Origin of the sequence: Calothrix sp. NIES-2098, assembly GCF_963875125.1 — a bacterium.
Lineage (GTDB): Bacteria > Cyanobacteriota > Cyanobacteriia > Cyanobacteriales > Nostocaceae > Aulosira.
This window is the reverse complement of sequence record NZ_CAWNKJ010000001.1, coordinates 7,461,587-7,519,257: the sequence shown is the minus strand read 5'-3', so window position 1 is coordinate 7,519,257 and position 57,671 is coordinate 7,461,587. Positions and strand designations below refer to the sequence as shown.

Annotated in this window: 56 protein-coding genes and 1 pseudogene (2 of these 57 running past the window's edge); 21 read left to right on the top strand and 36 right to left on the bottom strand. The window is 40.7% G+C overall.

Features of this window, described 5'->3' with window-relative positions:
• From AACU33_RS31655 to AACU33_RS31640, 4 genes are all read right to left on the bottom strand, one after another.
• Positions 1-586, bottom strand: the 5' portion of a protein-coding gene (locus AACU33_RS31655; RefSeq protein ID WP_096594248.1) for a hypothetical protein. Its footprint begins 5 nt before the window's first position; 586 of the gene's 591 nt are visible here — the first part of the coding sequence; its start codon is at positions 584-586; its stop codon lies beyond the left edge, outside the window.
• Positions 543-1,157 (bottom strand): phycobiliprotein lyase, encoded by a 615-nt coding sequence (locus AACU33_RS31650; RefSeq protein ID WP_096594247.1) that lies wholly within the window; start codon positions 1,155-1,157, stop codon positions 543-545. The genes AACU33_RS31655 and AACU33_RS31650 overlap by 44 nt, the downstream gene beginning before the upstream one ends.
• A gap of 126 nt (positions 1,158-1,283) precedes the next feature.
• Entirely contained in the window at positions 1,284-1,601 is a 318-nt protein-coding gene (locus tag AACU33_RS31645; protein WP_339376401.1) for a hypothetical protein, read from the bottom strand.
• Positions 1,579-1,932 (bottom strand): winged helix-turn-helix transcriptional regulator, encoded by a 354-nt coding sequence (locus tag AACU33_RS31640; protein ID WP_096594246.1) that lies wholly within the window; start codon positions 1,930-1,932, stop codon positions 1,579-1,581. The genes AACU33_RS31645 and AACU33_RS31640 overlap by 23 nt, the downstream gene beginning before the upstream one ends.
• Positions 1,933-2,025: 93 nt before the next feature.
• Here AACU33_RS31640 and AACU33_RS31635 point away from each other — a divergent pair, with 93 nt between their 5' ends.
• Positions 2,026-2,502, top strand: coding sequence for a cupin domain-containing protein (locus tag AACU33_RS31635; RefSeq protein ID WP_096594245.1), 477 nt, complete (start codon positions 2,026-2,028; stop codon positions 2,500-2,502).
• 84 nt (positions 2,503-2,586) lie between these two features.
• On the opposite strand, the gene AACU33_RS31630 is transcribed toward AACU33_RS31635, so the two are convergent.
• Positions 2,587-3,003: a nuclear transport factor 2 family protein gene (locus AACU33_RS31630; RefSeq protein ID WP_339376400.1), complete on the bottom strand. Its 417-nt coding sequence runs from the start codon at positions 3,001-3,003 to the stop codon at positions 2,587-2,589.
• 794 nt (positions 3,004-3,797) lie between these two features.
• On the opposite strand from AACU33_RS31630, the gene AACU33_RS31625 reads away from it, so the two are divergent.
• From AACU33_RS31625 to AACU33_RS31605, 5 genes are all read left to right on the top strand, one after another.
• On the top strand, positions 3,798-4,319 hold the full coding sequence (locus AACU33_RS31625) for a phycocyanin subunit beta (RefSeq protein ID WP_339376399.1): 522 nt from the start codon (positions 3,798-3,800) through the stop codon (positions 4,317-4,319).
• Positions 4,320-4,440: 121 nt separating this feature from the next.
• A complete protein-coding gene (gene cpcA, locus AACU33_RS31620; protein WP_096594243.1) occupies positions 4,441-4,932 on the top strand; it encodes a phycocyanin subunit alpha in 492 nt (163 codons plus the stop codon).
• Between the two features lie 521 nt (positions 4,933-5,453).
• A complete protein-coding gene (locus tag AACU33_RS31615; RefSeq protein WP_096594242.1) occupies positions 5,454-6,269 on the top strand; it encodes a phycobilisome linker polypeptide in 816 nt (271 codons plus the stop codon).
• A gap of 93 nt (positions 6,270-6,362) precedes the next feature.
• Entirely contained in the window at positions 6,363-7,229 is an 867-nt protein-coding gene (locus tag AACU33_RS31610) for a phycobilisome linker polypeptide (RefSeq protein WP_096594241.1), read from the top strand.
• An 87-nt stretch (positions 7,230-7,316) separates the two neighbouring features.
• A complete protein-coding gene (locus tag AACU33_RS31605; RefSeq protein ID WP_096594240.1) occupies positions 7,317-7,529 on the top strand; it encodes a phycobilisome linker polypeptide in 213 nt (70 codons plus the stop codon).
• A 111-nt stretch (positions 7,530-7,640) separates the two neighbouring features.
• Here AACU33_RS31605 and AACU33_RS31600 read toward each other — a convergent pair whose 3' ends face one another.
• From AACU33_RS31600 to AACU33_RS31580, 5 genes are all read right to left on the bottom strand, one after another.
• Positions 7,641-8,468 (bottom strand): HEAT repeat domain-containing protein, encoded by an 828-nt coding sequence (locus AACU33_RS31600; protein WP_096594239.1) that lies wholly within the window; start codon positions 8,466-8,468, stop codon positions 7,641-7,643.
• Between the two features lie 51 nt (positions 8,469-8,519).
• Positions 8,520-9,350 (bottom strand): HEAT repeat domain-containing protein, encoded by an 831-nt coding sequence (locus tag AACU33_RS31595; RefSeq protein ID WP_096594238.1) that lies wholly within the window; start codon positions 9,348-9,350, stop codon positions 8,520-8,522.
• Positions 9,351-9,493: 143 nt separating this feature from the next.
• A complete protein-coding gene (gene cpcA, locus AACU33_RS31590) occupies positions 9,494-9,982 on the bottom strand; it encodes a phycocyanin subunit alpha (protein ID WP_096594237.1) in 489 nt (162 codons plus the stop codon).
• Between the two features lie 96 nt (positions 9,983-10,078).
• Positions 10,079-10,597: a phycocyanin subunit beta gene (locus AACU33_RS31585; protein ID WP_096594236.1), complete on the bottom strand. Its 519-nt coding sequence runs from the start codon at positions 10,595-10,597 to the stop codon at positions 10,079-10,081.
• A gap of 950 nt (positions 10,598-11,547) precedes the next feature.
• Entirely contained in the window at positions 11,548-11,754 is a 207-nt protein-coding gene (locus AACU33_RS31580) for a hypothetical protein (RefSeq protein WP_096594235.1), read from the bottom strand.
• 273 nt (positions 11,755-12,027) lie between these two features.
• Between AACU33_RS31580 and AACU33_RS31575 the strand changes: the two genes are divergently transcribed.
• Complete coding sequence (locus AACU33_RS31575; RefSeq protein WP_096594234.1) at positions 12,028-12,600, top strand: Uma2 family endonuclease; 573 nt, start codon at positions 12,028-12,030, stop codon at positions 12,598-12,600.
• Between the two features lie 106 nt (positions 12,601-12,706).
• Here the strand turns inward: AACU33_RS31575 and AACU33_RS31570 are convergent, their stop codons facing one another.
• From AACU33_RS31570 to AACU33_RS31550, 5 genes are all read right to left on the bottom strand, one after another.
• On the bottom strand, positions 12,707-12,961 hold the full coding sequence (locus tag AACU33_RS31570; protein ID WP_096594233.1) for a phycobilisome linker polypeptide: 255 nt from the start codon (positions 12,959-12,961) through the stop codon (positions 12,707-12,709).
• A 14-nt stretch (positions 12,962-12,975) separates the two neighbouring features.
• Positions 12,976-13,848: a phycobilisome linker polypeptide gene (locus tag AACU33_RS31565; RefSeq protein WP_096594232.1), complete on the bottom strand. Its 873-nt coding sequence runs from the start codon at positions 13,846-13,848 to the stop codon at positions 12,976-12,978.
• Between the two features lie 45 nt (positions 13,849-13,893).
• A complete protein-coding gene (locus AACU33_RS31560; RefSeq protein ID WP_096594231.1) occupies positions 13,894-14,703 on the bottom strand; it encodes a phycobilisome linker polypeptide in 810 nt (269 codons plus the stop codon).
• Between the two features lie 112 nt (positions 14,704-14,815).
• Positions 14,816-15,304, bottom strand: coding sequence for a phycocyanin subunit alpha (gene cpcA / locus AACU33_RS31555; RefSeq protein WP_096594230.1), 489 nt, complete (start codon positions 15,302-15,304; stop codon positions 14,816-14,818).
• Between the two features lie 74 nt (positions 15,305-15,378).
• A complete protein-coding gene (locus AACU33_RS31550; RefSeq protein ID WP_096594229.1) occupies positions 15,379-15,897 on the bottom strand; it encodes a phycocyanin subunit beta in 519 nt (172 codons plus the stop codon).
• 894 nt (positions 15,898-16,791) lie between these two features.
• Between AACU33_RS31550 and AACU33_RS37675 the strand changes: the two are divergent.
• Positions 16,792-16,983 (top strand): annotated as a pseudogene (locus tag AACU33_RS37675) (DUF2887 domain-containing protein); the annotation flags it as partial.
• Positions 16,984-17,428: 445 nt separating this feature from the next.
• On the opposite strand, the gene AACU33_RS31540 reads toward AACU33_RS37675, so the two are convergent.
• Entirely contained in the window at positions 17,429-18,157 is a 729-nt protein-coding gene (locus tag AACU33_RS31540) for a phycocyanobilin:ferredoxin oxidoreductase (RefSeq protein ID WP_096594228.1), read from the bottom strand.
• A gap of 255 nt (positions 18,158-18,412) precedes the next feature.
• Here AACU33_RS31540 and AACU33_RS31535 point away from each other — a divergent pair, with 255 nt between their 5' ends.
• From AACU33_RS31535 to AACU33_RS31525, 3 genes are all read left to right on the top strand, one after another.
• Positions 18,413-18,685, top strand: a complete 273-nt coding sequence (locus tag AACU33_RS31535) for a hypothetical protein (RefSeq protein WP_096594227.1) — start codon at positions 18,413-18,415, stop codon at positions 18,683-18,685.
• A 111-nt stretch (positions 18,686-18,796) separates the two neighbouring features.
• Positions 18,797-19,690, top strand: a complete 894-nt coding sequence (locus tag AACU33_RS31530; protein ID WP_096594226.1) for a phosphodiester glycosidase family protein — start codon at positions 18,797-18,799, stop codon at positions 19,688-19,690.
• 117 nt (positions 19,691-19,807) lie between these two features.
• On the top strand, positions 19,808-20,107 hold the full coding sequence (locus tag AACU33_RS31525; RefSeq protein ID WP_096594225.1) for a hypothetical protein: 300 nt from the start codon (positions 19,808-19,810) through the stop codon (positions 20,105-20,107).
• Positions 20,108-20,375: 268 nt separating this feature from the next.
• On the opposite strand, the gene AACU33_RS31520 is transcribed toward AACU33_RS31525, so the two are convergent.
• Together AACU33_RS31520 and AACU33_RS31515 are read right to left on the bottom strand one after the other, a co-directional pair.
• Complete coding sequence (locus AACU33_RS31520; RefSeq protein WP_096594224.1) at positions 20,376-21,434, bottom strand: serine/threonine protein kinase; 1,059 nt, start codon at positions 21,432-21,434, stop codon at positions 20,376-20,378.
• 245 nt (positions 21,435-21,679) lie between these two features.
• Positions 21,680-22,570, bottom strand: a complete 891-nt coding sequence (locus AACU33_RS31515) for an alpha/beta fold hydrolase (protein WP_096594223.1) — start codon at positions 22,568-22,570, stop codon at positions 21,680-21,682.
• Between the two features lie 179 nt (positions 22,571-22,749).
• Here AACU33_RS31515 and AACU33_RS31510 point away from each other — a divergent pair, with 179 nt between their 5' ends.
• Both AACU33_RS31510 and AACU33_RS31505 read left to right on the top strand, forming a co-directional pair.
• On the top strand, positions 22,750-23,481 hold the full coding sequence (locus AACU33_RS31510; RefSeq protein WP_096594222.1) for a Uma2 family endonuclease: 732 nt from the start codon (positions 22,750-22,752) through the stop codon (positions 23,479-23,481).
• Between the two features lie 146 nt (positions 23,482-23,627).
• Positions 23,628-25,334: an S-layer homology domain-containing protein gene (locus AACU33_RS31505; protein ID WP_096594221.1), complete on the top strand. Its 1,707-nt coding sequence runs from the start codon at positions 23,628-23,630 to the stop codon at positions 25,332-25,334.
• A 71-nt stretch (positions 25,335-25,405) separates the two neighbouring features.
• On the opposite strand, the gene AACU33_RS31500 is transcribed toward AACU33_RS31505, so the two are convergent.
• Complete coding sequence (locus tag AACU33_RS31500; RefSeq protein WP_096594220.1) at positions 25,406-26,431, bottom strand: mechanosensitive ion channel family protein; 1,026 nt, start codon at positions 26,429-26,431, stop codon at positions 25,406-25,408.
• A gap of 66 nt (positions 26,432-26,497) precedes the next feature.
• Positions 26,498-27,016 (bottom strand): hypothetical protein, encoded by a 519-nt coding sequence (locus AACU33_RS31495; RefSeq protein WP_096594219.1) that lies wholly within the window; start codon positions 27,014-27,016, stop codon positions 26,498-26,500.
• Between the two features lie 196 nt (positions 27,017-27,212).
• On the opposite strand from AACU33_RS31495, the gene AACU33_RS31490 reads away from it, so the two are divergent.
• The 6 genes from AACU33_RS31490 to AACU33_RS31465 all read left to right on the top strand — a co-directional run bounded on the left by AACU33_RS31490 (position 27,213) and on the right by AACU33_RS31465 (position 38,641).
• On the top strand, positions 27,213-28,130 hold the full coding sequence (locus AACU33_RS31490; RefSeq protein WP_096594218.1) for a histone deacetylase family protein: 918 nt from the start codon (positions 27,213-27,215) through the stop codon (positions 28,128-28,130).
• 78 nt (positions 28,131-28,208) lie between these two features.
• Entirely contained in the window at positions 28,209-32,696 is a 4,488-nt protein-coding gene (locus AACU33_RS31485) for a translation initiation factor IF-2 N-terminal domain-containing protein (protein ID WP_096594217.1), read from the top strand.
• Positions 32,674-34,536, top strand: coding sequence for a hypothetical protein (locus AACU33_RS31480; RefSeq protein WP_096594216.1), 1,863 nt, complete (start codon positions 32,674-32,676; stop codon positions 34,534-34,536). Before AACU33_RS31485 ends, AACU33_RS31480 begins: the two co-directional genes overlap by 23 nt.
• A gap of 1,015 nt (positions 34,537-35,551) precedes the next feature.
• The gene (locus AACU33_RS31475) at positions 35,552-36,787 is read left to right on the top strand and encodes a phosphotransferase (protein WP_096594215.1); all 1,236 of its coding nucleotides are present in this window, start codon (positions 35,552-35,554) and stop codon (positions 36,785-36,787) included.
• Between the two features lie 185 nt (positions 36,788-36,972).
• Positions 36,973-38,061 (top strand): T3SS effector HopA1 family protein, encoded by a 1,089-nt coding sequence (locus tag AACU33_RS31470; protein WP_096594214.1) that lies wholly within the window; start codon positions 36,973-36,975, stop codon positions 38,059-38,061.
• Between the two features lie 133 nt (positions 38,062-38,194).
• Positions 38,195-38,641: an acyl-CoA thioesterase gene (locus AACU33_RS31465; RefSeq protein WP_096594213.1), complete on the top strand. Its 447-nt coding sequence runs from the start codon at positions 38,195-38,197 to the stop codon at positions 38,639-38,641.
• A 93-nt stretch (positions 38,642-38,734) separates the two neighbouring features.
• On the opposite strand, the gene AACU33_RS31460 is transcribed toward AACU33_RS31465, so the two are convergent.
• The 3 genes from AACU33_RS31460 to menA are packed head-to-tail and all read right to left on the bottom strand — an operon-like array spanning position 38,735 to position 41,993.
• Positions 38,735-40,120, bottom strand: coding sequence for an AMP-binding protein (locus AACU33_RS31460; protein WP_096594212.1), 1,386 nt, complete (start codon positions 40,118-40,120; stop codon positions 38,735-38,737).
• Positions 40,105-41,058, bottom strand: a complete 954-nt coding sequence (locus AACU33_RS31455) for an o-succinylbenzoate synthase (protein WP_096594211.1) — start codon at positions 41,056-41,058, stop codon at positions 40,105-40,107. The genes AACU33_RS31460 and AACU33_RS31455 overlap by 16 nt, the downstream gene beginning before the upstream one ends.
• A 38-nt stretch (positions 41,059-41,096) precedes the next feature.
• Positions 41,097-41,993, bottom strand: a complete 897-nt coding sequence (gene menA, locus AACU33_RS31450; RefSeq protein ID WP_096594210.1) for a 2-carboxy-1,4-naphthoquinone phytyltransferase — start codon at positions 41,991-41,993, stop codon at positions 41,097-41,099.
• Between the two features lie 285 nt (positions 41,994-42,278).
• Between menA and AACU33_RS31445 the strand changes: the two genes are divergently transcribed.
• Entirely contained in the window at positions 42,279-43,694 is a 1,416-nt protein-coding gene (locus AACU33_RS31445; RefSeq protein ID WP_096594209.1) for an isochorismate synthase, read from the top strand.
• Between the two features lie 34 nt (positions 43,695-43,728).
• On the opposite strand, the gene AACU33_RS31440 is transcribed toward AACU33_RS31445, so the two are convergent.
• The 13 genes from AACU33_RS31440 to AACU33_RS31380 all read right to left on the bottom strand — a co-directional run bounded on the left by AACU33_RS31440 (position 43,729) and on the right by AACU33_RS31380 (position 56,053).
• Positions 43,729-44,358 (bottom strand): SMI1/KNR4 family protein, encoded by a 630-nt coding sequence (locus AACU33_RS31440; RefSeq protein ID WP_096594208.1) that lies wholly within the window; start codon positions 44,356-44,358, stop codon positions 43,729-43,731.
• Between the two features lie 139 nt (positions 44,359-44,497).
• On the bottom strand, positions 44,498-44,794 hold the full coding sequence (locus tag AACU33_RS31435) for a DUF2288 domain-containing protein (protein WP_096594207.1): 297 nt from the start codon (positions 44,792-44,794) through the stop codon (positions 44,498-44,500).
• Positions 44,795-44,855: 61 nt separating this feature from the next.
• Positions 44,856-45,893 (bottom strand): AI-2E family transporter, encoded by a 1,038-nt coding sequence (locus AACU33_RS31430; RefSeq protein ID WP_096594206.1) that lies wholly within the window; start codon positions 45,891-45,893, stop codon positions 44,856-44,858.
• An 80-nt stretch (positions 45,894-45,973) separates the two neighbouring features.
• Complete coding sequence (locus tag AACU33_RS31425) at positions 45,974-46,612, bottom strand: lysophospholipid acyltransferase family protein (protein WP_096594205.1); 639 nt, start codon at positions 46,610-46,612, stop codon at positions 45,974-45,976.
• A 178-nt stretch (positions 46,613-46,790) separates the two neighbouring features.
• Positions 46,791-47,672 (bottom strand): ACP S-malonyltransferase, encoded by an 882-nt coding sequence (gene fabD / locus AACU33_RS31420; RefSeq protein WP_096594204.1) that lies wholly within the window; start codon positions 47,670-47,672, stop codon positions 46,791-46,793.
• Positions 47,673-47,810: 138 nt separating this feature from the next.
• Positions 47,811-48,803: a beta-ketoacyl-ACP synthase 3 gene (locus AACU33_RS31415; protein ID WP_096594203.1), complete on the bottom strand. Its 993-nt coding sequence runs from the start codon at positions 48,801-48,803 to the stop codon at positions 47,811-47,813.
• A gap of 120 nt (positions 48,804-48,923) precedes the next feature.
• A complete protein-coding gene (plsX, locus tag AACU33_RS31410) occupies positions 48,924-49,949 on the bottom strand; it encodes a phosphate acyltransferase PlsX (protein WP_096594202.1) in 1,026 nt (341 codons plus the stop codon).
• A 253-nt stretch (positions 49,950-50,202) separates the two neighbouring features.
• A complete protein-coding gene (locus AACU33_RS31405) occupies positions 50,203-51,687 on the bottom strand; it encodes a leucyl aminopeptidase (protein WP_096594201.1) in 1,485 nt (494 codons plus the stop codon).
• Between the two features lie 566 nt (positions 51,688-52,253).
• Complete coding sequence (locus AACU33_RS31400; RefSeq protein ID WP_096594200.1) at positions 52,254-52,538, bottom strand: type II toxin-antitoxin system RelE/ParE family toxin; 285 nt, start codon at positions 52,536-52,538, stop codon at positions 52,254-52,256.
• On the bottom strand, positions 52,535-52,756 hold the full coding sequence (locus tag AACU33_RS31395) for a hypothetical protein (RefSeq protein WP_096594199.1): 222 nt from the start codon (positions 52,754-52,756) through the stop codon (positions 52,535-52,537). Before AACU33_RS31395 ends, AACU33_RS31400 begins: the two co-directional genes overlap by 4 nt.
• A 66-nt stretch (positions 52,757-52,822) precedes the next feature.
• The gene (locus tag AACU33_RS31390) at positions 52,823-53,941 is read right to left on the bottom strand and encodes an EcsC family protein (protein ID WP_096594198.1); all 1,119 of its coding nucleotides are present in this window, start codon (positions 53,939-53,941) and stop codon (positions 52,823-52,825) included.
• A 203-nt stretch (positions 53,942-54,144) separates the two neighbouring features.
• Positions 54,145-54,975 (bottom strand): alpha/beta fold hydrolase, encoded by an 831-nt coding sequence (locus tag AACU33_RS31385; protein ID WP_096594197.1) that lies wholly within the window; start codon positions 54,973-54,975, stop codon positions 54,145-54,147.
• Positions 54,976-55,327: 352 nt separating this feature from the next.
• Positions 55,328-56,053, bottom strand: coding sequence for a lysophospholipid acyltransferase family protein (locus AACU33_RS31380; RefSeq protein ID WP_096594196.1), 726 nt, complete (start codon positions 56,051-56,053; stop codon positions 55,328-55,330).
• 373 nt (positions 56,054-56,426) lie between these two features.
• On the opposite strand from AACU33_RS31380, the gene metG reads away from it, so the two are divergent.
• On the top strand, positions 56,427-57,671 hold the 5' portion of the coding sequence (metG, locus tag AACU33_RS31375; RefSeq protein WP_096594195.1) for a methionine--tRNA ligase. Its footprint extends 357 nt past the window's final position; the window shows 1,245 of its 1,602 coding nt (coding positions 1-1,245); its start codon is at positions 56,427-56,429; its stop codon lies beyond the right edge, outside the window.

Here is a 57,671-nt window from a genome sequence, read left to right as displayed (position 1 = left end):
AATGCTCTCCTCGCCAAAACGCCAATGGATTCTGAGTGGGACGGCAATCTGGATAAAATCGCAGTTGAGATTCCATACCGAATTCCGGGGGTGCAATCCCCAATCCCAGGCAGAGGTGAGAGAGCGATCGCGCATATTTTTCGTGATGTCCTGGCGAACCCGCATGAGCATGGGCATATTCGTGGACAACTAATAGCAGCCAATCTGTCGGCACTACTCGTCCGACATCAATCAAAATGGTAATTGGATTTGTTTGAAGATTGCACAGAGCATCAATCCCAAAGGACTGAGCTAAGGGAGCCGCATAAATTTGAATTGCAGGTTGCTCCCAAGGATGAAAACAATCGTGACAAGCCTGGAGATAGTTTTCCAGTTGTCTGTTCACCCCATCAATATGCTCGCTGATCCAGACACAGAGGGATTTACGGTTTTCTAAGTCATAAACTATATCAATCATCTCTGGATCGAGAGCTAGACTGCGAACTCCATAGAGGTAGTCTAGCCCTCGTGTCAATGGATCGGTACTAGTAGTGACGATTAATTTACCAGCCAAAGAAGGAGAAGTATTTTGTGGATTTAGCCGCATTTTGAATCTGGTTAGGAGTCAGATTTGACAGGTTAGCTTCATCTGAAGCGTCTGCAATCCGGAATTCAGTACAGAAGGTAGCAGTGCTAAAACCACCGAACCGTTTGACTGTACTTGTTCGCATCCGAATACCAGGACTGACAAACCAGAATCTCTCAATCGAACTCATGGTTTCATACTCGGTCGTCAGGACTAAGGCGTTTTCATCATCCATGTGATAGCGTCCAGCCACCGGTACAACTTCGGCATAACCTCTTTCTCGCAGCAGCGATCCTTGGCGGGGGTTATCGGCATCGGGAACCAGGGAGAAGACTGTCGAACCTTCATGGTTTTCCTCTTCTCTATCCCATCCCATTGCGCCTTGCCAAGAGACAAAAGCACCACCGATAGCCAACTTGGGGTCTACCTGATGGAGTTGGCAGATTTCAATTACTTGAGGATTATCTGCAGCAAGGGCTTGAACCTGAATATCCGATTCTCCGGCTTCAGAGCGCTTGAAGGCCAGGTGGTGTGTTGTGCGTTGCGATCGCCATCTACCACTACTTAGTTCAAAAAACTCCATTGCATCCATAAACTAAAAGCTAACTCCAAACAAAAAGTTGAGAAACCCATACCCGATCAATTATAGAACTGCAAGAGCAATCCTCATTTTCAATCCGATCTCAATATTTCATTCCGTGTCGCTATGAGGCAGTGTTCAAAACGGACAGGTGAGAGGAAATCTCTGTGATTTGTAAAATGTAGAAATAAACCACAAAAAACTTCCGTTACCCCGATCGCCGTGAACTGCCAAACCGACAAAGACCAAACACAAGCAAGCACCAGCACAAATACTGCTCCAGAAGCAGAAAAAATTCTCTGTTCTCATTGTCTGCGCACAGCTACCAACGGCATCAAATGTAAGGGAATGTGTGTGGCTGACAGTGACTATTAATGAACAGCAGCCAAAAGCCAAAATAAATGCGATCGCATCTTCAGGACATAGGCGTAATTCAAATCCGGGACTGCTCATCATCGGGAATCATTGTTTCCGGAATATTCTTAAGTCCCCAAGCAATCATGGCTTTGAGTACGGGGCGAAGACTTCTTCCTCGCTCTGTTAATTGGTAGTTCATTCTCCGAGGATGGTTGCTATATGGTTGTTTCTCCAACAAGCCAGCCTCTTCCAGAAACTTCAGGCGATTGGTCAAAATATTGGTTGAAATTCCTTCTGGAGACTCTAAAAACTCTTCAAAGCGTTGTTTTCCAAAAAACATCATGTCTCGAATAACCAGAAGTGTCCAGCGATCGCCGATTAAATCAAGCGAACAAGCAATTGGGCAGGGTGAACGGCGAGATTGAGACATTGGAAAAACTACATTTACAGCTTACTTGCATTTTACAAGTAACACCTGCTATATTAGCTTGCAAAATGCAAGTTAAAAATAAATGAGGTTACAATGGCTCAAGCCCTACCCGGTGCTAGAACTGGACAAAACTTTGCTGTGACTGATTTGGGTTTATTTTCTGAATTACGGCAGTTTACTTTTGAGACTCCAGAAGCCGCTATCAAGTTAGAGGGTAAAGTATTTCTCAAGCAGATTCTCAATCTCTCAAGTGCCGAGATTTCGTTAAACAACCTACCCCCCAAGATATCGATGCCTTTTTATCACAAGCATCGCTTAAATGAAGAAATTTACCTCTTTATTCGGGGGAAAGGTGAGTTTCAAGTCGATGATTGTGTATTTCCTATAGGTGAAGGAACCGTTGTGCGAGTAGATCCTGAGGGAGAAAGATGTCTGCGAAATACCTCAGATACAGAGGATTTGTGCTTTATTGTAATTCAGTCGCGAGTTGGTTCTTATCAAGACCACACCATTCAAGATGGCTTTGGTGTTCGCAAGCAAGTTAGTTGGGTTGGCAAGCAGCAGATTTAGGGACTTTCAACATTTGCCTTAGATCGAGCGGCCAACAGGCAAAGCTTTTCTATCATCTTGGGCAGACAAGTATACCGATGTTACTCAATCTATGTCGCCCAGATACTCTCGGATACCAGAAATTTTGTCACCTTTAATATCAAAGGAAATAGCATTCCGACCTTGAAAAGGCTGGTTGCGAATGTTTCCCTGACTTTCAAACTCAAATGTAACTGTGATGTCGTTACTACTGACTCGATCGGGTGGGCTGAACTTGAGGCGATCGCCTCTCTCCGCACGCGTTCCTAGTCTGGCAATAATCTGCTGTTTATCCTCATATTCAGAGGATTTGTCTCGCTGTTTGCCCACCGGCAGCCAGAATATTACCTCATCCGCAAGCATATCAATGAAAGGTTGAAAATTTCCTGTTGCCCATCCTTGCGCAAGGTAGTCAAATGCTTGCTGGGCAGTCTGAAGTTTTGTACCCTCCATTTGCCTTCCTACAGAATCTACTGCGCTCAATTATAACGGTTCGTTACTTGTATTTTGCTTCCCTTTATCTGGCTTGCCTCCCTCCAATCTCCATCACAATGTCCGGCTAAACCCCTCTTCACAAGGGGAAATTGGCTACGGACTAATACACCACCAACATAATTTTAAGAAACCAGAGATTTTTGATTACGTTTTGTAAATATTTTAGTAAAAAATGTGATGGTGATTTCCTTATTTTTATTGTTTATGTGTTTATCAACACATTTTTTTCAATCAAATCTTGTTCTCTCATAAAAGATTGAACCTTTGACGATATTTTGGAATTGTAAAAGCAAACTAATTTTATTTAATATTTTTTCACAAAAAACATATAAATTTTCACCAAAAGCATTGCTGTATAAGGATTTAAGGTATTTACTGCTGAGAATATATTTTCATTTTTTAAATAAAATATTTGTTTAATAAGACTTAATTTGTTATAGGAAATAATGATTATACCTATTAGAATAATCCCTAAACATTTCTTAATAAAAAATAGATATCAAGCATTATAAAAATAATTTGTAAGGGTTTAAAGTAAAACAAAGCAAATGAATACTCTATTTGATTGAGCGTTCATTGCTTCTGTTGATAATTGAAAAACTTTCACAAAACAAGAAAGCCAGATCGATCTTTTTACTAAGATTGCTGTCATAAAAAAATCGAAGTTCGACTTTTTAAGACATCAGGATCTGTAAGATAAAAAGTGAAAGTTAATTATGCAATTGATCGCTAAAACCCTCATCAATAATTCTGAATTAATCAAAATTTAGGAGAGTCACACTATGGTGCAGGATGCTTTTTCTAAGGTTGTTTCCCAAGCTGACGCCAGAGGAGAATACCTCAGTGATGGTCAGTTAGATGCTCTGATCAATTTAGTCAAAGAAGGTAACAAGCGCGTTGATGTTGTTAACCGGATTTCTAGCAATGCGTCTTCCATTGTTGCTAATGCGGCTCGTTCGCTGTTTGCTGAACAACCTCAACTAATTGCACCTGGTGGAAATGCTTACACAAACCGTCGTGCTGCGGCTTGTGTGCGAGATTTGGAAATCATCCTTCGCTATGTCACCTACGCGATTTTTGCTGGAGATGCTAGCGTTCTAGACGATCGCGCTCTGAATGGATTACGGGAAACCTATTTAGCCTTAGGTACTCCTGGCGCTTCCGTTGCAGTTGGTATTCAAAAGCTGAAAGAAGCCTCAGTTGCTATTGCTAATGACCCCAACGGTATTACTCGTGGTGATTGCAGCAGTCTAATTGCAGAAGTCTCATCTTATTTCGATCGCGCAGCCGCAGCCGTTGCCTAAACTATCACAATACATTCTCTTAGACCTCTTGCAGAGAAGCAAAATTGAGTTAAAAAATCAATTTTTGCAAGAAGTCTATTCAACCAATTTTTTGTAAAAGCAATTAGGAGAAAATTCTTCAATGACTAAAACACCCTTAACCGAAGCAGTTGTAGCTGCCGATTCCCAAGGTCGTTTCTTAAGCAGCACTGAACTCCAAGTTGCATTTGGTCGTTTCCGCCAAGCATCTGTCAGCTTAGAAGCAGCAAAAACACTCTCTAAAAAAGCTTCTAGTCTTGCGGAAGGTGCTGCTAATGCTGTGTACCAGAAGTTCCCCTACACCACCAACACTCAAGGCCCCAACTACGCTTCTACTCAAACTGGTAAAGACAAGTGCGTTCGTGATATCGGCTATTACCTACGGATTGTTACTTACGCTTTAGTTGTGGGTGGTACAGGCCCAATCGATGATTATTTGATTGGTGGTTTGGCAGAGATTAACCGTACCTTTGAATTATCTCCTAGCTGGTACATTGAAGCTCTCAAATATATCAAAGCTAATCATGGTTTAACAGGAGATCCTGCTGTTGAAGCTAACTCCTACATTGATTACATCATCAATGCTCTGAGCTAGTAAAGCTCGGTTGAGTTCCAAAAAGCTTTTCAGTTTTGTGGAACAAGGGTAAAAATAATTTGGTAATTGTGCAATGTCGCTGAATGATATTACCGGATGATTTTTGGCAGTATGTAATCCTGTTCTGCAAAAACTGAATGTTAAGTTTGCAGCCGTAAAACGTTGCAAAATTGCAAAAGCGTCAAGCATTTGTGTAGTAAGCTTGGGAAGTTTTAAACACTGACTTCATAATGTGTTAGCAGTCAATTTTATCTGACTCAAATACTTGTGCTGTCTGCGTATATAACTTCTCATCTTATTACGCAAGGCTTTTTCTTAATGATGAAAAAGATTTATTAACAGGTTAGCATTCAGGAATTTATACCAATTCTACAAAATTCAGCAATAGTTCTAAACTCAGAAACTCTTTGAGAATCTAGTAATACTGATTGTGAATTTTGAATTGGTATGGGTTTTTAGCTGTAACTTAAGAAATTTTTCCCAAGATTTAACGGGTTAGAAAATAAGGAACAGATAAGATTATGGCAGCGTTAACAGAAGCAAGCCGATTGGGAATTCGTCCGTTTGCAGAAAGTGCAAAAGTAGAATTACGCTTTGTGAACACGCCAGAAGATGTACAGTCAGTAATTTGGGCTGCATATCGCCAAGTTTTAGGTAATGAGCATCTGTTTGAAAGCGAGCGACTCTCTAGTGCAGAATCACTCTTGCTGCAAGCGCAGATTTCCGTGCGGGACTTTGTGCGAGCGATCGCTCAATCGGAACTGTATCGGCAAAAGTTCTTTTATTCCAACTCACAAGTTCGCTTTATTGAACTGAATTATAAGCATCTATTGGGTCGTGCGCCCTACGATGAGTCAGAAATTGCTTACCACGTTGATATCTATAATTCTCAAGGTTACGAAGCCGAGATTAATTCTTACATCGATTCGCTTGAGTATCAACAAAATTTTGGGGAAGCTGTAGTTCCTTACTATCGGGGTTATCAAACTACAGTCGGACAAAAAACTGCTGGCTTTCCTCGTTTCTTTCAGTTGTACAGAGGTTATGCCAATAGCGATCGCGCCCAAAATAAACCCAAAGGACAATTAACCTGGGATTTGGGGAAAAATTTGGTATCTCCTATCTATCCTGCTGATGCTGGTTCCTTAACAGGTGTTTCAACAGGAAATCGTGGTGGCAATACTTATCGGATTCGTGTTACACAAGCGGCTTCGCCCAACTCCCCACGCATTCGTCAAAGCATTAGCGAAGTAGTTGTGCCATTCGATCAGTTATCGAATCGCTTACAACAACTCAATCGCCAAGGGCGCAAGGTAATCAGCATTGCCCTTTCTTGAATAAGACAGGAGGCAGGAGGGTGAAGACAGAAGCTTCTTTCCTTCTGCCCTCTGCCTTTTTAGACAAAAATTGTTCGTTAAGGAGACTTTTAGATGGCTATTACAACAGCCGCATCCAGACTCGGAACTTCTGCATTTAGTAACGCTGCTCCCATTGAATTACGTTCCAATGCCACTCAAGCAGAAATTGCACAGGTAATTGCTGCTATTTATCGTCAGGTTTTAGGCAATGATTATTTGCTGCAATCTGAACGATTGAAGGCTTTGGAATCGCTCTTAACTAATAGGAATATTACAGTACAAGAATTTGTTAGGCAGTTAGCAAAATCAGATCTGTACAAATCAAAGTTTTTTTCTAATAACTTTCATAGCCGTGTTACAGAATTAAATTATAAACATCTGCTCGGTCGCGCTCCCTATGATGAATCTGAGATAGTCTATCATCTGGATTTATATCAAACCAAAGGCTACGACGCAGATATTGATTCCTACATAGACTCAACCGAATACCAGACAAATTTTGGGGACAATATTGTGCCCTATTATCGGGGATTCAGCAATCAACTAGGGCAGAAAACAGTAGGCTTTACCCGAATTTTTCAACTATATCGCGGTTATGCAACGAGCGATCGCTCTCAAATTTCCGGCAATTCTTCGCGTTTGGCTAGCGAATTAGCAAAAAATAGTGCTTCAACGGTTATTGCTCCTGCGGGTAGTAACAATGGCTTTGCTTATCGTCCCTCCGTCAAAGGACAAACCCCCAGCAGCACGTTTCAAGGCTCGCAAGCTTTTGGAAAAGGACGACTTTATCGCGTTGAAGTTGCTAGCATTTCTCAACCTGGTTATCCCAAGGTTCGTCGCATTAACAAAGCAGTAATTATCCCCTACGAACAGCTATCTAATTATTTTCAACAAGTTCAACGTCGCAATGGCAAAATTGCCAGCGTTACTCCACTTTAGGAGATGAGGGAGTGTGGGGAGTTTTCTTCCCCGTGCCCAATGCCCCATACCCGATGCCCATAATAAATTGATTGGTAGGATATCAAAATGGTTTATCCCAGTCGGAGTTTTCAGGTTGAAGTTTCGGGTTTGCAGCAAAATGAGGTCACGAATCAAAACAATTACCCGATTCGTTCCAGCGCTAGTGTATTTATCACTGTTCCTTTTAGCCGTTTTAATGAAGAGCTTCAGCGAATTAATCGCTTGGGTGGCAAGATTGTCAATATCCAACCGCTAACGCTGAACATCGATGAAAATTAGTGCTTTGTCTCATTAATTTAACTTGAAACTAAAATAAAACCGACACTGTACTTTCAAGAAGTATGTGTCGGTTTTTAGCTAAAATGCAGGACTTTAGTCCTGACTACGAAATTATTCATTCGCATTTTGAGCGATCGCAACCGCCAATTCTTGATAACGGCGCGGATCGCCTTCTGCAAATACAAGTTGCTCTTGTCGCTCTTGTCCCTTGCGTCCGTACAAACCTTCCATAATCTTCTGCCAGTCCATAGAAGACAAAGGTGAGGATCGATCGTCTGCCACAGGTGGAACGGTAGCTGTCTGTGCTTGGAGTTGCTGCTGTGCCATCAAAGCACGGGCACGCACTGCCCAACTGTTATCTTTGACAGCCATTTGCTCAAACTGAGACTCGATTTGCGATCGCCATTCTGGATAAGTGACAGCAATGGCATCGGCAAGATACTGTAAACCAACTACGGCTGAATAGCGTACTACCCACTCATCATCTTCCTGAGCCACAAATAGCAATGCTTCCAATGCTTCTGCTTGGGCAATTTCTAGGAGATCGTCAGGGAACCAATGCCACTTCATCATTCCTAAACCTTTAGCGGCCGCCCGGCGGACGCTGAGGGCAAAGTCTGCGGTGGCTGCTCCCAACAAAGTTACTAATCCTCTCGGATCGCCAATTCCTGCCAAAGCGCGGATTGCCCACGATCTGGCGGTGTAGTTATGCAAGTCGAGTAGCTCCAAAAGACCTGGGACTGCGGGTTCGCCAATTTGGATTAGCCCATCGACAGCTGCCACGGCTGCACCTGGATTGTTATAGCTCAAAGAGGCAATCAAGGTGGGAATGGCTCCTTCTAAACGAGCCGCTGCCAGGTTTTTTACAGCTTCTTGTAAAAGGAGAGAGGAATCTGCGACTTCTACTGCGCGAATTAGAGTCTCAAGGTTATCAGGCATGAGGAAGAAGGGAAGCAATAAGTTCTACCTTTTACATTGTCGCTCTTGCTGCTACAATAATGCATCCATTAATTGCATCACTTTTATGGCACCTGGCGATAAATCTGGTGGTGTAGTCTGTAGCATTTGTTTTTCTAGTAAACCCTTGAGAGAAATCAGCTTGAGGCTGTTTTCTGCCAAAGTCTCGGCGATCGCATCCGCAGCTGGCAAATAACCAATCGCCCCTAAATCTGACAAAACGGCTCGACGTAGTTGCAAATCATCGTTAGCCAATGCTTGCACCAGGCGATCGCCATACTGATTGGCTACTTCAGTTTCTTGAGCAGTGAGCTGATACATTGCCCGTGCTGCGGCAAACTGAATCCGAGGAACGAAGTGATCTAAGAATGGCTCGATCGCGGCAATAGCATCGATTGCTCCCAAAGTTCCCAATGCCTCTAGAATGGCATCGAAGGGTTGGGCGAGTTGGGGAGGTTCTGGTGCGGGTAGGGTTCCAGGTATTTGATTATTAAGTAAGTCGAGCAGCCTAGGAATACAAGACGAATCTCCTAGCATCTCTAAAGATTGAGCTGCGGCTTCGCGAACATAGAAATCAGAGCATTCCAGCGCTCTAACTAATGATGGGACTGCTCGTTGTTCGCCTAGTTTTCCCAATGCTCTAGCTGCATTTCTACGTAGAGGATAACCACCAGCCTTTGTGCGATCGTCTTCATCTTCTAAGGCTGCAATCAACACATCAATAGCTTCTGGAGCATCCACCCGAAAGCGCCCTAACCACCAAGCAGCGTACACTCGCAATCCCAAATCTTCACCTTGGAGATTAGCGATCGCCTGTTCTACAGTTAATTGGTTATCATCCCGGATGTTAGCTTCGTTATCCATACTTAGGCGATGAGGGAGAAAAGGGAGTGTGGGGAGATGAGAGAACAATGACAAATGCCCACAAAAAACAATACCCGGAGGGGTAAACAATTTCTAACTTCTGTCAGTCATTGTATACTCCTCCGGGTCAAACCATCGTTAAATTAGCTTAATGCGTTGATGGCGTAGTCGATGTAGGAGTTAGCTTCAACAGCAGGATCGCCACTCAAACCGTGGTTAGCTTTAACGTACTTCAGAGCTTCAACGTACCAGCTGGGAGATAGATCGAAGGTGCGGTTAATTTCAGCGATACCACCGATGAGGTAGTCATCCAGAGGGCCTGTACCACCTACAACTAGGCAGTAAGTAACCATGCGCAGGTAGTAGCCGATGTCGCGAACGCACTTATCTTTGCCAGTTTGAGTGGAAGCAAAGTTGGGGCCTTGAGTGCTGGTGGTGTAGGGATATTTGCTGTAAACAGCATTAGCAGCACCAGAAGCCAGGCTAGAAGCTTTTTCGCTTAATGCTTTTGCAGCTTCCAAGCTTGCTTTAGCTTGACGGAAACGACCAAATGCGGTTTGGATTTCGGTAGAGCTGAGGAAGCGTCCTTGGGAATCAGCAGCTGCTACTGCTTCGGTTAAAGGGGTTTTCATTTCGGATTTTCTCCCAATTATCTTGTTTGATGAAATAGCTTTTAGCAATCGGTTCAGTTATCTGAAGCCGATCAAAAAATTCTGATTAATCGCTAATTAAGCAACCGCAGAAGCAGCTCTATCAAAATAGCTAGATACTTCAGACATGAGGCTGGCACAATCGCCTCTGGTAACGCCATTGGGGTCGCCTGCGATCGCTAAAGCAGCATCTTTCATCTTTTGAACGCCAACTGCTACAGAAGAACCAGGAGTTCCTAGAGCCAAGTAGGTTTCTCTTAGACCGTTGAGGCAGCGATCGTCGAGGATGCTAGCATCGCCAGCGAAGATAGCATAGGTGACGTAGCGCAAAATGATTTCCATGTCACGCAAACAAGCAGCCATACGACGGCTGGTGTAAGCATTACCACCAGGAGCAATCAACTGGGGCTGCTCTGCAAACAAAGCACGAGCTGCATTTGCCACAATTGTGGAGGAGTTACCGGTAATCCGGTTAACAACGTCCATGCGCTTGTTGCCATCAGCAACCATAGCGCTCAGAGCATCTATTTGAGAAGCGCTGAGATATTCACCACGTGCGTCAGCTTGGGAGACTACTTTTGCAAATGCGTCAAACATACACTCAATTTCCTAATTCGTTTAGTCGAGTATGGCTTGGATGAGGTTAAAACCCAGTTCAATCGAGCTTGGCAATTAAGCTGCCACAATCGCTCGATCGACTCAAAGCAATAGCTTGAATCACCGATCAAACCTGTCCTATTCTTCCTTAAAGGAAACTTGGAAGATTTTTTTATTTCTTAAACAATTGAAGACCTTTGCTCATTTCAGATGAATGGTTAATTTTTCATCTGCTCTATTAAGTTCTTCTTTGTTGTTTATACTATATCGTTCAATCCTTTGTTTATTACAAATTGTCAAGTTGATAGCGTTATGGCTTGAGATTGTTGATTATCAAGCTTTTTGCGCTAATTACTGCGAATTTATATTCTTAACACTTGTTAACCATTGATCGGCACAGTTTAGCTCGCTCTAACGACAGTATAGTCAGATATGCTTGTAAATACAGCCTAGAAAAAAATGATAAACAAGTTTAAGAAATGTTAAGAACCTGAGTTTGAAGAAATGCAGCCCAATGAAAAATTTCACCAAGTAGCATAAAAATGCGCATTGTGTATGCAGGTATCTAGATCCACACGAGCTGAAGTCCTCGCTATGAAAGCCTGATGAATAAACAATTTTGTGTAACAAGTTACATACCAATTCAGCCTCAGTGGTTTTGAGTTGCAAAGGGTTAAGTTGATGCGAGCGAATTTAGCCAGCCGATCTTGAGTGAAGCGGATCTCAACGTCATAGATTGACGGGGAGCAGATCTGACTGTTGCTCATCTCAAACAGTCAAGGCTAAGTCCAGGCAAACTTTGGGTATAGCCTGGTTAGTGGGGGTATCTTTACTTATTAACCGGGATTGAGTTTGAAGATCTGGAAAGTATTGCCAGAGCAGATTTGAGCTAGATTCAAGCGCTGAGTGAAGAAATGCGATCGCACTTCCTTAAGCAGCCAACACAAGAGCTAGGATTTCGTGGCTGTCCAATCTTTCTTGAGCAACGCCAAAAAGGTGGCAATCCCTTTAGAAAAGCCTTGAGGATCGGGCAGACAATACTCTGGAAACTCTTCATAGGGACGCCAAGGCTCAGACGAATTATGCCGCAAATACAAAACGCGATCGTCCCCTTCTAATTTCCACAGCATTTGACCGCCAGTTGGGATTTCAGCCATGTGTTTCTCCTAGTCGTGCAAACAAAAAATACTGAGTAACAGTTTGCTCTTTTCAAATTCTGCCAGCCTAAATATTAAATTCTGTAAACATGGCTACAATACTTCTAGACTTTGATGCCGAATTACTGTAAGAGCATGGATACATTATAGGTGTCGCTAACTAAGTTAGGTATTACTTGGAGAAGTACTTTTGTCTCCACCAGATGATGGAGGCAAGATGGGCATTAACTCTGCAATTAAAACTAGAGTTATCCTTCAACTGCACAATTAAGCATGATTAAACCGAAAACCCAACTCACTCTTGAAGAATTCCTTGCGTTTCCCGAAGGAGATATCATTTACGAACTCATTGATGGAGAAGCCGTTCCTAAATTCAAAAATGATGAAATGTCACCAAAATTTTTTCATAGTTCCATCACAGGTGCGTTATTTATACTCTTGTCTGCATGGGCAACAGGAAAGGGAAGGGTAGTAATTGAATGGGCAATTAGGCTAACACGAAATCAAAAAGACTGGGTTCCTGTTGCAGATTTAACGTACGTTTCTTATAATCTTCTTCCTAGCGATTGGTTGGAAGATGACGCTTGTCCCGTTGCACCCGAATTAGTCATTGAAATTATCTCCCCCAGTCAAACTTTCGGGGAAATGACAGAAAAAGCAACTGATTATTTAAAAGCTAAAGTTGAAAGAGTTTGGGTTGTTGATACCAGAGCAAAAACTATTACTATTTTTTACCCGGATGCTCTACCTCAAACAAAACGTGGTACTGATAGCTTGGATGATTATATATTAGAAGGCTTGCAAATTACGCCTCAACAAATCTTTCAACAAGCAGGAATTGCCTAAATTACATCAATATTGATTAATCTGAAAAATCCTATGGTATGTATATAAAAATGGGCGTAGAAAACTGATAATTTTCCACGCCCGTAAAGCTTATATAAGATTGCGATCAATTTTCTGATGCAGTTTCAGTTGCACTTTCACTCGCAGAACGGATGCCGACAATCTTACCGCCTAAGCGAGTAATGCGACGCATCTCTTCATTCATGCGGCTATAGGGGACTTGAATCTGAATCGTGCTGCTATTGCGAATCTGATACTTATTGTTCTCAGTTTGCTCGTTCTGCCGCAATCCTTCTACTTCGTAGATAAAAACGCGATTGTCTGAGTTTGATGTTCCTGCCAATGCAGACTGTCCTAACATATGGTTCTTATCTCCTATTGTGCAAGGGTAATGCTGGCAACCTTACCACCCAGCTTATTAATTTGCTGAAGGGTATTGGATAGCTGTTCGTAGGGGACGATGAACTCTTTATTGCTACGACGAACTTTTGGATATCTTGGCAGGCTGATACTGGTAACTTCAATGCGGTAGAGTCCTGAGGTAGAACCTTTAGAAGATCTGCCAAAAGTGCGACTGGGTGCAGTCCCTAGTAGCGAGGGTTTGTAAGCCCAACCATCGGTGCTACCGGAAGGAGCAATAATCGCAGAAGCACTATTTTTAGCTAAGTCACTTGCCAGACGAGAACTGGTACCTGCTAGCTGAGAGCGATCGCTATTGGCATAGCCGCGATATAAGCGGAACATGCGAGTAAAACCAACCGTTCTCTGACCAACTCCTGTGGTTACGAGGTCACGGTAGTAGGGTACAATCGCATCTCCAAAGTAGGAATCGTATTCAGCAGAGTCGATATAAGAATCAATGTCTGCATCAAACCCTTGATTTTGGTAGCGATCGAGATGCTCAATCACTTCCGATTCATCGTAAGGAGCGCGTCCCAACAGATGTTTAAAGTTCAATTCAATTACCCGGGTTTGAAAATGTGGGTAAAGAAATTTGGTTTTGTATAAGTCAGATTTAGCCACCGCCCGGACAAAATCCCGAACGCTCAGTTTACCATTGGTCAGCAATGACTCTAGGCTAGTGAGACGTTCTGATTGCATCAGGTAGTCGTTACCTAATACTTGACGATAAACTGCCTGAATAACAATTTTGGCATCTTCTGCTGTCCAGTTTGGACGCAGTTCAACTGGGCGTGTTTGGTCAAAAGCCGAAGTTCCCAAACGAGATGCTGCACTAGTAATGGGCACGAATTGCTACTCCTTGTAGACTTGATATTGCGAAATAGATCGGGTTCAGGCAGGAGAAATATTTACCACTCGGCTACCCCGTTGATTCAGTCGTTGCAGGGTGGGGGAGAGTTGGTCGTAAGTTACCAAATACTCGCTCATACTGCGACGGATTTGGGGAGTCCGTCCGCTATTTGCTTGCATGACGCGCACGCGGTAAAGCTGTCCGCGATCGCCTGCGACAGTACCAGTCAGTCCCTTTCCGAAGTGAGGGGTCTTCACTGGACTAGCCAAATTCAGGGCGAGATCCTGGGTTAACCAAGCAGATTTGTTTTTACCTTGGGCGCGATCGCTATTTGCATACCCCCGATAGAGCTGAAACATCCGGTTAAAGCCTACTGTTTTTTGTCCCGGTTGAGTTGCAAATCCGCGATAATAAGGTACTATTGATTCTCCAAAGTTTTCTTGATATTCTGGTGAATCAATATAAGAATTGATTTCTGCCTCGTATCCTTTTTGCGTATAGAGATCGACATGATAGGCAATCTCTGCTTCATCGTAGGGCGCACGACCGAGCAGGTGCTTATAATTCAATTCTATAAAGCGGACTTGAGGTGTAGAGTAAAAGAACTTTTGTCTATATAGCTCAGATTGCGCTAGCGTCCGCACAAAATCTCGCACGCTAATGTTACCTTGCTGCAATAGCGATTCTGCACTGGTGAGACGTTCGCTTTGCATCAAATGGTCATTGCCAAACACTTGACGATAAGCAGCATGAATCACTGCTTTTACATCATCATTTGCCCGCAATTCTGTAGGGCTTGTGCTGGCAAATGGCTCAAATCCTAACTGGCTGGCTGCTTGAGAACTAGTCATGACTGCTCACCTAAATTTCAACCAGAAAAAACATGCCCAGAACCCCTTAAAACTGCCCATGCTAGAAAATTAGCATCCACAGCCTTTAGTTGTTCTGGGCAAAAGGAAATCCCTAGCTTAGGGCGTTGATAGCGTAGTCAATGTAGGAGTTAGCTTCAACAGCAGGATCGCCACTCAAACCGTGGTTAGCTTTGATGTGCTTGAGAGCTTCAACATACCAGCTGGGAGATAGATCGAAGGTACGGTTGATTTCTGCCAAACCACCGATGAGGTAGTCATCCAGAGGGCCTGTACCACCAGCGATTAGACAGTAGGTGATGATGCGCAAGTAGTAACCAATGTCGCGTACACACTTGTCTTTACCACGTTGGTCAGATGCAAAGTTCTTACCTTGCATTTGGGTGGTGTAGGGGAACTTTTGGTAAACTGCATTAGCTGCACCTTGAGCCAAGCTGTTAGCTTTGCTGCTCAACGCTTTAGCTGCATCCAAGCTAGCAGAAGCTTGACGGAAACGACCAAAGGCAACTTGAAGTTCTGTAGAGCTCAGAAACCGACCTTGAGAATCTGCGGTAGCAACGGCTTCGGTTAAAGGTGTTTTCATGCTGATTATTCTCTCAACAAAATATGTAAAGTTATGCGTCAGAAAGTAGAAAGAATGAAGTGGTAAGGCGTTTATTAGCCTACTGCGGCAGCAGCACGATCGAAGTAGCTACCTACTTCAGACATTAAGGAGCTACAGTCACCACGGGTTACACCGTTGGGGTCGTTTGCGATCGCGATCGCAGCTTCTTTCATCTTTTGAACGCCAGTTGCTACGGAACCGCCGGGAACACCCAATGCTAGGTATGTTTCACGCAGACCGTTCAGACAGCGATCGTCTAAAACGCTAGCATCACCTGTAAATACAGCGTAGGTAACATAGCGCAAAATGATTTCCATATCGCGCAAGCAAGCTGCCATGCGACGGTTGGTGTAAGCATTTCCACCGGGTTGAATCAACTGGGGTTGCTCTTCAAACAATGCACGTGCTGCATTAGCAACGATTGTGGATGCATTGCCGGTAATGCGGTTAACAACATCCATCCGCTTGCTACCAGCAGCTACCATATCTTTTAGTGCATCGATTTCAGAATCGCTGACGTATGAGCCTCTAGTATCAGCCTGGGAAACTACTTTAGTAAAAGCGTCAAGCATTCCAGCATCTCCTAAATAATTTTTATGCTGTGGATTCCAATTGGTTCAAAATCTGAAATTCAATTTAGATGAGCATAGTCACTAATTGAAATATGGCTCCGCTATCATTAGTACACAGCCAAACAGCCACTAGCGAGTTAGACTCGTTCAACAATTAAGGCTAATTCAACCTTAAACTGTTAGCTAGTTCTAGTTAACTAACGGTACAGCTATAAATCAATACTGCGAATATCCTCAACAACCATTTCTCTAAGGCTCACAAGCCTAAGCCATGAAATAGTCGCTCTTCGATTTTTCAGAAACTGAACTTCCTCCATCGAGAGTTAAGAGTTCAGCGGTTTTTTGAACCTGAAGATGATTAAAGCAATCCATTTGTGCAAATTTTGTGCAATTTTCTGAATGTTCTCAGATAATTGGTTAAAAAATATTAAGCAAATGCTGTAACCCTCTCAGGGCAAGGATTGATTCTATTTTCTTTTTGTCTTCAGTCTTAAATTATCGTTACATTAGGTTACATTGGTTAACTATATCCAGTGGCAGCGAAATCTGTAAAGCGATCGCGACCAAAGAAGCAGGTCTAAAATATAAAAATAATATAAAAATATCACTATTTAGTTTTCGAGTGTGCTGAACGATGCTGAATTATAGTGCTTGGTAGCTTTTTTGAACTATGAATGACCCGAAAAACCAAAAGAAATAACAAAGCAGAAGCAGTATAAAAATAAAAATTTTTTAAGTCGAGAAAGCAACTATTAAGGGGAAATTAGTCGTTAAATTAATAAGTGCAACTTCAGTACAGTTACATCTAGTTATATTGCAAAAGCAGATAATTACCACAAATTAAGATATTTATATTTAATTATCAGTCCCAAATGTTTTAAGTAATATTTCTTCATGCGTCGAGACTCAATATTTTACAAACTATTTCAACAATACCCAACTTTACTATTTGAACTATTGGCAAATCCTCCAGCAAATGCAGATACTTACCAATTTGATTCCGTAGCTGTTAAAGAACCTAAATCTAAAATCGATGGGGTATTTTTACCGCCGGAAAGCGAAAGTCCGGGTGTTGTGTATTTCTGTAGATATAGTAACGATAATCATTGCGTACAAATTTGAACAATTAAGCCGAAAAGAGATAGAACAAATATTAGGAATTACACTTAAAGAAACGAGAGTTTACCAGGAAATTAGAGAATAAGAAGCGCGATTGCTTGTTCTGCGTCAACTCACTCGACGGGTAGGGGAATTACCTTAAGATGTGCGTAGACGCGTTCGCGTAGCGTCTCGGAGAGAAGCGGCTTGTCGAAGACATCGCTTGTTGAAACCTTATCTTTGGAACAATTAGAAAATCTGGGCGTAGACGCAAAGCGGCTTCTCGAAGAGTAGCACTGTTAGATTTTATTGGTATGGCTGATTTACAGGCTTGGTTGGAAGCGCTTCGAGATTAAGATGAACAGTGAAAATACAATTGCCCTTTTCTTAATATCCCTGCGCTTTGTTTGACAGCTATATTTCAGTTTAATTTTTAAGCTACATAGTCAAAGAGCATAGTTGTCATGTAGCGATCTGCCCACTCTGTACCAAATGATTTTTCTAGAACGCGCCGGGTTTTATCATTTTGTTGTTGCTTTGTACAGTAATTTCGTTGTCCTGCCAAAACTTTGGAGATGTCAAGATTTGATGTGAGGGGTTGCTGTTGGCTAGCAATCTGACAATGGATGGTCAAAAATTCTCGAACTCGATTGAGAAACTTATCTTCTTCTTGCGAGTCTCCCGGACGGACAAATAGACAAAATTCCGAAAAGATATCGCCCCACTCTGGTAAAGCCCGTGGTTGGGAAAACTCCAATCGAGACAAGACAGACAATTTTTGGTAATAGCTTGATGGTAGAGTGCGATCGCTACTGATAGGAGATAAATCCGCTATTGCTGCACTAATTCCGCCGCGTCCGCCAACCAAATCTGTACCAAAAATGGGAATGGCATATTCGGGGTTGGGGAACATTACACAGTGGAGAATATCTAAGCCATTGCCAACCTGAGCCAATTCTAAATGCAGTTTGCGAAATTGCGGCGTTTGGTAGCAATGATTTTCAATGATCAGCCGTTCGCCTTCCAGGTGTCCCTCAACATAACCTAAACCTTCTGGGACGGAATAAGGAGAAAGATTGAGGTGTTTTTGCCAAATTTCTTCAATGGAATCCGCTAATTTGTGGATTAGGGGGTGCTGACGGCTTCTTAAGGACGCTTGCATAGACTTCTACATACGCTTCTCTTTGAGTATAGGAGTTTTAGCATCCCTCCTCTCCCACAAACCCGCAACGGATGCAGCAAGAAATATCAAGCATCACTGTTTGCGCTTTCTGATTCCCAGAGATAAATTGTTGATTTTAGGTAACTGTTACCAAGAAAGCGGTAAATTTTCAGAAAAACTAAGAAGCTAAAGGAAGGCGGATGATCTCAACACCATCAACCCGCTAACATTGCGATCGCTATTATTGGTTTGCTGATGAATATAGGAATAATCGAGCCTTACAGTAACGGATTTCTCGAAGTTGTGCCAGAGGGTGAAGGTAGCGACTATTGGCACATTGCAGCCATACATGTCAATGGTAAAGCTGTTTGCCCTAGCCCTAAGCTTTATCGTTCAGAAAAGGTAGCATTAGCAAGAGCAGCACAAATTTATGATTGGATAGTTGAAAATGAGCCAGAAATCAGTGAGGGTGGTTGCTACTGCTCAAAATTGCAGCTGATCCTGTGGTATCAACCAAAAGCATCTTAGCTGATTAAAACGAAAAGTGCGATCGGGGTGCGATCGCCATATAAGATGTAGTCGGATTAAAACTTTGCGAGTATGCGATCGTAATATTCATTCAAGGATTGGAGTATACAAGTGAGAAAAATCTGGCTGCTGGGTTTGACACTCGTGAGCTTCGGGATGCCGCTATTATTTAAGTTGCATTCATCTGTATCAGTAGTACCAACGGTTGCACCTTCACCAGCAAAAACCATTCGCTACGAACAGCGCACACTACCGCAAAGCATAGTTCATATCTTGTCAATTCCCACTGATAGGCGATTTTTAGTCACACCTGTACTGTCACCCAAAGTTGCGACTGTAGAAGAATTTGCCCAGAAATATCAAGCAAAAGCAATCTTAAATGCAGGCTTTTTTGACCCAGTTAATCAAAAATCTACTTCCTATGTTGTTATCTCTGGTCGTGTAGTAGCCGACCCTAAAGATAATGAAAGACTGGTGAATAATCCCAACTTAAAACCTTACCTCAGTAAAATTTTCAATCGTACAGAATTCCGCCGCTATTTATGTGGTGAAACTATCACATATGATATTGCCTTGCATAGCGATTTATCATTACCAGGGTGTAAATTAGTTGATGCTGTAGGTGGCGGGCCCAGCCTTTTACCAGAACTTACTTTAGAAAAAGAAGCCTTTGTAGATAAAAACAATGGACGAGATGCAATTGGCAGCAATCAACCTAGTTCTAGAAGCGCTGTAGGCATTATTGATGATGGCAGCATTGTTTTAGTAATGGTAGCTCAAAAACCAAACGTCCGCCTCGCTAAATCTGGAATGACATTGCCAGAATTAGCAGATTTTATGAAAACCATTGGTGCAAAAAAAGCGATGAATTTGGATGGAGGTAGTTCCTCTTCATTTTATTACAATGGTAAGACTGTTTACGGAAAGCTAAATATTGTTAGAAAACCAATAAAGCGTCAAGTGAAATCAGTTTTATTGATTCAGGAGAACTCAGTAAATAAATAATAAAAATAGCAAATATTATCGTCTTTGCAATATCCTCACATCATATTCAACAATATTACTGATTTAAAAATAAGCCTCTATGAATGAAGCTATAGGGAGCAGATTTCTGGAGTGTTTATGAAATTAATCCAAATCCTAAAAGTAGCTGTAATACCTGTTTTGGCTGTATTTAGCTGTCTATCAATATCAAATATAGCACTAGCTGACTATTTAAATAGCGAGGGCACAGGCGGTAATTACCGTTATCAATTATGGACTAGCGATGATAACAGCAATTACTATTTGAAAATTTGGTCAAGTGAGGCAAGTTCAGAAAGTAAAGCATATACTACTAGTTACTTCGCATCAAGTAGAGAAGCTCTAATTTATTTTGATTGCAATTACGCCAAGAAAAATTTACCAGAATGTAGGCAATAATATACAATTTTGAGCAATGAAGTTGTAATAAATGTAAAACATATATATTTGAATATTTCGCCCAAAGCAATTAAGTTTTAGGCGATTCTATCTTTTTTGTTAACATTGAACTTTCTAATATAAAGTATATAAACATTTATAGGGTTTACATACTGGCAATAAATACCGAATATAGATGATGCAAAAAATTCACTATTGTAGGGGTTTAGCAATGCTAAACCCTGCATAAATATTCGCCAGATGTATCCTTGAAGAAGATAGAGGTAAATTAATCTCTAGTTTTCTCTAAGCAATTGAAGTTTGAGTTTAATTCCTGACATTCTCTAGCTTCAAACATTTGCTTGTTGATAACTGCCGATTGCGCACTCATTAACTGTGTCCCTGCTACTGCTAGCGTACCAAGAGCAGCTATACTAAGGACAACAGCTTTTTTTCTACTTTTTATAGACGCAACTAAAGTTTGTAATCCAGTGACATTACCAATAACTGGAATAGGTTTCAGTGCTTCTAGCGCAACTGCTGCATTAGCATAGCGATGTTGGCGTTTGCGCGCTACCATTTTCATCAGCCACGATCTAAAAGATGGACTTATTTGTGGTACTAATTTCTGAAAATTAAAGCGATGTTTAGCATCAAGTAACTGACCAACATCCGCAGAACGAGTGCGAGTGAGTAAGCAAATTAATGTTGCTCCTAAACTATACAGATCTGATGCCTCAGTTAGAGGATAACCAAACTGTTCTTCTGGAGGCATAAAGCCTGGAGTTCCCACAGCAAAACTGCTGAGAGTCATCTTTGTACCTTGTCTTTGAGCCAAGCCAAAATCTACTAGGTAAGCATTAAGCAGATTATCTACCAAAACATTCTCTGGTTTTATATCCCGATGGATAATTGGTGCTACTCGATTTTGTAAATAAACCAAAATCTCTAAAACAGAAACAGCGATTTGCTTAATTTCTTCAGGATGAAAGCTACGTTGTAACCCTAAAGATGGAGCGTTTTTATATTCCTGCAACATATAAAAACCCGTTGATGTTTCAAAAGAATCAACATAACGGGGAATACGGGAATGATTTAGTTGTTGCAAGATTTCAATTTCGCGTTCATAAGCTTTCAAACCTGACCAATCATGGATCGCACTAGCAAAACGAAACTCTTTGATCGCTACTTTTTGGTTAGTCTTAAGTGTATGAGCCAAATAAGTAGTTCGTCCTGCTTCCTGGTTGCGTCCTAATTCTTGGATAACTTGATAGCCTTGCTGAGAAAAATCTGGATATTTAGTTAAGGAAGTATCCCCTTGATATCCATTTTGCACATCAAGTTCCATAGACAATCACCACACAATTTTAATTTTGTCAAATGAAGGATGAAGTATGAAATTACCCTACTCATGCAAGTGGCTGATGAATATCGACAAAATCTGATTTTTTTGCCCATCAGAGGTAGCTTGCATCTTGTTTCATTCCTCATCCTTTAGACTTCAGCCTTTTTTAGCCTAAACTGGGTAAAAAACTTAATATCCTCTTGCACAAAGGCGCATAGACGTCGAGAAGACGCCTATGCGCGAGATCATCACCTTTGCGCTAGCCAATCCACAATTTGGGTATTGACAACATCTGGGACTTCATCATGGGGACAATGACCAGCGTTGGGAATGGGAATAATTTTGATTTGTTTGCCATTCTCACGCGCTTCTTCGTAAATCTTTGCTCCCGTAATTGGTGTCCAAGGGTCATCAGCACCCCAAATTACCAATAAGGGACGCTCTACCTTAGGTAAAAGTTCCGCAGGAGTTGGGCCAGGAGGTGCTGTGAGAATAGATGCAAAAACTTGTTGCGCTCCCGGATCGCAGGCTGGGGTATAAAGTAGATCGACTAATTCATCTGTAACGGCTTCGCGGTTGCGGTACACCTGGTAGAGAGTGCGGCGAATTTGAGCTTTTTGACGGATGCGGTTAAAAACCAATTTGCCTGTAATACGCGATCGCACTACTCTGTTAAAAGCTGCCATCACAATGCGTAATGGTGGATTCAATTCGTGGGGACGATGGCTCAAACCACCAGCAGAGTTAATTAAAACACCACCCGCCCCTATTTCTGGATGTTCTGCTAGTACCATCAAGCTGATAAGTGCGCCGATGGAATTACCGATAAATACAGCAGGTTCTTTGATGTGTGCTTGCCAGAAATCTTTGAGCAGTTCCACCCACACTTCTATGGTGTAATTAATTGCTGCTTTCTCAGAACCACCAAAACCCAATAAGTCTATAGCGAAAACTTGATAACCAGCATTTGCTAAGACTGGGATATTTTTGCGCCAATGTCCAATGGAAGCGCCAAAGCCATGAACCAGTACTAAAGGGCGTCCTGTACCCATGACAGTGTACTGAATTTTATAGCCTCGCCATGTCCAAAGGGATTTTTCCAAAGTTACTGAAGGTAACTGCTGGGTAGCTAAATTCATTATTAAGATTCCTAAAGTATTGTTTTTATAGTAATATCTCCTACCTGCAAGAGTTCTAGACAAAATGCTATTTTTGAACCAACCCTACTTGGTTGTGCATTGAATGCATTGAATTGGTGTAGATTTACTAGCTGGGATGCTTGTCACAATTCGTTTCTGTATTTGAGTTTGAATTGCTTATGACTATTGCTTCCAACCAACTCAAGACTGAGATTTTCTACCCAGACTCTGACGGTAAAGCGATCGCAGAGAGCGATCCAGCACGCGATTATTTAATTTATGGTGTAGAAGCCCTAGATATTTATTTTCAAGACCGAGATGATGTCTATGTATCGGGGAATCTGTTTATTTACTACAAAAAAGGTATTCCTAGTGCTGTAGTCGCGCCCGATGTGTTTATGGTGTTTGGGGTTGAGAAGAAAAAGCGCCTCAGCTATAAGGTTTGGGAAGAAGGCGAGAAAGTCCCTAGTTTTGTTTTGGAAATCACTTCTGCAACGACTCAGGAAAATGACGAAATAGAAAAGCCTTTGAAGTATGAGGCTTTAGGCGTACAAGAATATTTCCAGTACGATCCGCCAGGAGATTATCTGAATCCCCAACTCAAAGGTAGAAGTTTGTTTGACGGTAAATATCAAGCTATTACATCAACAGTATTAGCTGATGGGGTATTCTCAATTCACAGCCAAGTATTAGATTTAGATTTGAGAGTAATTAACGGAGAATTGAGGTTTTATAATCCTCGAACTGAGAAAACACTCTTGAGTTACAAAGAAACGGAACAAGCACGACAAGCAGCCGAACAAGCACGACTGGATGCAATACCTAAACTATTGGAGTTGGGCTTAAGTGTAGAACAAGTTGCAAACACACTTAGCTTAAGCGTGGATGAGGTAAAAAGATTTGCGCAATAGCTTTCAGTAATATTACTTTACTAAAAGTGTTGTTTTTATTTGGCTAAGTATAAATTATTCATGTTAGTTTCATCTAAATTACGGGATTAATAATTCCAGGAAATAAAAATTTCCCTTGACCTAATAGCCCATCGGTGTGAACTGAGATGAAACACATAAATCAGAGTTACTTAGCTTACTTAAGCAAAGTTGTTGTTGCTGCTACGTTTGTAGCAATGTTTTCGCCAACAGCTTATGCCAATACGGCTTCAGGGTCTTCTACCAATGTTGCACAAACTACAGGAAATTCTCCAAGTCAGCAGCTTTTAGCTGATAAAAAAGTAGAAACGACCCGTAGCACGACTATTCAGAGGCGGACTGTGACGACAGAACGCCGCAACCAGGTAATCACTAGTAGTAATTCCGTAAAGGGAAAAGCAACTGGTTTTAATCTTGCTGTTTGGCAACCTGCTGGTAATTTTTCGGAAGTAATTACCCGTATTTCTGTCAAGGGTAAACGTGGCAAGGGTTATTTAAAAGAACGGTTTTTGGGCGATTACAAATACAAGATTAAGCAAAAAGCCAAATTTGTTAAGGGCTTAAGAGCAGGCGATCGCGTTGTCGTGCGGTTGTATGATACTCAAAACCGCTTTATTGGCTATAGCGAATTTGAATGTTTAGCAGCAAACACCACAGTTAACTTAATCTTGTCTGCTAACCCCAGTGAATATCAAGTTGTCCGCACTGTTTATGGCGTTGATGCGAACTCGGACGGCAAAATTGACTCAAATTCTACCACATACGACTACTTCACCCAAGTTAGCAACGAACGTGTTAGCTTCCTGAGTAGTTCGCAATCAATTAATGTTAGTGAATTTCAAGTCCAAGGTTGGTCAGCAGTTCCAGCTACTAGCGTTTATCCTAACTCTTTTACTCAAGGTGAATATACCTTGGTGCGCCAATCAATTAATGCTTTCAGTTCCAGTTCAGCTTTAGCTTTGAAAGCTAGACCTGGTGAAGTGGTCGATCTTGTTGAAGTTAGCGATGATAACAATTCTGTTTACAATGTCAGCCAGATGATGATGATGTATCGCGAGGTTGGTGTAGACAACAGCGTTCAGGTAAACTTTAACGATGTATCAACAAACCACTGGGCTAAAGATTTTATTGCTGAATTAGCAGCCTTACAAATTATCGAAGGTTTTCCCGATGGTAGCTTTCGTCCAGATGAACAGTTGACTCGCGCCCAATTTGCGGCGATGCTGAGTCAGGCTTTTGATAAGGTAAAAGTTCGCAACCCTATCAGTTTTAGGGATGTTTCCACCAGCCATTGGGCTTATAATGCTATCCGCGAGGCTTATTCAAAAGGCTTTTTAGCAGTTTCTGGTACTCAATTTAACCCGGCTCAAAGCCTATCTCGCTTAGAAGTTTTGCTAACCTTGGCACGAGGTCTCAATTATACATTTAGCGGTTCTACGGAAACGATTTTAGCCGCTTACACCGATGCGGTTTCAATTCGTAGCGATGTCCGCAATGCGATCGCAGCACTCACACAACGAGGTATTGTAGTCAATTATCCCAATGTGCAAACTCTGAATGCTAATAAAGTAGCAACCAGAGCTGAAGTTACTGCTTTGATATATAAATCATTAGTCAGCACTGGTGAAGTGGCAGATATATCCTCTCAGTATGCTGTAGAAAGAACCCAGCGTTCTGAAGTTTTAGATGAAAGTATCACCCCAGCAGAAAGTGGGAAACCGCGCCGTCATTGTAACCAAGGCATAGGTAATGGTGCCGAAGGTTGCGACCCCGGTAATTCCCATCCCCACGGTGGTAGCAATGATGAAGGCGGACGCACTCCAGGAAGAAAGTGAGAATTAGACCAGTAACTTATTAATTTTAAAAACCCGGTTTCTTTTAAGAGAAAGACCGGGGTTTCGTTTTTTTAACGTTCGGCTTGTGCTGAATTTTCTTGCATATACAATTCTCTAGTTGGAAAAGGTATTTTAATTCCTTCTTGTTGATATCGCTTATGCAGTTTCTTAATAAATAAATGCTTACCAATGCGCTGGTCAAAGAATTCATTGACGCGCATATATAAAGTAAAATCTATACTAAAGTCACCAAATTTGTTAAACCTGATATAAGGTTCATTAGCGATTAATTCTGGTGCTATTTCTTGCATCACTTCTTTAGCTACTTGAACAGTTACTTTCTCTACTTGTTCCAAGTCGCTCTCATAATCTACTCCCACATTCAGAGTTAATGTAATTTCTTTAACTGGTAGATGATAATTAATAAAAATTGCCGAGGCTAGCTTAGAATTAGGAACAATTATCACATTATTAGAAAGTTCTCTAATAGTTGTACTTCTCCAAGAAATATCGATTACATATCCTTCATGGTTGTCTGCTAGTTTGACATAATCACCAGTTCTCACTTGCTTGGAAATCAATAAATAAAAACCAGAAAATAAATTTTCCAGTGTATCTTTAAGTGCTAAACCAACTGCGAGACCACTAATACCTAATGTAGTGACTATTGGTGTAATTTGTACGCCCAATGTTTGTAATAAAATTAATGTCCCTAACATTAAGACAGCAGCCATAGCAATATTAGCAACTAGGGATGCTGAAACACCTTCGGTTCTGTGAGTAAATAAATTCACAAAACCAGCAGTCAATCTAGCTAAAACTAGAGTTACCGAGTAAAGTACAATTATAGTAACGATTTTTTGCAATAAATTAGCAACATCTGGCTTGATCGGAGCGCTCAGAATAGCTGCCAAAAATCCCGCGATCGCAAACCAAAGAAAGGTCATGCGATGCAGAGAGGAAAATATAATTTCACTTCCAGGAATTTTTCTATTTGTAATAAAGATTTTTAGCTTCTTGAAGACAAATTTTTCCGCAATTATTCCCGCTAGTAAGCCAGCTAGAATAAATACAATCGGCAGAATCCATTGCATCATAATCAATTTGAAATTTGATATTCAAAATTACGGAACTCAGTGAGTGGAACTCACTTTTGGTAAATTTTACCTTGTAAGTTGCTGAAGTAACTGTTTGAGATTTTCTGGACTCATAGTAACTTTTACTTCTAGCTGTTGCGTTGCATCCTGTAAAGTGAGGATGTAGTTTTCACCAGATGGATTATATAGATATTGGGGGTTTGTGAGAGAAATTGTTTGATAAGTAAGAGTCTTTAAACCTACCCGGATAACTAGTTCTTTTTGTGACTGAGGAAAAATATATAAATTTTGGTGGAGGCTATCAAGAATTAGTTTGTAAGGCGTGATGTTACGTTCCTGGGGAGAATCAGATTTACGCCAATAGAGAGTAATACCACGAATTTCTGGATTAGCGATCGCAAAATCCTCATCAAACCGTTTTGGTTCCCAGTCTAGTTGCTCAACTTCTTTATTTTCAGTAATTATTCTGTGCTGCCATGTAACTTCTTTACTATTAATACTTTCCCACCATTGACGAATGGTAGCTAAATTTTGGGGATTATCAGGATTGCCACTACCTGGTTGCCACAGAGTTTTTACTTGCATTATCAGCTACTAAATAAGCACTGAGGCTTGATTGCTATGTTTTCTTTGTCACTTTTTAGTGTAAACATTAAGCGAGGATTGGGGAGATGAGCGAAGAAAGACAAGGGGGACAAGGGGGACAAGGAAGCAAGGAGTAAAGAAATTATTATTGCCTATTGCCTAATGACAACTGACTCTTGACTTTTGACTCTTGACAATGGACTTACCAATTATTTATCACCGAGATTACGTTGCACCATTACCTCCAGGACATCGCTTTCCAATGGCGAAGTTTCATCAACTATACGAACTGCTGTTAGCTGATGGCGTGGTGCAAATCGAACAATGTCATACCCCACAACGTCCGTTATCAGAGTTGATAGAGTTAGTTCACACCTGTGACTACGTTCAAGCCTACTGTCAGGGAACCTTAGATGTGAAAGCCCAACGGCGTATTGGTTTACCTTGGAGTCCGGCGCTGGCGAATCGTACCTGTGTAGCGGTCGGTGGTACAATACTCACTGCCCAACTAGCACTAACTCAAGGTTTAGCTTGCAATACAGCGGGTGGAACTCACCACGCCTTTCCCAGTTATGGATCTGGTTTTTGTATTTTCAATGATTTAGCGATCGCATCCCGCGTTTTACAAAAACTCGGACTTGTGCAAAAAATTTTAATTGTGGATTTAGATGTACACCAAGGCGACGGCACAGCCTTTATTTTCCAAGAAGACGAAAGCGTGTTCACATTCTCGATGCATTGTGAAGTCAACTTTCCAGGCACAAAGCAGAAAAGCGATTTAGATGTTCCCCTACCAGTAGGAATGGAAGATGATGCCTACCTGCAAACTTTAGCAAAGTATTTACCAGATTTATTATCTGACATCCAACCAGATTTAGTTTTTTATGATGCCGGAGTAGATCCCCATGTAGGCGATCGCCTGGGAAAATTAGCTTTAACCGACACTGGCATTTTCCGTCGAGAAATGCAGGTTTTGAGTACCTGTGTGAGTTCCGGCTACCCCATCGCCTGCGTTATTGGTGGCGGTTACGCCGAAGATTTGAACTCCCTCGTCTGGCGACACTCACTACTACATCGCGCTGCTAGTCAAGTCTATCGGCAATATAAACTATAAATCTTTCCCTTTGCGTCTCTGCGCCTTTGCGTGAGATTTTATAATTAGAACTTCCGCGCAAGTAACCGAAGTTACTGGATGAACAAAACCAAAATCAGAATCTACGAACTCTCAACCGAATTAAAAGTAGACAGCAAAAAGCTACTAGCAATTTGCGCTGAACTCAACATTGTCGCCACAAGCCCCAGCAGTTCAATCTCCGAATTCGAGGCTGAACGAGTTCGCAAAGTCGCAAAGCCACCCGCCACTAAAGTTGCTACCTCAAGGATGAAAAAAGCCTCCGAAGATTGGGGCTATATGTTCGTAAATTCGACGGTTGATAGTTTTATCCGCCATCTTGAAAGCGCTGCTGCGGTTGCAGAATATCCCGAATTTGGGGAGCGCCGAGAATATGCCCACGAGTTAATGTATGAATGTTTCGGTCAAAAGCCTTGTCTATTTTATGTCCGTCGCAAAGGCGCTGGCAGAGCTGCAAAAGAAGAAATTTGGGATTTGATCGTAGCGACAGACTCCGATGATAGTAAATTACCCCTCAGACTTCAGAAGTTAGGAAAAACGTTAGGATTTAAAGCCGCCGTCCAACCAAATAGCGACAACGGTTTAAAAATACTGTCTGTGTATTTACTCCAAACCTCACGGGGACAAGCCAATGCTTATGCTGTGCCCTTTCGCTTGCGACTGTTACCTAACCACGAGCATCATATTGGCATACCCTCAACAGTATTTACACGCATAGCTGCCGCGCCAGTTTGCGGCGACTATGTGCCCACAGAAGAACAACTCAAAGCTTGGAAAGCATTTTTGCAAATTGAAGAAAAAATTGCTCAAGCACGTCAATTCTGTGTTCTTTATACCAGCCACAACTACAACTTCAAAAGGCGAATCAGTTTTGAAATTGATGTCACCTCAGCTACCCTTGACGGTTCTAACGAAAATCCCTTAGATGAAGGTAACTTTTGGGAACGGGTCAGAAAAGCCAAAAACGACGACATCAAACTATTCGAGACTGCACCCACAGGAAAAAACTGGCAGCAAAGTCGCTTATTAGGTTCTATAGAAGAAGTTGACCCCAAGCGTTGCATTATCAGCATCAGGCTGGAACGGGACTTAGCTGACTACATGACAAGCGGACGTTATCAGCTTCCCAATACTGGATTTTTATGTTTTGAAGCACTGGGCGACATTAAACAAATTCAGCGCAAGAAAAAAGCTTTAGACGATTTAAATAATGGTCGCACCCAAAATCCCTACTTGGGTAATTTCTTATTTGACGCTTCCCAAGCTAGACCTATTCAAAAAACTGTCCAACTACAAGCACAGGATTTATTACTTTCCTCTGCTAACCCCGGTCAAAAAGCAGCAGTAGAAACGGTACTTTCCGCCGAGGATTTGGTTTTAATTCAAGGGCCGCCTGGTACGGGCAAAACTACTGTAATTGCTGAGATTTGCTATCAAATTGCGCTACGAGGTGGACGGACTTTGATAGCTTCGCAAGCCAATTTAGCAGTTGATAACGCCCTCAGTCGATTAGTTCATAACCCTGTAATTCGGGCGATACGCAAAGGACGCGCCGAAAAAGTTGGGGAGGAAGGACAGCCTTTTTTAGAAGACCAAGTGATTGGTACTTGGTTATATAATACTGCTACAGACTGCGAAAATAATCTGCGTCAACGCCGCAAGAATGTAGAGATATTTCAACAATTGTTGGCATCATCACAAAGATTTAATGCTTACTTCCAAGCAGAAGAAGAATTTCAACAGAGTCAGCAAGAAATAAATCAACGCCAGCCACAATTAGAGGTAGCTTTAAACAAGCAAGAATCACTTTATCAGGAAGCCTTAGCCAAAAAAACTGAAGTGGAAACTTTATTTTCTGCCTTAGAAAATCTCCTAAATGCCCCTTCGATAGTCAACTGGGAAGCTCCAGAAATTACAAATTTTTTACCACATCTTAGATCTTATACAGAAGGTAATGATTTAGTCAAAAACTTTTTAGTAAATGTAAGTAAAGCCATCAGTTTGACAAATATACTTGGCTTTGTTCAACCTCAATGTGGTGCTTTTGGGTTAGCAGTTTGGCTACGTGAAACTATAGCCGAGGGAATTCCAGAATTTAGAACTGCATTAATTTATGCTCAGGGTGCAAATGTAGCGATGTTAGAAGTTGCAGCAGCCGTGGAAGTTTTTAAACAGCACTCTAATAAATTACATCAGTTACAAAAAGAGCATCAGCAATTCTTTAGCAAACAGCAAAGCTTACAACAAACAATCCAAAACTGGGAAAACCGCCAACAAGAAATTGATGCAGTCATAAATGCTGTTAAAGAGTGGAAAGCTACAGCAAATTCACGAATTTCGGAAATTTTGGATAATTCTCGACAATCTACTCAAGCATTAACTCTAGATTTGATGCAATTACCACCAGGTTTGGTGATGCTGGCTAATTCTTTAAAAATCTCTCTGATGCCAGCCAACTATACAGTTAATCTACCAGACTGGGATTTATTAGCGAAAGCAATAAATTATGAGATAGAGGGTAATTTCACTGATAGAAAAGGTAAACAGCATAGTTTTAGCTACTTTTTACAGCAAAATTTTAGCCAGATTCCAATATTATTGGAAATAAGCGATCGCACTCAATGGCAGGACATCTCTCAACAATTTAATAACTATCAATATCTCACAAATAATCAACGAAAAACTCTAGTAGAAGCTGCTCAGATTTTTTTGAGTAGAATTCAACAAACTTACGGTGCTTCTTGGGAACCTAATAATAGCGAATCTACTCTCACTCGAATTAGCCAAGAACTCATAGAGAGTATCTTAGCAAATGCTCGGCAGTGCGTTTTTAAAGTTAAAACAGAAACAGAACAGCAGTTGCAACATCTGCAAAAGCAATTAACTGAACTACAAAATAATGAAATTGCTCAATCACAAATATTAAATACCCAAAACCAGATAGAAACAGCCAGACAAGACGCTAATATCAAACTTGCACGAGTTATCAATATTTTGGAAGAACTTAACCAACAGTCAAACGTCCCAAATCAATTACGTGCCTTAGCTGACCAATATCTCACAACCCAAGCAAATATTTGGGAAAAACCTCAAGAATTCTCTAAGCACGTTCATTATTGGATAAATCACCTCAGTCAGCTTGAAACTTTGATTGCATCGCTAGAGCCTTTTGCTGTATTAGAAGATATTAAAATTACTCTATATGAACATTTATCAAAGTTACAAGAAGAAACTATAATTTTTCAACAACAGCTTGATAGTCTAAAGTTAGAAATAGCTGAAATATCCAAAAAATCACAACCACAACCATCAGAAAATTTGTTATTAGAAAGAAAATGGTGGGAGATAGAATGGCAAACAATACCCGATAAATTTAAACCAAAAAATTCCCTTAACAAATTGTGCGATTTAGAATTTTTACGTAGCATTAAATCTCAGTTTGATTCTTGGCAAACGCAACTAAATCAGGATGAAACTCATCTTCATAAATATCAAGGATTCATTCAAGATTGGATTGAAAAAGTACGCAACCCATCTGAGCGCGATCGCCACGATTTAAGACAGATTTATTTAGACAATTCTAACGTCGTTGGTATCACTTGTGTACAAGCCGCAGGTCGAGATTTTTCTGAAGAATTTCAATCCTTTGATGTTGTCATTATTGATGAAGTTAGCAAATGTACTCCACCTGAATTACTTATACCAGCCTTAAAGGGTAAAAAGTTAGTTATGGTAGGCGATCATAAACAACTACCGCCAATGCTTGATACTAATACTTTAGAAGAAGTCGTCCAAGAAATTGGCAGTACAAGAGAAGAAGTTCAATTTTTAGAAGAATCGCTATTTAAAAGTCAATTTGAAGATGCAGATCCAAGCATCAAACAAATGCTAACTACTCAATATCGAATGCACCCTTATATTATGGGCGCAATCAATCAATTTTATGAAGGTAAACTAGAATGCGGAATTTTACACCCCGATATTAAACGCGCTCATGATTTAGCAGGCGATATTATTCAACCCGATCATCATATACTTTGGGTTAAAATGCCAAGAGAAAATGAATTTCAAGAAAAGCGTGAAGGAACTTCCTTATTTAATCTTCAAGAAATAGATGTAATTGAAAGTCTGTGTCAGCAATTTGAAAATACTTGGGCTGCGAAAGTTGCTTGTGGCGAACCTAAAAAAGAAATAGCGGTAATTACATTTTATGGCGCGCAACTGCGAAAAATTGATGAACGCCTACAATCAGAACTGTTCCCTTCATTGCAAATTCGGACTGGTACAGTTGACAGATTTCAAGGTATGGAACGCCCAGTTGTAATTGTAAGTATGGTTCGCAACAATAATAAGGGAGATGTAGGATTTGCGAAAAAACCAGAACGGGTGAATGTAGCTTTTTCTCGCGCTCAAGAATTACTGGTAATTGTGGGTTGTCACGATTTATTTACCCAACAACCCGGTAAAGTCGGCAATATGTACTCAGAGGTTGCCAACATTGTAAATCATCATGGAGGTTTCGTTGATGTTTCACGCATCCTCGGCTAAACCTATTGATGATAGTCTCAACAATATAGTTGAAGAAATTGAAGCGCAAAATCCTAACTTATTAGTTTTAGCAGCACGTCAATTACGCTATAGTTTGCATCAAACAACTGTAGAACTCACTATTACAGAACCTCGTCCATTTAACGTACTCGAAGAATTTATCATTCGTGCTGGGATTGAATTCGATCCACCTCCAACAGCTAATGAATTAGCATCCATACTAGGGCTTGATAAGGTATTTGTGCAAAGTACAATTGCAACTCTACAAAAATTGCAAACTCTAGCACCAAAATCACCAATTACAGTTACCGAGCAAGGACGCTTATTTTATGAGAAAGGTTCTGTACCACAGCCTCCATATACTGTACAAATTCATGGGATTACAGATTCTTTAGGTGAAACTGTAACTTTTCAGGCTGAACCATTAAATGAAGTAGTTATCAACTTACCGAGTTTGGCTAATATTCTTAATATTAATTATAAAATTCATGAGGTTTCTTCTTTAAGTTTAGAGCAAATCCAAACCAGCCTTCAGGCTTCAGGCGTAGCACTTCATGTACCAGAAGCTGGAAAGCTTGTCACTGCTTTTAGAGTAATAGCTCCAACTCAAACTATTTGGCGAAAAATCTCTCTTTTTGTAATTTTTAATCCTAAAGAAGATAAAATCAGCTTACAACTGCGGCGAGGAAAGCAAATTTTAGATTCCCGTTCAAAATGGCTGGAAATATTGCTAACTGAAGGAAAGCTTTCTTTAGATGCTGTATGGAAATTAGCCAACGAAAGCATCAATATTGAGCAGGAAGTAGCCCTTAAATATAAAAATATTGAAATTGAAGCCAGACTGGAAGAAATTCAGCAACAGGCTTTAGAAGTTAATAAAAAACAAGTTATACAGTTACGCGATCGCCAAATTTACCAAACTTTTTTAGAAATCATAAATACAGCAAAGCATCAGATTATTATTTACTCTCCTTGGCTAAATATTGTAAATGATGAATTCCTGCATTTAATACAGCAATTAGCCAAGCGCGGAGTTTGGATTTTAATCGGATATGGAATAGAAGAACAACAACAAATATCAGCAGAAATTTCAGAAAAACTCCAAGCAATCAAAACACCTGAGGGTTTACCATCCGTACAATTTGTTTGGTTAGGAGATTCCTATATCAAAGAGATAATAGTCGATCGAGAAATTTATCTTTGTGGTTCTTATCGCTGGCTATCCTCTAGAGGTTATCAACTACCACTAGGTGAGTTAGTTTATCAAGTAACAATTCCCCAGCAAGTTCAGGAAGCCTATGAATTTCTCGCCAACCGCTTGCAAAACCAGACTCAACAATTATGGAAAAAAGCTGTAGAAAACCGCGATCTGCAAATAGCTGTAGATGCTTTGTGTATTTGGGGTGCGTTGCGCATGGAAGAAATAGCAATTACAGAAATAGAGAAAAGTAACTGGCTAGAATTGTTACCAATATGGCTAAATGTGATATTGCATGGGTTAAGGTCGAATAATTTACCTGATGATTTAAAATCTTTTAATTTGGCACTTTCATTGCTGAGTCAGCTTACAGGAGAAGAAGTTTTTATTGATTCGTTACGAGAGGGATGGCGTCAAGTTATCAATGCGATCGCCACACACAACCGCGATACAGCTTTAAATTTACTCAACAATGAAGCATGGTCGCAGTTTATCCGTCTTCACATTGTCCTACAAGAGGATTCACCTGAAACCTTGATCTCGCAACAAAATTTACCTCAGCCAGGAAAGAAAGATAAACCAGAAACAAAGCTAAAAAAAGAACCAGCACAAAAGAAGACAAGGAAAAAAGTTAAGGAGTAAGGTGCTGGATTTCATTTATTACTTACAAAATTAATAAGATTTTACTCGCTTTGTGATGAGCTATACCCCTCATCCCAAATCGCCATAAATACTGATATTATTAGCTTGCGGCTAGCGATAACGTGTAGCCTCACAGAGAATTGGTAAGTAAATATTAAGTTATAAAAGTTACAGGCTACCGTGTGTTCAATTAACAATGATTAAATTTTAACTAGAAAAAAATAGTCACTACTCAGCTAAAACATCCGGTTTTTTTAGCTTTGTCTTGATAAATAAAAATATGAATGCGGGATAGCATGTTTTACAAATCGAGGAGTCTGAGATATTGATAGCGGTGTTAAGCATGAAATAAATGTGATAGACAATACATTTTTTGCTCACCTCTATATATGAATTCTTAGCATTCAACAAAATCTATTACTAATAGTTTTTACTAGTTACCTGTTGCACAATTAGTAATCTTTTGGTTGCAGTAACAGTAAAAACTTTAGTGCTTTGTTAATTTGATAGTGAGATACTAAATGCTGCATCAGCTAGGAATACCTAATGTAATGAAGCTAAATTTTATCGAATTAAAAGGATGCCAATTTGAAAAATTATCGTCATCGATAAATAGGTAATTCTCAATCCGAGATTCAAAATGATATGAGCGATCGCGTACTTGAATACAACAAGATTGAGGTATGAATAAAATCATTAATTTTACTTGTAGCTCTCGCAACCTGAAAATCAGGCTAGATCAAAATACACAAAGTAAGCGGTTAACATACACCTACGTAACTCTGCTCGAGAGTGTAAAGATTGCATAGGGTAATCAAATAGCCGTTAAAGGAACAGTAAAAGATATATTGCCATTTTGGCAGGTTTTCCTAGACTAGATGGGATATTAGTAGATAGTACGAATAGTTATTGATATTCATACGTAGTTGCTATCTACCGAAAAAATGCTAGAGCTAGGCTAATCCAGCAATAGGTGATTTTGTCCGCAATTTTACGTACTAGGAAATAATAATACATGGTATTATCACTGTCTTCTCACAATGTTATCCAGTATCTGCAAGATGCGGGTCTGTGTAGCTCAGAAGATGGAGCATCAGGCGAATCTGAGTTACCAGATAGGAGTAAAAATTCCAATTTACTAGTGAATCTGGCAGATAATCGCAAACTACTTGTTAAACAAGAACGTAGCAATAATCATGATGAAACTTCTGATGAGTTATTCAATGAATGGCTATTTCATCAATTGCTACAGCAGTTTCCGGTTATTGGTAATATTTCTGCGATCGCATCATTATTAATACATTTTGATGAGGAAAATTCTATCCTTGTCCGTAAATACTTAAGTGACTATCAAGATCTCAGGAATTTTTACCAAACAACTGATATTTATGCAGATGATATTGCCTCAGCTATAGGTAGTACATTGGCGGGGTTACACCGTGCTACTTTCAACAGTCGAGAATATCGCGATTTTATGAACGCTGCGCCCGCAGGTCAGTTTCGTTATCACTTCTATAATCCGGCTCAAGGGATAGAATCGATTACACCAGAGATTTTTGGTACAGTTCCTACGGAAGCATTGCAATTTTATACTCTGTATCAGCGTTACGAAAGTTTAGAATCAGCAATTGCAGACTTAGCATACGAATGGAATCCTTGCTGCTTAACTCATAACGATTTGCAGTTAAACAACATTTTGGTGCATTCACGGTGGCAGCAGCTTGATAATTGCTTGGTAAGATTAATTGATTGGAAATCTTGTGCTTGGGGAGATCCCGCTTTTGATTTGGGAACTTTATTAGCCAGCTATTTAGAAATTTGGCTTTCGAGTCTTGTAGTAGACTCCACTTTGGAGATAGAAGAATCTCTGCACCTGGCGGTGACACCGCTGGAGGTTCTTCAGCCTTCAATTCTGGCTTTAATTCGAGGTTATCTAAATGCTTTCCCGATGATTTTAGAGTACCGTCGCGATTTAATTTTGCGAGTTGTTCAGTTTGCTGGATTAGGTTTAATTCATCAAATTCAAGGTAAGATTAAATGTCGCAGAAATTTCGATAATGCTGACATTTGTAAGCTGCAATTTGCCAAAAATCTATTAACTATACCAGAGCAAGGTGTAATAACAGTTTTTGGTATTTCCGAGGCAGAAATCTTAAAACCTGTGGCTAAAGTCCATAAACTTCCTCAACCAGAACGAGAGAAGCAATTGGTTCGCCTTTATTACGAAAAAACCCGCCTACGCGGTTGTTAACTAAGTAAGTCGAACTATATTACATGCAAAATTTTATTTTTGCATTTGAAATTTTTATTCTATTCCTCACACAGAAACTTCCATAAACTCTTTAGAACCCTAAGTTGGCATCAGGGAAGAAACAGCATTGACCGCATATTGTTTGTCTAATTTCCCATTCTAAATTTTGAGGTGGTAAATAACTCATGGTATATTCTTCTGCTCATCAACCGCTGACTTCCTTATTTGATATTGCTAGTAATATCCAAATTGAGTCTAACTTTTCTATTCACCATCCGAATTATCAACCCTTTGCTTTGCCAGCAAAAATTGCAGATAGATTTCAGCAAAATTCCGCAGATTTACAGCATAAATACCTCACTTTACTATTGCGGAATTTCCTCTATGGCATCTATTACAATGGTTCTCTCCAAAATATTTTGGCAGTTAATGGGGATGCTGCTCATCATCTGCCACATCAAAATTTAGAAAATCATGCCAGCTTGGGAATTGATGGGGAATTTTACGAACGGCTGCACAATTGCAATCACGGTACAGGTTATTTTGACCATAGTTGGGAAATTTTGCGGCAAGAACCCGATGGTAGCATGGCTGTGAACAAAGGCGGATTGACACTGTATATTGAGCCAGACTGTCATCTCAAACCGCATTCTCAATCTGCCAAAGTTGGTGATTTGGTATCAATATGGATGCCGAAAAATCGCTTGCAAAACGGTTGTTACCTAGCAGTTAGTAACTTCGGACAGGAAAGACAAGACAACCCAGAAAGCGATTTAGGCACAGGACGAATCTATTTTAATATCACACCATTTGGTGCGATCGCTCTCATGGATAGTCTGACAGTGGAACTCAACGAGGCTGGTATTCCTTTTAGCTTCCAGGTTCCCTACAACCCCTCTGCATACGGACGCTACGATTCTGGAGTACTCTACTTTGAACGTCACGACTATCTAGCAATTCGTGAAGTCCTACAAGCTGTGTATGCAGAACACGAATCCCATTTTTACCCAGATATCCCCTTATTCACCAAGTTTTTAGCGCCAGGATTAGGTTTAGCTGAAGAACCCATCAAAAAATTTGCTGCACAAGAAAGTTTTGGTATGAATCGCTGTCAAATTGTCGCCAATGGTTTGTTGGAAGCTTGGCAAAAAGGTAAAAATGCCCTTGACGAACGGATGCAGGCGATTAACCGCCACTTTACCAGACACTTAGTTGATGTGCAGCGCCCATACCTCAATCCAAGTTCTGAAGATATCTACTCTCCTTTAAACTAATCTTTCAATAACTTAGGGTGGCACTGCACACCTTTGGACTGATATCTAAAAATTGCTTGGTTACGGTAAGATTACTCTGTAGAGCAGGCCATCAGCCTGCTCTTTTTATGTTTGAATTTTTGAATCATCAAATATGCCATTCACTTATAACCGTAGCGTTCGCTTCCAAGATACCGATGCTGCTGGGGTAGTGTATTTTGCGAATATTTTGGGGATTTGTCATGAAGCTTATGAAGAATCTCTAGAAGCAGCAGGTATTGATTTAAAAGCTTTTTTTAGCAATCCTTCGGTAGCTTTTCCGATTGTTCATGCCAATGTAGATTTTTTTCGTCCAATTTTTTGTGGTGATAAGTTGTTAGTTAGTTTAATGCCACAAAAATTAGGTAGTGAGAAGTTTGAAATTGCTTACGAAATTTCTATTGCTGAGGTAATAGTTGCTAAGGCAATTACTAGGCACGTTTGTATTGATGTGAGTAGTAGGAGTAAACAAGAATTGCCTGCTGAAATAGTTAATTGGTTGGAAACTAACCGCAGAGACACAGAGGAAGTAGAGAGAAGAAAGGCAAGGGAAACTATGTAGTTTTTAGTTAGCACCTTCATAATTAATGCGAGAGACCATTAATTATATTGGTAAGTAAAAGCACCACAGAGGAACAAAGACACAAAAATTCACTTAATATAAATTAAGCTGGTGAATCACTATTTTATGTAGCTGTTGGCGGTTAATTTTACCTTGAGAATTGCGAGGTAAGTTGGAGACAGAAATCCAGTGTTTAGGTATTTTGAATTTGCAGAGTTTATCTTGGAGGACAGTTCTAATATGTAATGAGGTATAAGATTCTTTGGGAATATAAATGGCTGTTAAAGCTTGTCCCCAATGTGTGTCTGGTATCCCTATTACACAAATATCGTTAACCATTTGGGTTGCTCTAATAGCTGATTCAATTTCTGCGGGATAGATGTTCTCACCGCCGCTAATTATTTTGTCACTATTACGCCCGATAATGTTTAAATAACCTTGTGTATCCAAAAAACCAATATCATCTACTTGAAAATAATCATGATTTTCCCAGAGTTTTGGATAGTAACCAAGGGCTAGAGATTTAGCTTGAATTGTAATATTACCTGTTTGATTACTATTTAGGATTTCGCCTTCCCGATCGCGAATTGTTACTTGGGCATGAGGGAGAATTTGTCCAGAATTAACTTTACTATTGAGGAAATCATCAGGTTTGAGGGTGGCAATTTGAGAAGCAGTTTCTGTCATCCCATACGTAGGTGCTAATCTAATGCCATGAAATCTGGCTTTTTCTAACAGTTCGTTCCATGCAGGCGCACCTCCTAACATTACTGTTTCAAATTGCGATATCCACTCAGTTAATTTGGGATTTTGGAGAAGGCGTTGTAATTGGGTAGGAACTAAAGATATGAAAAAATTTGAAGCTTCAATATTATATATTTGACCATATTCTAATGCTTTAAAGGGTAGAATAGCTAGTTTACCCCCAGTCGTAAAAGAACGCATAAATTGCATTAAACCGCTAACATGATAAAGCGGCAATACACAAAAAGAGTTAATATAATTTAGCAGAAAATATTCTTTAAATCCTTGCACTGAAGCAATAAGGGTGTCCCAAGTGTGAATGGCAAACTTAATTTGTCCTGACGATCCACCTGTGGGAATCATAATTAGCGATGAGTACTGATTAATGAGTTCTGAGTGAGATATTAAAGGCGATTTGGAATTTTTGATTATCTCTCCATCTCGCAAAATTATATCTGGCTGAACTAAATCGAAAACTTGTTGCCATTCTTGTGTTCCCCAATCTGGGTTACAAAGAAAAACGTAACAATTAGCTGCACAAGCTGCAATAAATCCTGCTAAAAATCTCTCTGGTTGGCGTTCAGCTAAAAAGATTTTTGGTCGTTTGTCTGATTTACAAAATAGTGTTAATTCTAAATAAAATTCTTCAGTTAATTGCTGTAATTGCAGACTGTTACAACCAATTAGCCAATTGCGGTTGCCTATTTTTTGGAGATAGTTTAAAGGTCTTTCCATAGACGTTGCAGCCATGTGTCTTCTTCTTGTTCAAACAAGTGGTTAATACCAAAACCAACTGCTCGGTTATGCTGAGATAATTCTGCTGCTAGGCGAAGTGCGGCTTGTCTGCCGATCGCAGTTTCAAAAACGGATGAAAACACAGCATCAATGTTATGCTGTCGGCAAAATTGCCTTAACCGCGATGGTGAACCTGCTATCCCTGGCTTAATCACAAAAATCCCTCGCCACCCTCGTTGATAAGCATCAATAAGTTGTTGAAGTGTGGCAACAGACTCATCTAAAGCGATCGCAGTACTATAGCTTTTACTCAGCTGCAACATTGTCTCTAATTCCTCAACAGCTAAAGGTTGTTCGAGAAATTCAATATTTTCTGGGAATAGATCGCAATTCTCTAGCCATAACTCAGCTTCTTGATAACTCAGCCCCGCATTCGCATCTAATCGCAGTGTGGTAGAGGCTGGTAAATTGTGAATCAGTAACTGAAAAATTTTTAGTTCATGAGCGATCGCATCAACACCAATTTTCCATTTAAACGTGCGATATCCTTGCTCCCACAGCTTTTGCCATACACTTAAGGCCGCTTCACCAGCTGGTAATAAGCCACTATTGGGCATGAGGTATTGGTTATTCTCCCTTGTCCCCAGTGCCTCAAGTGCTGATTCAAAACCAAATTGACAGGCGGGTAAATCATCGGGAATGGAGAAAATTACCTTCTCTGTAATTTCCTTTGGTAGCTGGCGACAAAAATCTAAAGCTTGTTCTAGAGTTTCCGAACCAAACCAACTGATAGGCGCAATTTCCCCCCATCCATCCCTACCTGCTTCATCAATTAGGCGAATAATAATGCTTTCACGGATATCCCAACTACCATGACTCGTAGTAAGCGATCGCAAAAACCTCCGCGCTAGAGGACGAAATTCAAATCTGTAAATCACCTCTGTTCATTCTCTCTGCTCCTCTGCGTGAGAAAAAACTAAAACAAAAATCCCGCACCCAACAGCAAACAACTCCAAAAATGCACAGCTACAGCGATAAATTTAGAATTACTCACCCTGTCTGGTAGATGATGATTCTGCTGAACGTGGCGACATAACTTCACAGCGAAGGGTAAACTTACCCAACTCAACAAAGTCCATAAGGGAAAAACACCCGATAACACAAGTATCAAAGTTAGGGGATAGATACTGACGGTAAACCAATTCAGCAGTTGCGCCCCTCTTTTAGTTCCCAAACGCACAATAGGCGATCGCTTTCCGGCGGCTATGTCATCATCAACCTGGTGAAAGTGGGAGCAAAACAAAATTAAACTGGTGACAATGCCGACGATAACTGAAGCTAGTAAACTCGTCATTGACCAAGCTTGGGTTTGACTGTAGTATGCTGCACCCACTGCCAACGGCCCAAAGGCAAAAAAACAAAGAATTTCGCCTAAACCCTGGTATCCTAAACGAAAGGGAGGCCCTTGGTACATATAGCCCAAAGCACAGCAAAGCAGAATTATCCCGATTACAGTTAGGTCTTGTTGCCAAAGTGCGATCGCAAGTATTCCTAGCAACCCCAGACCTAAGCAGAGATTTCCTAACCAAAATACTACTAACTTTTTGCCAGTTAAATTTACCAATGAATGATGTTTATTTTTATCTATCCCTGTTTCCGAATCAAAGACATCATTACTGATATTTTCCCACGCCAGAATTAAAACTGCCGCAGCAATAAAAGTAGAAAATATTGCTCCATTAAAATTTTTAGTTTCTGCAAATGCTACTGCTGTTCCTACCCAAATAGGCATAATGGCAACGCTATACATCGGCGGTTTAATCGCTGCCATCCATAATTTGGATTTGGGATATAAAATCTGCTTTGTAGTCATCAGTCTCGATCAACTAAATTGCCAGAACCTTACTCACATTATTAGATTTTATGGTTTTGAGACACACCTAATGTTAGTGATGTGCAAAAAACTTTTACTTTTGCTGAAAACGTAATACTCAAATTGCAGCATAAAACTGAGCATGGACTGTCTGTTGTAAGACCACAAACAAGAAAAACCATACTCTGGTGAAATGGCGACTTAATATGTTACCTGTAGAAATACGACCATGTTTAATTGCACTTTAGGAAGATAACTTAAAAAAAATTTACTATTACTAGATCCATGACAGTTTCACCATGTCGTAACAACGTCTTTGTAGATCGCAAAGCCCTTTACCAATTTCTGGTAGCAGTTCAGGAAAATTGCCTGAAAAATCATAGCAGGCAAATTGTGAATGTTTCTTTAGAAATTGACTTAGTTGACCCTTTAGTTGTATTAGACAAACTTGCCCAAGTTAATGAGATAAATTTTTATTTTGAAAATAAGGGCAAAGGAGAGGCGATCGCTGCCATTGATTCTGTAACCGAATTACATATTGATGGTATTGATAGATTTAGTAAAGCAGAATATTTTATCAAAAATTCTCTAAAAAATATAATTAACTTTGGTAACAATAACCAACCTTTTTCTGGCCCTCACTTTTTCTGCTACTTCAGCTTTTTCCATCAAAATTATCAAGCAGATTATCCATTCCCTTCAGCCACTATTTTTCTACCACGTTGGCAAATAGCTGTAAAAAATCAGCGCTGCATCTTAGTAATGAATTCAATTATTAATGCAAACGCCAATATTTCTAGTCTCATTCAAATACTATTTAACAAAATTGAAACAATCAATTCTTTAAAATATTATTCTCCCAAAATTGACAACTTTCCGACAGATTTCTGCAAAAAATCCGTTACCAACGCTGCCCAATTTAAACGTTCTGTATCATCTGCTTTAAATAAAATCCATTCTAATCATTTAACTAAAATTGTTTTAGCAGATGCATTAGATGTTAGAGCCAGCAATAATTTTAACTTATTTAAATCTTTAAATAATCTCCGACAAATACATCCTAATTGCTATATATTTTCTACAAGTAATGGCAAAGGACAAAACTTCATTGGAGCTAGTCCAGAACGCTTAATTAGTATTGATAATCAACAGTTAATTACAGATGCTTTAGCTGGTTCTGCACCCAGAGGAAAAACACCTGCTGAAGATGCTGCCCATGCCAATAGTTTAATCAATAGTGAAAAAGAAAAGCACGAACATTCCCTAGTAATTGATTTTATTACTCAACGCCTTTCTCAAATCGGTTTGTTACCCCAGGTATTACCACCGCGTCTGCGGCAATTATCTAATATTCAGCATTTATGGACACCAATTAGCGCTTTAGTTCCAGCTAACGTACATCCTTTAAAGATTGTCGCCCAGTTGCATCCTACACCAGCTGTAGCAGGTGCAGCCAGAGATATTGCTTGTGCAGAAATTCGTCGTTACGAAAACTTTGAGAGAGGTTTATATGCTGCACCTTTAGGTTGGGTAGACTCTAACGGTAACTGCGAATTTATTGTCGGAATCCGTTCAGCGTTAATAGATGGCGATCGCGCTAGACTGTATGCAGGTGCTGGTATCGTTGCAGGTTCCGATCCAGAAAAAGAATTTGCAGAAGTACAATTGAAACTTCAGGCTTTACTGAAAGCTTTAGTGTAGTGAAAATTCAACCACAGATAAGTACATCAATAAATCATCCATCATCTTCTAGAAGAGCGATATCTTTCTGAAAAATAGGAAATGGTACAAAAGTTTTACTTCGGTAGACAGGATTATCTCGATCAAAATTTTTTGGCACTCCTACCAGCAATTCTGGAAAATCTTTCTTAGCACGTTCGCCAACACATATCTCACAGACAAACTCAAAAAAGTCTCGGCCAAGATAGCAACTGAACCCAGTTTGACACGATACACCGTAAATATCATAGCTTTTATCCTGTTGGCTGTAAGTCCTTAAGTCAAAAATGAAGGAAACATAAAAGTCACCTCCACCAAACAAATAAGCGTGTTTAAGTAATTCTTGAATCTCAGTTGACCATTGATAACTATCCTTGCAGGCATCAATAATAATCTCGTTTGAGAGTAATTGTTCTTCTGAATTCTCTATGTCTGGAACTTCAATGAAAAACATATTTTGACCAAATCTTCCAGAACCAATAACCTGACAAAATTCTTTATATCCTTCTGGAAGAACCAAGCAGGATCTAGATTCAAAATCCAAAAGCTGTATTGCATTCAAAGTTGATAGGCTACGAGTACATTGTAGAATCACTTCTAGTTTGGCAAGGAGGAATTTCCATTTTTTTAGATCTTCACTAGCCATAAAAATGTTTCAATTTTAGAAGATGTTATAAAAATGATGGTTATTGTAGCACTATCAATAATTCAAGGTGCGTTAGCCTGCGGCATAACACACCCTACAATTGAATTTTTTAGTTTATATTTTTCTGTTTGAACACAGATTATGTATTTACCATTTCTTGCACTAAAACATAGGGCTGGACAATGAGTGTTTGAAATCGCTTTTGAGGATTAGCGTTCCATTCTCCCAACTGTTCCGTAGAAGGTTTGGTAATCAATTGCTCGTCAATCCATAGTTGCACTTGGGGAATATTATCGCTAGCGATCGCTAATCCCACATCTAACAAATCTAGTCCCTGCGTTACTACAATCACTGCATCTCTTTTGACATGAGGAATTAGCCATTCCCATTCTGCTTCATCTAAATTTTCTGCTAATTCTGCTCTTAAATCCGGCATATTTCCTCAATTTTTTATCAGCCTCAGTTTAATTGTACATTTTTTCGCCAAAGACAAATGATTAAACTTCTGATTGCATTTCCTCAATTTCAAACAAAGATACAATTACTCCAGCTATGGGAATAGAAATAAAAATTCCTAGCAAACCTGCTACTCTTGCACCTACTAGTAAAGCAAAAAATACTACTATAGGATTTAAATTTAACGCACCTTGCATAATGCGCGGTGCAATTAAATTATCTTGGATTTGCTGAAGTATAATGCAAGCTACAAATACTTTTAAAGCTAGCCAAACATTTTGAGATAAGACAATTAAAGTTACCGTACTAACTCCTAATGTTGCGCCTATGCCAGGAATAACATCAAGTAAACCAACTAGCACTGATAAAAGCAAGGCAAAAGGGACATTTAACAACAAAAATACGAGCAATGTCGCACTTGTTAAAAATAAAGTTAGTAATAACTGACCGCGAAAAAATCCTAAAAAAGTACGTTTTATAACATGAGTAAATCTAGCTCGTCGCTGCCTTGGTACTATTTTAAGAATTAGCTGCCAAATTTTTTCTCCATCCAAAAGCATAAAAAAGGCAACAACAGCAATTAATATAAAAGTTACAAAATTTGTCAGAAATTGTTGGAGAATAGCGAGGCTATTTACCAGACTATTGATTGCTTGATTTCGTAATTGCTCTTGAATAAAGTCTAAATCTATCTGCAAATTGCGGCTACGTAAAAAATTTTCTAATCGCTCAATTAAAGGTGCTAAAGAATTAAGAAAATTAGTTATACTATCGACGAGTTGTTGCCCTTGAGATAAAACTGCTAAACCCAAGGTGATTGCTATTCCTCCAAGCACTACAATGCTGAGTAAGAAAACTACCAGAACTGCTAAACCATGAGGTAAAAAATGCCGCAGCCATCTTACAGGATAGCTGAGTAAAAAAGCTAAAATCGCGGCGAATGTAAAAATAACAATCACCCCTTGAAAGTAGTCTAAAAGTAGTATAATTGCCCAGCCAGAAGCTACTAACAACAAAAAACGGACTAATGCTAGATTATTCAGTTTTTGCCAAAAATTTTTGGTTTCAAAGGCGCTCATAAGGAATTAAGAGAAGGCATGACATCAAACCTACAGAAACCTAAGAGCGATCGCTACCTCCCTTCAGCAGATTTTCTGAGTTATCGTCCTAAATCGTGCATTTGGTTAATTACATCTGCACATTTTTGTGTCAGTGCTTGCAATTCTTCTTTATTTGTGGAAGTAGGAGCATCAATTACCTGACCAATTCTGACAGTTATCGGAACTGCACGCGGCATAGTCGAGCCTTTTTGTAAAATTCCTTCAGTACCCCATAAACTTACTGGTAATATGGGTGCTTTTGCCTTAGCAGCTAACAAAGCTGCACCCCTTTTCGGGTCTGTAATGCGGCCATCTGGTGTGCGAGTACCTTGCAAAAACACACCCACAGCCCAACCATTCTCAATACACTCTAAAGCAGAACGGATGGCAGTGCGATCGGCTGCGCCTCGACTCACCGGGTAAGCACCGTACAATTTAATTGCTTGCGCCAAAACCGGGACATGAAATAACTCTTCCTTCGCCATATACGCCACTGGGCGAAGTACACAGTTAGAGACAATTGGCGGATCGAAGTAACTAGCATGATTACTTATTACCACTAAAGGCCCGGATTGAGGCACATTTTCGGCACCATAAATCCGAACTCGAAAGTAAGCATGGAGCATAGGGCTGACCACCGACCACTTAAAAGCGTGATACAGTGCCAGACTAATTAATGGTTCACGGTTTCTGGTCATTTGTCATTTGTCATTTGTCATTGGCCAAGAGTCAAGACTTATTAGTTATTTCTCCCCTTCGGGTGACGCTCCTTCGTCGCTAACGCTGCGCTAACGCCAGTCGCCTGCGGAGGGAAACCCTCCCGCAGCGCTGGTCTCACCTTGTCTCCCCACACTCCCCACACTCACGCATCCCCCACTAAGCAGGTAACTCAGCGGCATTACGGATATTCTCTAAGCTTAGATCGGGACTGGTGCGTTTAATTAAACCAGTTAGCACGTTACCCGGGCCAATTTCTACGACTTTCTCAATACCAATGGTTGGAAGCAGCAAAGAAATTTCTCGCCATCTTACTGAACCAGTCATTTGCTTGATCAGGCGCTGCTTTAAAATTTCTGGATCGGTTGTTGGTTCTGGTTCCACATTAGAAACTACGGGGACATTAGCTGGCTGAAATTGCACAGATTCCAAAATTTCTTGAAATTCTGTAGCCGCAGCTGCTATTAAGGGAGAGTGAAATGCGCCCGAAACTTTTAAGGGGATAGCACGCTTGGCTTTAACTTGCGACATTACCGCCTGTACAGCATCTGGAGTACCAGAAATAACAACTTGGGCAGGGCTGTTATCATTAGCCAATACGGCATCATGTGTTTCGGCGATAACTTTATCTAACTGTTCGCGGTCAAAGTTCATTAGCGCCGCCATCATCCCACCAGAAACACTATCCATCAGTTCGGCACGACGCTTCACTAGATGTAAGCCCACAGTCCAATCAAATACGCCAGCAACGTAAAGAGCAATATATTCTCCCAAACTGTGACCAGCAACTAAATCTGGCTGATGTCCCCGTTCGCGAATTAGGTCGGCAAGAATGGATTCTACTACATAAAGACTTGGCTGGGTGTAGAGGGTGCGTGATAGCTGTTCGGCATCGCGTTGGCAAAGATCTGTGACAGACCAGCCTAAGATACTCTCAGCTTCGGCAAATCTATCCTTAGCCGATGGTATATCTAATAAATCGATTCCCATTCCCGTTGCTTGGGAACCTTGTCCGGGAAACACCCATGCAGTTTTTGTCATTGGTCAAGAAAGAGTCAAGAATCAACAGTCAAAAGTCAAGGGTCAAGAGTCAAGAGTCAATGGTCAAGAGCCAAGGGTTATTAGCCATTTGACTACTTTGGACTGTTGACTTTGGACTTTGGACTCTTGACTAAGTATTTATCTTCCCCATTGAAAAATTGCTGCACCCCATGTCAGTCCAGCACCAAAGCCGGATGCAGCAATAATGTCATTGGGTTTGATTTTGCCTTGCCGCACTGCTTCATCTAAAGCAATGGGAATAGAGGCGGCGGAGGTGTTGCCATAATTGGCGAGATTGCTAATAACTTTTTCGTTGGGAATATTCAGGCGTTGGGCTACAGCATCCAGAATTCGCTGGTTGGCTTGGTGCAAGAGTAGCCAATCTATTTGCTCAATAGTGAGGTTAGCCTGAAATAATGCTTTGTCGATGACTTCTGGCACTTTTTGTACGGCAAAGCGGTAGACTTCTTTGCCATTCATCGTAATCGGTTGATATTTTCCTTGGCCGATATTGACACCGGGAATTAGTTCTTGGGAAGAGGCTTGATAGGCAAGGTTAAGGTAGTGGTTTTGGCTGCCATCACTTTTGAGTGTAAATCCTAGCAAGCGATCGCTCTGGTTGGCTTGTAATACTACTGCGCCTGCGCCATCTCCAAACAATACACAGGTGCGGCGGTCTTGCCAATCTACACACCGAGAAAGGATGTCTGCCCCAATCAAAAGTACATTTTGATATGCACCTGTTCTGATATATTGGGCAGCAGTTACAAGTCCAAATACAAAGCCAGAACAAGCGGCAGTCAAGTCAAAAGCTACGGCTTTGGTCGCGCCTAATTCCGCCTGAATTTGACAAGCACTGCCAAATAAATCGTCAGGGGTAGAAGTTGCTAACAGAATTAGATCGATATCTTCGGCTGTAATTCCCGCAGATGCGATTGCTTGACGACTAGCCTTAGCTGCGAGTAAACTCAAAGACTCGCTTGGATGGGCCAAGCGTCTTTGGCGAATTCCGGTTCTGGTTGCAATCCACTCATCGGATGTTTCCACCAGTTTACTCAGCGCTTCATTGTCTAGGGAAGTTTCTGGTACTGCCGAGCCACTTCCAGTAATTGCTATGCCTAAGTTATGCACTCCTTGTCTCCCGAACTATCACCTATCAGCGTTTAGTCATTAGCGATCGTTAGCCATTAGCTACTAACTATTGACCGATCGCTATTTTTATGCTACCGATTGCCGTCTTTTGGCTGATTGCTAACCACTATCGCGCTGTAGGGCTTCATACTGGGAACGAAGTCTTTGTAGTACCTGGTTGTCTACAGCTTCTTTGGCCATGCGAATCGCATTAAAAATTGAAGGTGCTTGTGAGCTACCGTGACCAATAAAACAAACTCCGTCCACGCCTAAAAGCAAAGCACCGCCATGTTCTGCGTGATCCATGCGCTGCTTAATTCTTTTGAGGTTGGGTTTTAAAATTGCTGTGCCGATTTGACCGTGCAATCCTTGGGGTAATTCTTCCCGCAGAATTTGCAAAATCACTTCTCCTACGGCTTCAGCAAATTTCAGCAACACATTGCCGACAAAGCCATCGCAGACAATCACATCAAAGTTACCAGAAAGCACATCACGCCCTTCAGCATTCCCAATAAAAGAAATTTGAGAATTTTCGCGTAGTAGTTGATGGGCGCGCAGAGCCACTTCGTTACCTTTGGTGTCTTCTTCGCCGATGTTCAACAAACCTACTTTTGGTTCGGCTGTACCTAGCACGTACTGACTGTAGGCTGACCCCATCACAGCAAACTGCTCTAAAAATTTCGGGCGGCAGTCTACATTGGCACCAACATCTAGTATTAGTACTGGCTTACCAGCTTTAATTGTGGGAAAAACAGTCCCTATTGCTGGGCGGTCAATTCCCGGCAATCGTCCTAAGCGGAGCAAAGCGGAGGCCATCGCAGCCCCAGAGTGTCCGGCTGAAAACACAGCATCTGCTTGCTGCTGCTTTACCAGATCCATCGCCACATTTATAGAAGCCTTACGTTTGCGTCTCACCGCGTTTAAAGGCTCCTCATCCATTGCGATCGCTTCCTCAGCAGGAACGATCTCTACCCCCGCCAGGCTTGTTTTTGGCGGCAGGGCAGCTTCGATTTGTTGGGGATCGCCCACCAACAGAACTTTTACACCCAATTCTTCTCGTGCTCGGATTGCGCCAGCTACGATTTCACCGGGTGCATGATCCCCTCCCATTGCGTCAATTGCGATCCTTACGCCAGTCGATCCCATTGCTTAAAGCTTTTAGAAACCTTACAAATTTTACCAGATGCCTTTGCCGAAAAATCGGAACATTTAGACTGCCAAGTTACTCTTGCCAATACGCAAGAGGATGTGGCAAGCCCAACATAACATGAATTGGTGAGGACTGGGGATAAGGAGAGGAGTGTGGGGAGTGTGGGGAGTGTGGGGAGAGAAGAACCATACTTAGTTCTTCCCCATCCTCCCATGCTCCCTGTTTGCCCCATGCCCTATGCCCAATTACCTACTCAACTGGATTTAATACCCAGTCAACCAGGGTTCTGACACCGAAACCGGTTGCCCCAGGCCCGTTGTAGCCATTTTCTTTATCTGACCAGACTGGGCCAGCTATATCTAAGTGTGCCCAAGGAGTGTCTTTGACGAATTGTTTGAGGAAAAGGGCGGCGGTAATCGCACCTCCGGGACGAGGGCCTGTATTTTTCATATCCGCGATGCCAGACTTTAGCCCTTCAAAATATTTTTCTTCCATTGGCATCCGCCAAATCTTTTCGCCTGTGTTCGCGGCTGCTTTTTCTAGCTGGGAAGCTACAGCATCATCGGGAGTAAACAAACCTGCAATATCATCACCCAAAGCGATAACGTTAGCACCTGTGAGGGTAGCTAGATCGACGATCGCATCTACTCCTAATTTTTCGGTATATACCAAGGCATCGGCTAGAGTTAAACGCCCTTCTGCATCGGTGTTATTGACTTCAATGGTTTTGCCATTTGATGCTTTGAGGATGTCGCCAGGGTGCATTGCATGACCGCTAATCATGTTTTCGGTGACTGCGGAGATAAAGTGAACCTCGGCACTCGGCTTTAGTTGGGCAATTGCTTTGGCTGCACCTAAAGTAGCGGCTGCACCACCCATATCAATTTTCATAGTTTCAATGCCGCTACCAGCGCCTTTAATATTGAGGCCGCCGGAGTCAAAGGTTAAGCCTTTACCAATAATTGCTAATTTGCGTGTGGGTGTGCCTTCTGGCTTGTAAGTTAGGTGAATAAATTTAGGAGGTAAATCGGAAGCTTGGGCGACTCCTAAAAAAGCACCCATGCCTAACTTTTCACACTCTTCTTTTTCTAAGATTTTGATTTGTAAGCCGTATTCGGTGGCGATCGCTTGGGCTGTTTCTGCCATAGTAATTGGTGTCACCGCGTTTGCTGGGGCTGCTACCAATTCTCTGGCTAAAATCACCCCAGAAACTATTTGATTGGCACGGGTAATCGCTGCTTCTTGCCCGCTAAACCCGATTAAATCTATGGTTTCTACTTGTGAGGCTTTTTCTTCTGGGTCTGATTTAAAGCGAATATCTTGATATAGCGCCAGTTGCACGCCTTCCGCGATCGCTTGGGCAGTCACTGCCGGATCGTTGTTCCATAATGGAAAACTAAAACCTAAAACTTTACTTTTTTGCTTTTTGGCTACCCTTCCTACGGCTGCGGCGGCGCGTCGCAAAGAATCAACTTTTAGCGCGTCAACTTTGCCTAAACCTACCAAAATCACTTTCTTGATGGGGCTACTACTAGCAGCTATCCGAGTAAATACAGTGCTATTTGCTTTCCCTTTAAATTCTTCTTCAGCAATCAGTTCTTTTAAAATCCCGGCAAACTTGCTATCCAAAGTCGCTAGTTCACCAGTTAACTCTACTGCATCTTCAAATAATCCAATCGCTAAAGTATCTCCTGCCCATTCCAACAGAGGCGTATCACTCGCTCGAATTACCATTTTTGTATTTTGTGTAAAAGTTCTTGTACCAGTATTGCTTAAAATTCTCTGTTCGTGCTTCGAGGATTTGCTTTGCGTCTATGTTTCTCAACGCAACTTAATAACGTAATATTTTATACTTAAAATTACTAACCCAGTAGGATGAGTTATTTCAAGAATCCCAAAGAGATCGCTCTTTTTCATTGCTTCATCAAAAGAACCTATCAAGGCGATTTGAGTAGGCAAAATGCCTTAAGACTTACTCAAAATTCCTTAAGGCTTACTCAAAATACCTTAAGGCTTACTAGTTTTGGTGTTTTCCGCAAGTAAAACGCCTCAACGTTTACTTCAAATGCCTCAAGGTTGACTAGTTTTGGTGTTTTCCGCAAGTAAAATGCCTTAAGGCTTACTTAAAATACCTCAAGGCTTACTAGTTTTGGTGTTTTCCGCAAGTAAAATACCTCAACACTTACTAATTTTAGTGTTTTCCGCAAGTGAAAAGGTATATTACTTACTCAAAATGTCTTGTTACTTTCTCATTACAGTATTTCACGCACTAAAAAGAGTAATTAACTTGCCTCTATGTCTTAATACACCTCATCATGAGTGCCAATATCGATGAGCAAGATCGCATCCTCATCCTCATCCGGATTTGCCTGAAAGGTGTAGATAATACGGCAATCATACTCTACCCAACAAGCCCACAAACCCTCTAAATCACCTTTTAACTTGTGTGCTTTTAAAGTGGGTGCAAATGGATCGGCTACAAGTAATTCCAAAACTTCAAAAATTGTTTCTTCTAAACGAGGATTTTTACGAATAACTCGTCTAAAAGCTCGTTTAAAACTACTATCCCAAAAAAGGACTCTCATTCTTCATTTAACAAATCAGCCCGCAGATCCTCAAGAGTACCATGCTTGGCTGTATCTGTTTTTATTGCTTTCAGCGTCTGTGCAGCATTTGCGGCAATCTCTTGACGCCGTTGTGCAATCCTTCTTTTAGAAATTAGTTCGAGTAGTAAATCTTGCTCTTCAGTCGAAAGAGCTTCTACATATTCAATTACTGTCTGAAAAGATACAGGTTTGCTCATCGACAGAGTTGATATTTTTTGCGCTTATGCAATTTTAATATAGCGCTTCTTGTTTGTTGATGATATCTATTCTCTATTCCCAAGATTAAACTTAGTTGCGATCGCGTCGATGATATTTTGCTCTAATTCTGAAGTTTCACCGTTAAGTTGGGCAATTTTTTTACATTGAGCCAACAACGGTATAGCAAAATCACGGTTGAGTCGATCTAGCAAGCTATTTAAAGGCTGGGGTGATTTGATATTTTGGGAAATTGCTTTTAATGAATTCTCACTCAGGTTGATAGCTTGTAACTCTGGGCGAATTTCTTCCCAAGTCTTGTCTGGATGGCTGGCGAGGATCATATGTACTAAAATTTGATCCATAATCGCTTCTTGAGCGATCGCGGTTTCTAAGTATTTTTCACTTTGTTGTTTTAATGTCGCCAATGTCTCTTTAGAAGTCAGAGACTTTGACTCGTCCAACTTGGCTTCGTAAAATCGACAAGCAGCATACCCCAATGAATAAATCATTGTCGCATTAGAACTAACTGCGATCGCCGCACCAGCAAAAGGAACATTTCTTAGCAAGCCTAATCCCGCAGCTTTCAACAGACGACTACCGCCCAAAGCTAGACCAAAAATCGCCAAAACTTCGCCCTTACGCGCCGAGTCTTTTAAATCTAGTCCGTAAGCAGCTGCTATTTGATAAAGCATTTCTGACTGTAATTTTGTCGTAGCTGCTAAATCAATTGCTAATAAAGCCGCCGCTATTCCTGGCAAAATACTAGTAGCTAAACCAATCCCACCTGCTTGTTTAGCTTTTTCCACCATAATTCTGTGAGAAATTTGGCTGGGTGATTCTTGAGGATATTGTTGTTTGAGTTTGTTGACTGTCTCTTGCGCTTTTTGCAAATCAACATTTTCACTAGCCCCAATTAACCAATTCAGATTTAACACCCCAGATAATCTGCGAATCAGCCAATTTTGACTGAGGCTATCGACTATCTTCCCTGTGTTTTGAGTCGATTGTTCAATTAGCTTGTGTGTTTGTTTAACAGCAGTTCCTCCCACATTCAATGCTGTTCCCGCTACCCAGCTTAATGTTTCAACAACAGAACCTAAAAATGATTCTTTATCTTTTTTTGTATTATTAATGGAAGAATTATTCGCTTTTTTATCTATTGCATTATGCAGTTTATCTGCCATTGCTGGGCACCTTCCGTGTAAAGCATTTCTATATTGCTTTTAGCAAATATGTACTTAACTTGACATCTCTCTGAAAGGATAAGCCGTTAGATAAAATCAACTATCCTTTGTTTTTATTGCCTTAACATTCAATTTCTGGTAGTCGGTAAAGAATATCTATTTAAAATACCTCGCCACATTCAATTGATGCATTTTGTGGGTTTTCACCTGACAGTATCTCCCACTTTAATTACCTGACTCAGTGCAGTGTTAGTTTCTAAAAAATCATTATCCCGCATAATTTCATAGAGATTAGTATTACTCTCTAGTAAGCAGGCGTGTCCGCTATCGGGTAGGATGACAGTCTGAGTGTTCTTGAAAATCTTCATTAAACGTCTTACCTCCTCTACAGAAGGCAAAAGTCGATCCTGAAGACCAGCGATCAGTAAAATTGGTTGTGTGAGGCGACGTAACTTTTCCTCGTCAACATCAAACTCTCTTAATAAAGATAATCGCCAGAGGACTGTTTCTGGCGGTACGGAACGCATACTTTTTAGCAGTTCTTGGCGATCGCTTCTAGTCATCCGTTGTAAAGATGCTAAAAACGGTAATAATCCCAGTGCGCCAACTTCATAAAGACAAGGATGCACCAAGTAAGTCAACTGAGACGCCCAATTTAACCAAGGACGTAATTTAAAGCTAGAAGCTGGGTTAATCAGGATAATCCGTTTAAATAACTGAGGAACCTGGATCGCCACTTTCATGGCTAAACAGCCACCAAAGGACTCACCACACAGATAAACTGGTCGCTGGGAACTTTTTTCTAATTCGGCGTGAATTAAATCCACTACATTCTTCGTGAGTACCTCCCAGGTAGTCAAGTCTTGTCTGGGAATCGCCAAACAGCGCACATCGAAACCTCGTTCCAATCCTGCGGTTTGCGATCGCAATAGTTCGCCCGTTCCATCCATTCCTGGCAAGTACACAAACAGGGGGTACTCTGGTTGTATGCGTTTCGGAGTCAGGAAACAAGGCTTTAAATCAACTTCTACCATTGTCAAATTTTCATTTATTTTGTTAATTTTATAAAATTTACCCTATGAAAGCTAAATAATTTCAGATTTGCTATCTTACAAAGGTTAATGTCTAGCAGTAAGTCAAAATTCTCTGAAAATTATCGTTTGGGTGAAAGAATTGATGTTAGATATAAATTTTTCAATTAAGTAATCTAAAATTCCATCGCTAATACATAGAACGAGCAAATTTAGAATTCCTGACAATATGTTTTACAAGCCTGCGATCGCTACCCTCCTTAGACTCTGCCCCATAAATAGCTTAAGCAATGTATAATTGTAGCCTCCACTATTTTAAGGATGGATAGTGGCTCCATCCCAAGTATGAGATATTCTAATAACATCCTTGACGTAACAAACTGGCAATTTCATAATGACAGCGATCTGTCAGTTCAGAAACAACAGTTTTCGCTTGTTTTCCTTGATATTGTTTTTGTTGTTGGGGCGTAATCCAATAGGGACGGCCAATTAAAACCGCGACTCGCTGATAAATCACCAAGGGATGCCAACCTGGTTGATTAAATAATGCTTCTGAAGGGTCAAATAAGCTTAATAAGCGTAAAGGCACGCCTGCGGTATTTACTTCCTCCAAAGAGGCGATCGCGATCGGCAAAACCGCTAAGTCTCTCACAGGCGATCGCAATGCCAAATGAGCAAATCCGCGTTGAAATTCACCCACCTCATCAGGCTGGGTAAATTTTACCATTGGTTCAGTTCCTTCAGGAAACACCCCTACCATCTGTTGGGACTGCAACAGCCGTTGAGATTGGGCAAAAAAGCTCTGCTGACGTTTATGAGTATCTTCTAAAGGAAAGCACCCCAATTGACCTGTAACTAATTCCCGCATAATGGGTACTTGTCCCATGTAGTGATGGCAAGCAAAGCGGATTGGACTCGATAGCGCTGCCATTAAAACAAAGGCATCCATAAAGCTGCGGTGATTGCTAACGACTAATACGCTAGCATCATGAGGAATCCGATCCTCGTAATAACGAAACATTCGCGTTGATAGCGCCGCCAATGACCAACGAGAAATCTCCAGAGGGCTATTTAGACTCATAGCAATCAATATAATTTTTCGGAAAATATCGCAGTTTATCTTGACTTAACATTACATTTCTTCACCCCTACTACGACCGTCTTAAGGTAGAAATGTCTAATTCTCAAAGTCAACTATATTTTCTGAGTCTCGCTCGTGTATTGCCAACGACAATAAATCCAATCAAACGCTTTACTAACTATTGTTAGCAGCCATTTTTTAACTATTGGGAGAAATTAGCTGCCTTTATGTAAAGCATAAAATAATCTGGTCTTTCCAGATTTGCTAATATTAAGGTATTGTTTGAAAAAAACTTAGTAATGTTATATAATTGCGTGGTTTTGTCCAAAAAAGTAACATATAAAACGTTTTAATAAGTTGTTTTTTATTGTGCATGAATCTAGTGAATAAAAAAGAAAAGACATTTGCACTGACAACTCCGTTATATTATGTCAATGATGTCCCCCATGTTGGTAGTGCTTATACAACGATGGCCGCTGATGTGGTAGCGCGGTTTCAAAGGCTTTTAGGGCATCAAGTGCTGCTGATTACTGGTACAGATGAACACGGGCAGAAAATTCAGCGATCGGCGGAGAATTTAGGAAAAGCGCCCCAAGAATTTTGTGATGAAATATCTCTCAGTTTTCGTTCTCTGTGGCACATACTAAATATTAAATACGATCGCTTTATTCGCACTACCGATCCGCGACATGAAGCCATTGTCAAAGAATTTTTTCAAAGAGTGTGGGATTCAGGTGACATCTACCAGGGACAACAAAAAGGCTGGTATTGTGTATCTTGTGAAGAATTTAAAGAAGAACGAGAACTACTAGAAGGAAACCGTTGCCCGATTCATACTAATAAAGAAGTAGAGTGGCGAGACGAACAAAACTACTTCTTCCGCTTATCCAAATACCAAAGTCAACTGCAAGAACTTTACCAGTCTAGACCGGATTTTATCCAGCCTGCTAGTCGGCGTAACGAAGTCCTCAACTTTGTTAATCAAGGATTGCAAGACTTTTCGATTTCACGGGTCAATCTAGATTGGGGCTTTCCCGTACCAGTAGATTCCAAGCATACTCTTTATGTCTGGTTCGATGCACTGCTGGGTTATGTAACAGCATTGTTAGAACCAAATACACAACCAACTTTAACAAATGCCTTAGCTAAATGGTGGCCAATAAACTTACACTTAATCGGTAAGGATATCCTCCGCTTCCATGCAGTTTACTGGCCAGCAATGCTGCTGAGTGCTGGTTTACCATTACCAGAACAAGTATTTGGGCATGGCTTTTTAACTAAAGATGGGCAAAAGATGGGTAAAAGTTTGGGTAATACCCTCGATCCCATAGAACTAGTCCAACGCTATGGTAGTGACGCCGTTCGTTATTACTTCCTTAAGGAAATTGAATTTGGCAAAGATGGCGATTTTAATGAAGTTAGATTCATTAATGTTTTAAATGCAGATTTGGCAAATGATTTAGGTAATTTGCTGAATCGCACGCTGAACATGGTGAAAAAATACTGCGCCGGGAATGTGCCAGCAATTGCCAATGAAGCCATTCCGGCTGACAATCCGTTAAAAGCGATTGGGTTAACCTTAGGGGAACAGGTGAAAAATGCCTACGAAATGCTGGCT

Excerpts from the sequence above, each read along its gene's own strand:
- AACU33_RS31650 (WP_096594247.1), bottom strand. The coding sequence starts at position 1,157 with ATGGATGCAATGGAGTTTTTTGAACTAAGTAGTGGTAGATGGCGATCG.
- AACU33_RS31645 (WP_339376401.1), bottom strand. The coding sequence starts at position 1,601 with ATGATGAGCAGTCCCGGATTTGAATTACGCCTATGTCCTGAAGATGCG.
- AACU33_RS31640 (WP_096594246.1), bottom strand. The coding sequence starts at position 1,932 with ATGTCTCAATCTCGCCGTTCACCCTGCCCAATTGCTTGTTCGCTTGAT.
- AACU33_RS31635 (WP_096594245.1), top strand. The coding sequence starts at position 2,026 with ATGGCTCAAGCCCTACCCGGTGCTAGAACTGGACAAAACTTTGCTGTG.
- AACU33_RS31625 (WP_339376399.1), top strand. The coding sequence starts at position 3,798 with ATGGTGCAGGATGCTTTTTCTAAGGTTGTTTCCCAAGCTGACGCCAGA.
- cpcA (WP_096594243.1), top strand. The coding sequence starts at position 4,441 with ATGACTAAAACACCCTTAACCGAAGCAGTTGTAGCTGCCGATTCCCAA.
- AACU33_RS31615 (WP_096594242.1), top strand. The coding sequence starts at position 5,454 with ATGGCAGCGTTAACAGAAGCAAGCCGATTGGGAATTCGTCCGTTTGCA.
- AACU33_RS31610 (WP_096594241.1), top strand. The coding sequence starts at position 6,363 with ATGGCTATTACAACAGCCGCATCCAGACTCGGAACTTCTGCATTTAGT.
- AACU33_RS31605 (WP_096594240.1), top strand. The coding sequence starts at position 7,317 with ATGGTTTATCCCAGTCGGAGTTTTCAGGTTGAAGTTTCGGGTTTGCAG.
- AACU33_RS31600 (WP_096594239.1), bottom strand. The coding sequence starts at position 8,468 with ATGCCTGATAACCTTGAGACTCTAATTCGCGCAGTAGAAGTCGCAGAT.
- AACU33_RS31595 (WP_096594238.1), bottom strand. The coding sequence starts at position 9,350 with ATGGATAACGAAGCTAACATCCGGGATGATAACCAATTAACTGTAGAA.
- cpcA (WP_096594237.1), bottom strand. The coding sequence starts at position 9,982 with ATGAAAACCCCTTTAACCGAAGCAGTAGCAGCTGCTGATTCCCAAGGA.
- AACU33_RS31585 (WP_096594236.1), bottom strand. The coding sequence starts at position 10,597 with ATGTTTGACGCATTTGCAAAAGTAGTCTCCCAAGCTGACGCACGTGGT.
- AACU33_RS31580 (WP_096594235.1), bottom strand. The coding sequence starts at position 11,754 with ATGGCTGAAATCCCAACTGGCGGTCAAATGCTGTGGAAATTAGAAGGG.
- AACU33_RS31575 (WP_096594234.1), top strand. The coding sequence starts at position 12,028 with ATGATTAAACCGAAAACCCAACTCACTCTTGAAGAATTCCTTGCGTTT.
- AACU33_RS31570 (WP_096594233.1), bottom strand. The coding sequence starts at position 12,961 with ATGTTAGGACAGTCTGCATTGGCAGGAACATCAAACTCAGACAATCGC.
- AACU33_RS31560 (WP_096594231.1), bottom strand. The coding sequence starts at position 14,703 with ATGACTAGTTCTCAAGCAGCCAGCCAGTTAGGATTTGAGCCATTTGCC.
- cpcA (WP_096594230.1), bottom strand. The coding sequence starts at position 15,304 with ATGAAAACACCTTTAACCGAAGCCGTTGCTACCGCAGATTCTCAAGGT.
- AACU33_RS31550 (WP_096594229.1), bottom strand. The coding sequence starts at position 15,897 with ATGCTTGACGCTTTTACTAAAGTAGTTTCCCAGGCTGATACTAGAGGC.
- AACU33_RS31540 (WP_096594228.1), bottom strand. The coding sequence starts at position 18,157 with ATGCAAGCGTCCTTAAGAAGCCGTCAGCACCCCCTAATCCACAAATTA.
- AACU33_RS31535 (WP_096594227.1), top strand. The coding sequence starts at position 18,413 with ATGAATATAGGAATAATCGAGCCTTACAGTAACGGATTTCTCGAAGTT.
- AACU33_RS31525 (WP_096594225.1), top strand. The coding sequence starts at position 19,808 with ATGAAATTAATCCAAATCCTAAAAGTAGCTGTAATACCTGTTTTGGCT.
- AACU33_RS31520 (WP_096594224.1), bottom strand. The coding sequence starts at position 21,434 with ATGGAACTTGATGTGCAAAATGGATATCAAGGGGATACTTCCTTAACT.
- AACU33_RS31515 (WP_096594223.1), bottom strand. The coding sequence starts at position 22,570 with ATGAATTTAGCTACCCAGCAGTTACCTTCAGTAACTTTGGAAAAATCC.
- AACU33_RS31510 (WP_096594222.1), top strand. The coding sequence starts at position 22,750 with ATGACTATTGCTTCCAACCAACTCAAGACTGAGATTTTCTACCCAGAC.
- AACU33_RS31505 (WP_096594221.1), top strand. The coding sequence starts at position 23,628 with ATGAAACACATAAATCAGAGTTACTTAGCTTACTTAAGCAAAGTTGTT.
- AACU33_RS31500 (WP_096594220.1), bottom strand. The coding sequence starts at position 26,431 with ATGATGCAATGGATTCTGCCGATTGTATTTATTCTAGCTGGCTTACTA.
- AACU33_RS31495 (WP_096594219.1), bottom strand. The coding sequence starts at position 27,016 with ATGCAAGTAAAAACTCTGTGGCAACCAGGTAGTGGCAATCCTGATAAT.
- AACU33_RS31490 (WP_096594218.1), top strand. The coding sequence starts at position 27,213 with ATGGACTTACCAATTATTTATCACCGAGATTACGTTGCACCATTACCT.
- AACU33_RS31485 (WP_096594217.1), top strand. The coding sequence starts at position 28,209 with ATGAACAAAACCAAAATCAGAATCTACGAACTCTCAACCGAATTAAAA.
- AACU33_RS31480 (WP_096594216.1), top strand. The coding sequence starts at position 32,674 with ATGTTTCACGCATCCTCGGCTAAACCTATTGATGATAGTCTCAACAAT.
- AACU33_RS31475 (WP_096594215.1), top strand. The coding sequence starts at position 35,552 with ATGGTATTATCACTGTCTTCTCACAATGTTATCCAGTATCTGCAAGAT.
- AACU33_RS31470 (WP_096594214.1), top strand. The coding sequence starts at position 36,973 with ATGGTATATTCTTCTGCTCATCAACCGCTGACTTCCTTATTTGATATT.
- AACU33_RS31465 (WP_096594213.1), top strand. The coding sequence starts at position 38,195 with ATGCCATTCACTTATAACCGTAGCGTTCGCTTCCAAGATACCGATGCT.
- AACU33_RS31460 (WP_096594212.1), bottom strand. The coding sequence starts at position 40,120 with ATGGAAAGACCTTTAAACTATCTCCAAAAAATAGGCAACCGCAATTGG.
- menA (WP_096594210.1), bottom strand. The coding sequence starts at position 41,993 with ATGACTACAAAGCAGATTTTATATCCCAAATCCAAATTATGGATGGCA.
- AACU33_RS31445 (WP_096594209.1), top strand. The coding sequence starts at position 42,279 with ATGACAGTTTCACCATGTCGTAACAACGTCTTTGTAGATCGCAAAGCC.
- AACU33_RS31440 (WP_096594208.1), bottom strand. The coding sequence starts at position 44,358 with ATGGCTAGTGAAGATCTAAAAAAATGGAAATTCCTCCTTGCCAAACTA.
- AACU33_RS31435 (WP_096594207.1), bottom strand. The coding sequence starts at position 44,794 with ATGCCGGATTTAAGAGCAGAATTAGCAGAAAATTTAGATGAAGCAGAA.
- AACU33_RS31430 (WP_096594206.1), bottom strand. The coding sequence starts at position 45,893 with ATGAGCGCCTTTGAAACCAAAAATTTTTGGCAAAAACTGAATAATCTA.
- AACU33_RS31425 (WP_096594205.1), bottom strand. The coding sequence starts at position 46,612 with ATGACCAGAAACCGTGAACCATTAATTAGTCTGGCACTGTATCACGCT.
- fabD (WP_096594204.1), bottom strand. The coding sequence starts at position 47,672 with ATGACAAAAACTGCATGGGTGTTTCCCGGACAAGGTTCCCAAGCAACG.
- plsX (WP_096594202.1), bottom strand. The coding sequence starts at position 49,949 with ATGGGATCGACTGGCGTAAGGATCGCAATTGACGCAATGGGAGGGGAT.
- AACU33_RS31405 (WP_096594201.1), bottom strand. The coding sequence starts at position 51,687 with ATGGTAATTCGAGCGAGTGATACGCCTCTGTTGGAATGGGCAGGAGAT.
- AACU33_RS31400 (WP_096594200.1), bottom strand. The coding sequence starts at position 52,538 with ATGAGAGTCCTTTTTTGGGATAGTAGTTTTAAACGAGCTTTTAGACGA.
- AACU33_RS31395 (WP_096594199.1), bottom strand. The coding sequence starts at position 52,756 with ATGAGCAAACCTGTATCTTTTCAGACAGTAATTGAATATGTAGAAGCT.
- AACU33_RS31390 (WP_096594198.1), bottom strand. The coding sequence starts at position 53,941 with ATGGCAGATAAACTGCATAATGCAATAGATAAAAAAGCGAATAATTCT.
- AACU33_RS31385 (WP_096594197.1), bottom strand. The coding sequence starts at position 54,975 with ATGGTAGAAGTTGATTTAAAGCCTTGTTTCCTGACTCCGAAACGCATA.
- AACU33_RS31380 (WP_096594196.1), bottom strand. The coding sequence starts at position 56,053 with ATGAGTCTAAATAGCCCTCTGGAGATTTCTCGTTGGTCATTGGCGGCG.